Below are 57,671 nucleotides of genomic sequence, written 5' to 3' on the forward strand. Positions count from 1 at the left end.
AGGCAGCTTTTTGCGGCTCAGGATCAGCAGATCGATATCCGACAGCGGGTGCAGCTCGCCACGACCATAGCCGCCAACGGCCACCAGCGCGACGTCGGCCAACTGGCCAAAACCGTAATCAATCCACAAACGCTGCAGAAGCTGATCGATAAATTCCGTGCGCGCCTCAATCAGCGCTTCGGCGGAGATCCCGCTGTCAAAGGCCTCGCCCAGCCAGCGCTGGAAAGTGTCGATATGCGCTTTAATACCCGCGCACGTCAGCTCGGCCGTGGGCCAGACGCCGGGGTTATCCGGCTGACCAGGAAGGGTGGGGAGTGCCGTATTGGCATACTGTTCGGGTAAAAGGTTACTCATTGCGCGCCACCCATAAGAAAAAACGATAGCCATTAAAAAAGCCGGCATTTGCCGGCTTCTTATCATGCGTCTTGCGAGAGTATCGCCGGGATGGTGTCATCCTTGCGTAACGTCAGAATTTCGCAGCCGTTGTCTGTCACCACAATAGTATGCTCGTACTGGGCAGACAAGCTCCGGTCTTTGGTTTTAACCGTCCAGCCATCCTTCATGGTACGGATGCGGTAATCGCCGGAGTTGACCATCGGCTCGATGGTGAAGGTCATGCCCGCCTGCAGCACCACGCCGCCGTCATCAGCATCATAGTGCAGAACCTGCGGCTCTTCGTGGAAGACCCGGCCAATACCGTGACCGCAGTATTCGCGCACCACAGAGAAACCCTGGGCTTCAACGAATTTCTGAATCGCCGCACCGAGAGTACGCAGGCGAATGCCCGGCTTAACCATCTTCAGCGCCAGATAAAGGCTCTCCTGGGTCACCTTGCACAGGCGCTCACCCAGAATGGTTGGTTTGCCGACGATGAACATCTTAGAGGTGTCACCGTGGTAGTCATCTTTAATGACGGTCACGTCGATGTTAACGATGTCGCCATCTTTCAGCAGTTTTTCGTCATCCGGAATGCCGTGGCACACCACTTCATTAATAGAGATGCAGACGGATTTCGGGAAGCCGTGATAGCCGAGGCAGGCGGAGACCGCATGCTGCTCGTTCACGATATAGTCGTTACAGATGCGATCCAGTTCGCCTGTGCTAACGCCCGGCTTAACGAACGGCTCGATCATTTCCAGCACTTCAGCGGCCAGACGACCGGCGACGCGCATCTTTTCAATTTCTTCAGGTGTCTTAATAGAGATAGCCATGTAATCTGTCCATCGGTGTCGTTTTTTTCGACAATACTAGTCTAAGTGTTGTCAATGGTAACAGTCAGGCGCACATGCTGCCAAACTGAGATTCCTTTACCGCACACACCGCCAACAATTGTTGGTTTCGGGTAGCGATTTGTGATATAAAGCGCGCCGGACTTCCGATCCATTTCAGATACACAGGATGGACGGGAGCGACAAATCTCACTTTGTGTAACAACACACACGTATCGGCACATATTCCGGGGTGCCCTTTGGGGTCGGTAATATGGGATACGTGGAGGCATAACCCCAACTTTTAAATAGAGGTTTTAAAACATGGCAACTGTTTCCATGCGCGACATGCTCAAGGCTGGTGTTCACTTCGGTCACCAGACCCGTTACTGGAACCCGAAAATGAAGCCTTTCATCTTCGGCGCACGTAACAAAGTTCACATCATCAACCTTGAGAAAACTGTACCAATGTTCAACGAAGCCCTGGCTGAGCTGAACAAGATCTCTTCCCGTAAAGGTAAGATTCTGTTCGTTGGTACTAAGCGCGCTGCAAGCGAAGCTGTGAAAGAAGCTGCTAACAGCTGCGACCAGTTCTTCGTGAACCATCGCTGGCTGGGCGGTATGCTGACTAACTGGAAAACCGTTCGTCAGTCCATCAAGCGCCTGAAAGATCTGGAAACCCAGTCTCAGGACGGTACTTTCGAAAAGCTGACCAAAAAAGAAGCGCTGATGCGCACTCGTGAGCTGGACAAGCTGGAAAACAGCCTGGGCGGTATCAAAGACATGGGCGGCCTGCCGGACGCACTGTTCGTTATCGATGCTGACCACGAGCACATCGCAATCAAAGAAGCTAACAACCTGGGTATCCCAGTATTCGCAATCGTTGATACCAACTCCGATCCGGACGGTGTTGACTTCGTTATCCCGGGTAACGACGATGCAATCCGTGCTGTTAGCCTGTACCTGAGCGCTGTAGCTACTACCGTTCGTGAAGGCCGTTCCCAGGATCTGGCTTCTCAGGCGGAAGAAAGCTTCGTAGAAGCTGAATAATAAGGTTCTACCCCTTATTAGTACCGTGTATGAATAGGGGCCCATTACCGGCCCCTTTTTTCAATTTATACTGTTTGGCCGCAGGCCGGGCAGTTCACATCTCCCGAGGATTTTAGAATGGCTGAAATTACCGCATCCCTGGTAAAAGAGCTGCGTGAACGTACTAGCGCAGGCATGATGGAGTGTAAGAAAGCGCTGGTTGAAGCTAACGGCGACATCGAGCTGGCTATCGAAAACATGCGTAAATCCGGTGCGATCAAAGCAGCTAAGAAAGCAGGCAACGTTGCTGCTGACGGCGTGATCAAAACCAAAATCGAAGGCAACTTCGGCGTGATTCTGGAAGTTAACTGCCAGACTGACTTCGTTGCTAAAGATGGTGGTTTCCAGGCATTCGCTGACAAAGTACTGGACGCAGCTGTTGCAGGTAAAGTGACTGATGTTGAAGTCCTGAAAGCACAGTTCGAAGAAGAGCGCGTTGCGCTGGTAGCGAAAATCGGTGAGAACATCAACATCCGCCGTGTTGCTATCCTCGAAGGTGACGTTCTGAACAGCTACCAGCACGGTGCACGTATCGGTGTTCTGGTTGCGGCTAAAGGCGCTGACGAAGAGCTGGTTAAACAGCTGGCAATGCACGTTGCTGCAAGCAAGCCAGAATTCGTTAAGCCAGAAGACGTCTCTGCTGAAGTGGTAGAAAAAGAGTACCAGGTTCAGCTGGACATCGCCATGCAGTCTGGCAAGCCAAAAGAGATCGCAGAGAAAATGGTTGAAGGCCGCATGAAGAAATTCACCGGCGAAGTTTCTCTGACTGGTCAGCCATTCGTTATGGATCCAAGCAAATCTGTTGCGCAGCTGCTGAAAGAGCACAACGCTGACGTAACTGGCTTCATCCGCTTCGAAGTGGGCGAAGGCATCGAGAAAGTTGAGACTGACTTCGCAGCAGAAGTTGCTGCAATGTCCAAGCAGTCTTAATCAGCGAAAAGAAGCCGCCTGAGGGCGGCTTCTTTTTGTGTACGGCAGTGTAATTCAGCCAGACGCCTATAGAGTCTGTGTTGAGATGCGATATATCATGTCGCCAGAATTAACCTCATCTTAATCGTTGACAGTCCCAGGAAAGAAATATGGCTACCAATGCAAAACCTGTTTACAAACGTATTCTGCTTAAGCTGAGTGGCGAAGCGCTGCAGGGGTCGGAAGGCTTCGGTATTGACGCAAGCATCCTTGACCGCATGGCGCAGGAGATCAAAGAACTGGTTGAACTGGGCATCCAGGTTGGCGTAGTCATTGGCGGTGGTAACCTTTTCCGTGGTGCAGGGCTGGCAAAAGCTGGCATGAACCGCGTTGTGGGCGATCACATGGGTATGCTGGCAACGGTCATGAATGGCCTGGCAATGCGTGATGCCCTGCATCGTGCCTATGTGAATGCGCGCCTGATGTCCGCTATTCCTTTGAATGGCGTCTGTGATAACTACAGCTGGGCCGAAGCGATCAGCCTGCTGCGCAATAACCGCGTGGTGATCCTCTCCGCCGGTACGGGTAACCCGTTCTTTACGACCGATTCCGCAGCCTGCCTGCGCGGTATCGAAATCGAAGCCGATGTGGTGCTGAAAGCCACTAAAGTGGATGGCGTGTTTACGGCCGATCCGGCAAAAGATCCTGCGGCGACCATGTACGATCAGCTGACCTATAGCGAAGTACTGGATAAAGAGCTGAAAGTGATGGATCTTGCCGCCTTCACGCTGGCTCGCGACCACAAATTGCCGATTCGTGTCTTCAACATGAATAAGCCTGGCGCGCTGCGTCGCGTTGTAATGGGCGAAAAAGAAGGCACTTTGATCACGGAATAATTTCCGTCGACGATAAATACAGGTAAGATTCCGCTCTACTTTCTATGGGTTTCTTACCTGGACACGCCCCGGGCGTTGTCATGAATTAAACGGGACTATACTTAGCACATCATTAACGGTGGTGCTGGCGGATAGTCTGCCTGAGACAAGTTTTCAAGGATTCGTAACGTGATTAACGACATCAGAAAAGATGCTGAAGTACGCATGGATAAATGCGTCGAAGCGTTCAAAAACCAAATCAGCAAAATTCGTACAGGCCGTGCTTCCCCAAGCCTGCTGGACGGCATCGTGGTGGAATACTACGGCACGCCGACTCCACTGCGTCAGCTGGCTAACGTGACGGTCGAAGATACCCGTACGCTGAAAATCAACGTCTTTGACCGCTCTATGGGCCCGGCCGTTGAGAAAGCGATCATGGCCTCCGATCTGGGTCTGAACCCAAGCTCAGCCGGTACAGACATTCGCGTTCCACTGCCACCGCTGACCGAAGAGCGTCGTAAAGACCTGATCAAAGTGGTACGTGGCGAAGCCGAGCAGGGCCGTGTTTCCGTACGTAACGTTCGCCGTGACGCGAACGATAAAGTGAAGGCGCTGCTGAAAGAGAAAGAGATCAGCGAAGACGACGATCGCCGTTCCCAGGACGACGTTCAGAAACTGACCGACGCCGCTATCAAGAAAATTGACGCGGCGCTGGCAGAAAAAGAAGCAGAACTGATGCAGTTCTGATTTCTGTCGTAATCTGATAAAACGCCGTACAGAAGGCCTTTGGGCTTTGCTGGCGGCGTTTTGCTTTTCTTGTTCACTTTTCCGGGCATCTCATGAAGCAATTAACACTCCTTGGCTCGACCGGCTCAATTGGTTGCAGCACTCTCGATGTTGTTCGCCATAATCCAGACCACTACGCGGTGGCCGCCCTTGTCGCAGGCAAAAACGTTCATCGTATGGTGGAACAGTGTCTGGAGTTCACCCCGCGCTACGCGGTGATGGATGATGAAGCGAGCGCCCGGCAGGTTAAGGCGTTGCTGGCGGAGAAGGGCAGCCGTACCGAGGTGCTGAGCGGGCCAGAGGCCGCCTGTGAAATGGCCGCGCTGGACGACGTCGACCAGGTCATGGCCGCTATCGTCGGCGCGGCGGGGTTACTGCCTACGCTGGCCGCGATCGATGCCGGAAAATCCGTTTTGCTGGCCAATAAAGAGTCGTTGGTAACCTGTGGCCGCCTGTTTATGGACGCCGTGAAGCGCAATGGCGCGCGCCTTTTGCCGGTAGATAGCGAACATAACGCGATTTTTCAGAGTTTACCGCAACCCTTTCAGGAGAACCTGGGGTACGCTGATCTCGAGCAGAATGGCGTCTCTTCTATCCTGCTTACCGGGTCTGGTGGCCCGTTCCGTGACACGCCGCTGTCTGAACTGGTCTCAATGACTCCGGATCAGGCATGCCGTCATCCGAACTGGTCGATGGGGCGTAAAATCTCCGTTGATTCGGCCACCATGATGAATAAAGGTCTGGAATATATTGAAGCCCGCTGGTTATTTAACGCCTCGGCAGCGCAGATGGAAGTGTTGATTCATCCCCAGTCGGTGATCCACTCCATGGTGCGTTATCGTGATGGCAGCGTGATGGCGCAGTTAGGTGAACCTGATATGCGCACGCCTATCGCCCATACGATGGCCTGGCCAAACCGCGTAAGCTCAGGCGTTAAGCCACTCGATTTTTGCAAGCTGAGTGCGCTGACGTTTAGCGCGCCTGATTATCAGCGTTATCCATGTCTGAAGCTGGCAATGGAGGCCTTCGAGCAGGGGCAAGCGGCGACGACCGCACTTAACGCGGCGAACGAAATCGCTGTCGCCGCCTTCCTCGAAAAGCAGATCCGCTTTACGGATATCGCTGCGCTGAACCTGTCTGTGCTTGAGGCGATGGATCTACGCGAACCGCAAAGTGTGGATGACGTATTGACCGTCGACGCGAAAGCGAGGCTCACGGCGCAAAAAGCGGTGACGCACCTCGCAAGCTGGTGATAATCCACCCGCAGGTGGTCTTGCTATTTGTTAGCGTTGGGCTTCAGTGATATAGTCTGCGCCACCTGATTGCGGGTAGTTGACGTTCTGTGGTCAGGTAAGCCGTGGTATGACACGGCTTTTTTACGTAAAGGCTTCAGTATTCCTGAGTACCGTTAAATCCTTTCAGGGACCAAAAACGCGTTATGTTGTCTGCGAACCAACCAATAAGCGAAAACTTGCCGGCTCATGGCTGTCGTCATGTAGCAATCATCATGGATGGCAATGGCCGCTGGGCGAAAAGACAAGGGAAGATCCGAGCCTTTGGGCATAAAGCTGGGGCGAAATCTGTGCGCCGCGCGGTTTCTTTTGCCGCCAATAACGGCATTGACGCGTTAACGCTCTATGCTTTCAGCAGTGAAAACTGGAATCGACCTGCGCAGGAAGTTAGCGCGTTGATGGAATTGTTCGTGTGGGCGCTAGACAGCGAAGTAAAAAGCCTGCACCGCCACAACGTTCGCCTGCGTATTATCGGCGATACCAGTCGTTTTAACTCACGTCTGCAGGAACGCATTCGTAAAGCGGAGGCGTTGACCGGGCAAAATACCGGCTTAACGCTCAATATCGCTGCGAATTATGGCGGACGTTGGGATATTGTCCAGGGTGTGCGGCATTTGGCTGAACAGGTTCAGGAAGGGCTCTTAAGGCCGGACCAGATTGATGAAGAGGCGCTGAGCAAGCAAATCTGCATGAGTGAACTGACACCCGTGGATTTAGTAATTAGGACAGGGGGAGAACATCGCATCAGTAACTTTTTGCTGTGGCAAATTGCCTATGCCGAACTTTACTTTACAGATGTTCTTTGGCCCGATTTTGATGAACAAGACTTTGAAGGTGCGCTGCATGCCTTTGCCAATCGAGAGCGTCGTTTCGGTGGTACCGAGCCTGGTGGCGAAAACGCCTGATGGGGGTAGCTTTTGCTGAAGTATCGCCTGATTTCTGCGTTTGTTTTAATACCTGTTGTCATCGCGGCGCTGTTTTTACTGCCTCCGGTGGGATTTGCGATTGTCACACTGGTCGTTTGCATGCTGGCGGCGTGGGAATGGGGACAGCTTAGCGGCTTTACTTCGCGTTCCCAGCGGGTATGGCTGGCGGTGCTGTGCGGCCTGATGCTGGCGCTGATGCTCTTCATGCTGCCAGAGTACCATCACAATATCCATCAACCGATCATTGCAGGTTCGCTCTGGCTTTCGCTGGGATGGTGGCTGGCAGCGTTGCTGCTGGTGCTCTTCTATCCGGGCTCGGCCTCGCTGTGGCGTAACTCGAAAGTGCTGCGTCTCTGCTTTGGGCTATTTACCATCGTTCCTTTCTTCTGGGGAATGCTTGCCCTGCGCACCTGGCACTATGACGATAACCCATACAGCGGCGCGTTATGGCTGCTTTATGTCATGATTCTCGTCTGGGGGGCTGACTCTGGCGCCTATATGTTTGGTAAACTGTTTGGCAAACATAAGCTGGCCCCGAAAGTCTCTCCGGGTAAAACCTGGCAGGGCTTTATCGGTGGTCTGTTTACGGCGGCGATTATCTCCTGGGGTTACGGCATATGGGCCAACCTCGAGGTCGCACCGGTAACATTATTGGTCTGTTCAATTGTCGCAGCGCTGGCTTCCGTGCTGGGTGATTTGACCGAGAGTATGTTTAAGCGTGAAGCAGGGATCAAAGACAGTGGCAATCTCATTCCAGGGCACGGTGGTATCCTGGATCGCATAGACAGCCTGACGGCGGCAGTACCCGTGTTTGCCTGCCTGTTTTTGCTGGTGTTTGGGACGATTTAACGGAAGGTTTTATGCTTAGCATTCTCTGGAATCTGGCGGCATTCATTGTTGCACTGGGTGTACTTATCACGGTGCATGAATTTGGCCATTTCTGGGTTGCTCGGCGCTGTGGCGTGCGTGTTGAGCGCTTTTCCATTGGCTTTGGTAAAGCGCTCTGGCGTCGTACCGATCGCCACGGCACAGAATTTGTTATTGCCCTCATCCCCTTAGGCGGCTACGTCAAGATGCTGGATGAACGCGTAGAGTCGGTTGCCCCTGAAATGCGCCACTACGCGTTCAACAACAAAACTGTTGGTCAGCGCGCCGCTATCATTGCTGCCGGTCCGGTTGCAAATTTCATCTTTGCCGTCTTTGCTTACTGGCTGGTGTTTATTATCGGTGTCCCTGGCGTTCGTCCGGTTGTTGGTGAAATTACACCCAACTCCATCGCGGCAAGCGCGCAAATTAATCCGGGGATGGAACTTAAAGCAATTGATGGCATCGAAACCCCTGACTGGGATGCCGTTCGGTTACAACTGGTCGCCAAAATTGGCGATGAGAGAACCACCGTCAGCGTGTCATCTTTCGGTTCAGAGCAGCGTCAGAATAAAATTCTGGATTTGCGCCACTGGACCTTTGAGCCGGACAAAGAAGATCCTGTTGCGGCATTAGGTATCCGGCCGCGCAGCGCGCAGATTGAACCGGTACTGGCTGAAGTCCAGGCTGATTCAGCAGCGCGTAAAGCAGGTTTGCAAGCTGGCGACAGGATCGTTAAAGTCGATGGTCAGCCTTTAACGCAATGGATGACCTTTGTTACTCTGGTGCGTGATAATCCAGGAACGCCGCTGGCGCTGGAGATAGAAAGGCAGGGGAGTCCGCTCTCCTTAACGTTGATTCCGGATACCAAGCCGGGCGGCGGAAAGGCTGAAGGGTTCGCAGGCGTGGTGCCTAAAGTGATCCCGCTGCCTGATGAGTACAAGACAATACGCCAGTATGGGCCGTTCAGCGCCATCCTTGAAGCCACGGATAAAACATGGCAATTGATGAAGCTGACCGTGCAGATGCTGGGGAAATTGATTACCGGTGATGTAAAACTGAACAACCTCAGTGGGCCGATCTCGATCGCTCAGGGGGCTGGGATGTCAGCAGAGTTCGGGGTGATTTACTATCTGATGTTTCTTGCGCTCATTAGCGTGAACCTCGGGATAATCAACCTGTTCCCACTTCCCGTTTTAGACGGGGGCCATCTGCTGTTTTTAGCGATAGAGAAGCTAAAAGGCGGGCCGGTATCCGAGCGAGTTCAAGACTTTAGTTATCGCATTGGTTCGATTTTACTGGTGCTGTTAATGGGGCTTGCACTTTTCAATGATTTCTCTCGGTTGTAAGAGAGTGTTAGGAAGAACGCATAATAACGATGGCGATGAAAAAGTTGCTCATAGCGTCGCTGCTGTTTAGCAGCGCGACCGTATACGGTGCTGACGGGTTCGTAGTGAGAGATATTCATTTCGAAGGCCTTCAGCGAGTCGCCGTTGGTGCGGCCCTCCTCAGTATGCCAGTGCGCCCAGGCGACACGGTTAATGATGAAGACATTAGTAATACCATTCGCGCCCTGTTTGCCACTGGCAACTTTGAGGACGTTCGCGTTTTGCGCGATGGTGATACGCTACTGGTTCAGGTGAAAGAGCGCCCGACAATTGCGAGCATCACCTTCTCCGGCAACAAGTCGGTGAAAGACGATATGCTCAAGCAGAACCTTGAGGCCTCTGGCGTTCGCGTTGGCGAATCCCTGGATCGCACCACCCTCTCTGATATTGAGAAAGGGCTGGAAGATTTCTACTACAGCGTCGGTAAATACAGCGCCAGCGTGAAAGCGGTTGTCACGCCGCTGCCGCGTAACCGTGTCGATCTGAAACTGGTCTTCCAGGAAGGTGTTTCCGCGAAGATTCAGCAGATCAACATCGTTGGTAACCATGCATTCAGCACCGATGAACTGATCTCAACGTTCCAGCTGCGTGATGAAGTGCCGTGGTGGAACGTTGTTGGCGACCGTAAGTATCAGAAACAGAAACTGGCGGGCGATCTCGAAACCCTGCGCAGTTACTACCTGGATCGCGGTTACGCCCGTTTCAACATTGACTCGACCCAGGTCAGTCTGACTCCGGACAAGAAAGGCATCTACATTACCGTTAACATCACTGAAGGCGATAAGTATACGCTTTCGGGCGTTGAAGTAAGCGGTAACCTCGCGGGCCATTCTGCAGAGATTGAGAGCCTGACCAAACTGCAGCCGGGTGAACTCTATAGCGGTTCCAAAGTCACCAAAATGGAAGATGGCATTAAAAAGCTGCTCGGCCGTTATGGTTACGCTTACCCGCGCGTTCAGACCCAGCCTGAAATCAACGATGCGGATAAAACCGTTAAGCTGCACGTCAACGTCGATGCGGGTAACCGTTTCTACGTGCGTAAGATCCGCTTTGAGGGTAACGATACCTCCAAAGATTCTGTCCTGCGCCGCGAAATGCGCCAGATGGAAGGGGCGTGGCTGGGCAGCGACCTGGTTGATCAGGGTAAAGAGCGTTTGAACCGTCTGGGTTACTTCGAAACGGTGGATACCGACACCCAGCGTGTGCCAGGTAAACCGGATCAGGTTGATGTCGTTTACAAGGTTAAAGAGCGTAACACCGGTAGCTTTAACTTTGGTGTCGGTTACGGCACAGAAAGTGGCGTTAGCTTCCAGGTGGGTGTACAGCAGGATAACTGGTTAGGTACGGGCTACTCCGTGGGTATCAACGGTACCAAGAACGACTACCAGACTTACTCTGAGCTCTCCGTGACTAACCCTTACTTCACCGTGGATGGTGTGAGTCTGGGCGGCCGTATCTTCTATAACGACTTTAAAGCGGATGATGCGGACCTGTCTTCGTATACCAACAAAAGCTACGGCGTTGATGGTACGCTCGGTTTCCCGGTTAACGAATATAACACCCTGCGTGCGGGCTTAGGTTACGTCCATAACGACCTGTCGAACATGCAACCGCAGGTAGCAATGTGGCGTTATCTGGACTCTATCGGACAGTCTGCCAGCACCTCGAATGATGATAACGGTTTTGCCGCAGATGACTTCACCTTCAACTATGGCTGGACGTACAACCGCCTCGACCGTGGTTTCTTCCCGACCGAAGGTTCGCGCGTCAACCTGAACGGTAAAGTGACCATTCCGGGCTCGGATAACGAGTTCTACAAGGTTACGCTGGATACCGCCTCCTACTTCCCGATCGATGAAGACCATAAATGGGTGGTTCTGGGTCGTACACGCTGGGGCTACGGCGATGGTTTAGGTGGCAAAGAGCTGCCATTCTATGAAAACTTCTATGCGGGTGGCTCAAGTACCGTACGTGGCTTCCAGTCCAATAACATTGGTCCGAAAGCAGCCTACTACGGCGGTAACGACGAAGATAACTGCGATAAGTCTTCATCAAGCGAAGTATGTAGCTCCGACGATGCAGTAGGCGGTAACGCCATGGGTGTTGCCAGCCTGGAGTTTATTACCCCTACGCCGTTTATCAGCGATAAGTATGCCAACTCCGTTCGTACCTCCTTCTTCGTGGATGCGGGTACCGTATGGGATACTAACTGGGAAAATACCAGTGCGACCAGGGCTGCAGGTATTCCGGACTACAGCGATCCGAGCAATATTCGTATGTCTGCGGGTCTCGCACTACAATGGATGTCACCGCTGGGGCCGTTGGTCTTCTCTTACGCCCAGCCGTTTAAGAAATATGATGGAGACAAGGCGGAGCAGTTCCAGTTTAACATTGGTAAAACCTGGTAATTGTCCGTCGCAAAGGAATGCGTTGGCAGTGTAGCGCTGACAACTGGCGATCGCAGGATCGCCTTGCCACGCAAAGAACGGTACCTTCGGGTGCCAATGGGATGGTAAGGAGTTAATTGTGAAAAAGTGGTTATTAGCTGCAGGTCTCGGTTTAGCGATGGCAACTTCTGCTCAGGCAGCGGACAAAATTGCAATCGTCAATATGGGTAACTTGTTCCAGCAGGTTGCGCAGAAAACAGGTGTTTCTGCCAAGCTGGAGAGCGAGTTCAAAGGCCGTGCAAGCGAACTGCAGGGTATGGAAAACGATCTGCAATCCAAAATGCAGCGTCTGCAGCGCGATGGTTCTACCATGAAAGCGAGCGAACGTAGCAAACTGGAAAAAGACGTAATGGCTCAGCGTCAGACTTTCTCTCAGAAAGCGCAAGCTTTTGAGCAGGATCGTCAACGTCGTTCTAACGAGGAGCGCGGCAAGCTGGTTACCCGTATCCAGTCCGCTGTGAAAGCTGTAGCTGCCGATCAGAGCATCGATCTGGTTGTTGATGCCAACGCCGTTGCATTCAACAGCAGCGATGTTAAAGACATCACCGCTGATGTCCTGAAACAGGTTAAATAAGTAATGCCTTCAATTCGACTCGCTGATTTAGCTCAGCAGTTGGATGCAGAATTACACGGTGATGGCGATATCGTCATCACCGCTGTTGCGTCCATGCAATCTGCTAAAGCAGGCAATATCACCTTCATGGTAAGCCCTAAGTACCGTGAACATCTGGCGCTTTGCCAGGCGTCTGCTGTCGTCATGACGCAGGACGATTTGCCGTTTGCCGCAGGTGCTGCGCTGGTAGTGAAGAACCCCTACCTGACGTATGCCCGTATGGCACAAATTCTGGATACCACGCCGCAGCCGGCGCAAAACATCGCACCCAGTGCGGTGATTGACCCAACGGCGCAGCTGGGTAACAACGTATCAATTGGTGCAAATGCGGTTATCGAATCAGACGTCGTGCTGGGCGATAACGTGGTCATCGGTGCCGGTTGCTTCGTCGGTAAAAAAACAAAAATTGGTGCAGGCTCTCGCCTGTGGGCCAATGTCTCTGTTTATCATGAGATCAAAATTGGCGAAAACTGCCTGATCCAGTCCAGTACTGTTATCGGTTCGGATGGTTTCGGTTACGCCAACGATCGTGGTAACTGGGTTAAGATCCCGCAGCTTGGCCGGGTGATCATCGGCGATCGCGTCGAAATCGGTGCATGCACGACTATTGACCGTGGTGCGCTTGATGACACGATCATCGGTAATGGTGTTATCATCGATAACCAGTGCCAGATTGCACATAACGTTGTGATTGGCGACAATACTGCCGTTGCCGGTGGCGTTATTATGGCGGGCAGCCTGAAGATTGGCCGTTACTGTATGATTGGCGGCGCCAGCGTCATTAACGGGCATATGGAAATATGCGATAAGGTTACGGTTACCGGTATGGGCATGGTTATGCGTCCAATCACCGAACCGGGCGTCTACTCTTCAGGCATTCCGTTGCAGCCTAACAAAGTGTGGCGTAAGACTGCAGCCCTGGTGATGAATATTGATGATATGAGCAAGCGCCTCAAGGCCATTGAGCGCAAAATCGATCAACAAGACTAAGCGTTCACCCGTTTAACGCACACTTCCCGGCCTGTCGGCTTTCTTATAAACCGGCAGGCCGTGTTATTATTGCCATTCAGATATTTTGACAGGAAGAGTATTTTGACTACTGACACTCATACTCTGCATATTGAAGAGATTTTAGAACTTCTGCCGCACCGCTATCCGTTTTTGCTGGTAGACCGTGTGCTGGATTTTGAAGAAGGTCGTTTTCTGCGCGCAGTGAAAAATGTTTCTGTAAACGAGCCATTCTTCCAGGGGCATTTCCCTGGGAAGCCTATCTTCCCGGGCGTATTGATCCTGGAAGCGATGGCTCAGGCTACCGGTATTCTGGCGTTTAAAAGCGTTGGGAAGCTGGAGCCAGGTGAGCTCTATTACTTCGCAGGTATCGACGAAGCGCGCTTCAAGCGCCCGGTCGTGCCTGGTGATCAGATGATCATGGAAGTGACTTTTGAAAAAACGCGTCGCGGCCTGACTCGCTTCAAAGGCGTAGCTCTGGTTGACGGCAAGGTTGTTTGCGAAGCTACCATGATGTGTGCGCGTAGCCGGGAGGCCTGATACGTGATTGATAAAACCGCCTTTATTCATCCAACCGCCATTGTGGAAGAGGGTGCCGTTATCGGTGCTAACGTCCACATTGGTCCATTCTGTATTGTTGGACCCCATGTCGAAATTGGTGAGGGTACCGTACTGAAATCTCATGTCGTGGTGAATGGTCATACGACTATTGGCCGCGACAACGTGATCTATCAGTTCGCCTCCATCGGTGAAGTTAACCAGGATCTGAAATATGCTGGCGAACCAACCCGTGTGGAAATTGGCGATCGTAACCGCATTCGCGAAAGCGTCACCATTCATCGTGGCACAGTACAGGGCGGTGAGTTGACGAAGGTGGGCAGCGATAACCTGTTTATGGTCAACGCGCATATCGCGCATGACTGTACCGTGGGTGACCGCTGCATTCTCGCCAACAACGCAACGCTGGCGGGACACGTATCAGTTGATGATTATGCAATCATTGGCGGCATGACCGCTGTCCATCAGTTCTGCATCATTGGTGCGCATGTGATGGTTGGCGGCTGCTCCGGCGTGGCGCAGGACGTTCCGCCATATGTGATTGCACAGGGTAACCATGCGACGCCGTTTGGCGTCAACATCGAAGGCCTTAAGCGTCGCGGTTTTAGCCGTGAAGCGATTATGGCTATCCGCAACGCTTACAAGCAGTTGTACCGTAACGGTAAAACGCTGGAAGAGGCTAAGCCGGAAATTGCCGAACTGGCGAAGCAGCATCCTGAGGTGAACGCGTTTGTGGAGTTCTTCGCACGCTCAACCCGTGGTCTGATTCGTTAATGGTCGATAGTCGTCCGCTTACGATCGCCCTCGTCGCCGGAGAAACCTCCGGCGATATTCTTGGTGCTGGTCTGATTCGAGCGCTCAAAGCGCGCGTTCCCAACGCGCGCTTTGTCGGCGTTGCTGGCCCATTGATGCAGGCTGAAGGCTGCGAAGCCTGGTACGAAATGGAAGAGCTGGCGGTGATGGGCATCGTCGAGGTACTGGGTCGCCTGCGCCGGTTGCTGCACATCCGCGCCGATCTGACGCGTCGTTTTACCGAACTTAAGCCCGATGTGTTCGTGGGTATTGATGCGCCTGACTTCAACATTACCCTTGAAGGTAATCTGAAAAAACAGGGGATCAAAACCATCCATTATGTCAGTCCGTCCGTCTGGGCGTGGCGACAGAAACGCGTTTTCAAAATAGGCAGATCGACGAATCTGGTATTGGCCTTCCTGCCTTTCGAAAAAGCGTTTTACGATAAATTCAACGTGCCGTGCCGCTTTATCGGCCATACCATGGCCGACGCCATGCCGCTGGATCCCGATAAAAATGGTGCACGTGACCTGCTGGGTATTTCACATGATGCCCACTGCCTGGCGCTGTTGCCAGGGAGCCGCGGCGCAGAAGTCGAAATGCTCAGCGCTGATTTTCTGAAAACCGCGCAAATCCTGCGTCAGACTTACCCTGACCTGGAAGTGGTCGTGCCGCTGGTGAATGCCAAACGCCGGGAGCAGTTCGAGCGTATTAAAGCGGAAGTCGCCCCCGATCTGCATGTCCATCTGTTAGATGGCAAAGGGCGTGAGGCGATGGTGGCCAGCGATGCCGCGTTGCTGGCATCGGGTACCGCTGCGCTGGAGTGCATGCTGGCAAAATGCCCGATGGTCGTGGGTTATCGTATGAAGCCGTTTACCTTCTGGCTGGCAAAACGGCTGGTGAAGACGGATTACGTCTCCCTGCCGAACCTGCTTGCCCGACGTGAGCTGGTGAAAGAGTTGCTGCAGGATGAGTGCCAGCCGCAGGCATTAGCCGCTGCGTTGCTGCCGCTGCTGGCTAACGGCAAAACCAGCCATGAAATGCATGACACATTCCGGGAACTGCATCAGCAAATCCGCTGTAATGCCGACGAGCAGGCAGCTGACGCGGTGCTGGAGTTAGCGAAATGATGGAATTTGTTTACCCTCACGCCCATCTGGTGGCGGGAGTGGATGAAGTAGGGCGTGGGCCGCTGGTGGGCGCAGTGGTGACTGCCGCAGTGATCCTCGATCCTGCTCGTCCGATTATCGGTCTGAATGACTCGAAGAAATTATCCGAGAAGCGCCGCCTGGCCTTATACGATGAAATTAAAGAGAAAGCGCTGGCCTGGAGTGTCGGGCGGGCGGAACCGCATGAGATCGACGAACTGAATATTCTGCATGCCACCATGCTGGCGATGCAGCGTGCCGTCGCCGGGCTGAGCGTGGTGCCGGAGTATGTGCTGATCGACGGTAATCGTTGCCCGGCGCTGCCCATGCCGTCGCTGGCGGTGGTAAAGGGCGACAGCCGGGTGGCGGAAATTAGTGCCGCCTCGATCGTGGCTAAAGTCACGCGCGATGCTGAAATGGCCGCGCTGGATCTCACATTTCCCCAGTATGGTTTTGCCCAGCATAAGGGGTATCCTACCGCTTTCCATCTGGAAAGACTGGCTGAACACGGCGCAACTGAGCACCACCGCCGCAGTTTTGGACCGGTAAAACGCGCACTGGGACTGATGTCCTGAATCAAGACGCCAATAAGTAACGCGGAATCTGAAGATGGCTGAACCACGTTTCGTACACCTGCGGGTGCACAGCGACTATTCCATGATTGATGGGCTGGCGAAGACCGGGCCGCTGGTGAAAAAGGCGGCCTCGCTTGGCATGCCTGCGCTGGCGATCACCGACTTCACTAACCTGTGCGGTCTGGTGAAGTTCTACGGAACGGCGCACGGTGCCGGAATGAAGCCGGTAATTGGGGCTGATTTTCATGTACAGAGCGAGCTTCTCGCCGATGAAATGACGCAAATTACCGTCCTGGCGCTGAACAATACCGGCTATCAGAACCTGACGCTGCTCATCTCCCGTGCCTATCAGCGCGGCTACGGCCCGCAGGGCCCGTGGATCGATCGCGCGTGGCTGGCGGAGCTGAATGAGGGGCTGCTGCTCATCTCCGGCGGGCGCATGGGCGACGTAGGCCGATGCCTGCTGCGCGGCAACACTGCCCTGGTGGAGCAGTGCGTCGATTTTTATAAAGAGTATTTCCCGGATCGCTTCTACCTGGAGCTGATCCGTACCGGTCGCCCTGATGAAGAGAGCTATCTGCATGCCGCGGTGGCGCTGGCGGAAGAGCAGGGCCTGCCGGTAGTTGCCACCAACGATGTGCGCTTCATCAACGCCGACGATTTTGACGCCCATGAAATTCGCGTCGCTATCCACGATGGTTTTACCCTCGACGATCCGAAACGCCCCCGCAACTATTCGCCGCAGCAATATATGCGCAGCGAAGAGGAGATGTGCGAGCTGTTTTCCGATATCCCGGAAGCGCTGGAGAACAGCGTAGAGATCGCCAAGCGCTGTAACGTCACCGTCCGTCTGGGTGAATACTTCCTGCCGCAGTTCCCGACCGGCGACATGACCACCGAAGACTTCCTGGTCATGAAATCAAAAGAAGGTCTGGAAGAGCGCCTTGAGTTTCTGTTCCCGGATCCGGCCGTTCGCGCCGAGAAGCGCCCGGAGTATGACGAGCGTCTGGACGTTGAGCTCCAGGTTATTAACCAGATGGGGTTCCCCGGCTACTTCCTGATCGTTATGGAGTTTATCCAGTGGTCGAAAGACAACGGCGTACCGGTAGGGCCGGGCCGTGGTTCGGGTGCCGGATCGCTGGTGGCCTATGCGCTGAAAATTACCGATCTCGATCCGCTGGAATTTGACCTGCTGTTCGAACGCTTCCTCAACCCGGAACGTGTCTCCATGCCCGACTTCGACGTTGACTTCTGTATGGAGAAACGCGACCAGGTCATTGAACACGTGGCAGACATGTACGGTCGTGACGCGGTATCGCAGATCATTACCTTCGGTACCATGGCGGCAAAAGCAGTTATCCGCGACGTGGGCCGCGTACTGGGGCATCCGTACGGCTTTGTTGACCGCATCTCGAAGCTGGTGCCGCCTGACCCGGGCATGACCCTGGCGAAAGCGTTCGAAGCGGAGCCGCAGCTGCCGGAAATCTACGAGGCGGATGAAGAGGTCAAAGCGCTGATCGACATGGCGCGCAAGCTGGAAGGTGTCACCCGAAACGCCGGTAAACACGCCGGTGGGGTGGTCATTGCACCGACCAAAATTACCGACTTTGCGCCGCTCTACTGCGATGAATCGGGCCTGCATCCGGTCACCCAGTTTGACAAGAACGACGTGGAATACGCCGGGCTGGTGAAGTTTGACTTCCTCGGCTTGCGTACGCTCACCATCATCGACTGGGCGTTGAAGATGATCAACCCGCGCCGGGCCAAGCAGGGCCTGGAGCCGATTGATATCGCCGCGATCCCGCTCGATGACAAGAAAAGTTTCGACATGCTGCAACGCTCGGAGACCACGGCGGTCTTCCAGCTTGAATCCCGCGGCATGAAAGATTTGATCAAGCGTCTGCAGCCTGACTGCTTCGAAGATATGATCGCGCTGGTGGCGCTGTTCCGTCCGGGGCCGCTGCAGTCCGGGATGGTAGATAACTTTATCGACCGTAAGCATGGCCGCGAGGAACTCTCCTATCCGGATGTTCAGTGGCAGCATGAAAGCCTGAAGCCGGTGCTGGAGCCAACCTACGGCATCATCCTGTATCAGGAACAGGTCATGCAGATCGCCCAGGTGCTCTCCGGCTACACCCTCGGCGGCGCGGATATGCTGCGTCGAGCAATGGGTAAGAAAAAGCCGGAAGAGATGGCCAAGCAGCGCTCTATATTTGAAGATGGGGCGAAGAAAAACGGCATCGACGGCGAACTGGCGATGAAAATCTTCGATCTGGTGGAGAAATTTGCCGGATACGGATTTAACAAGTCACACTCCGCCGCCTACGCGCTGGTCTCCTATCAGACGCTGTGGCTGAAGGCGCACTACCCGGCCGAGTTTATGGCCGCGGTAATGACCGCCGATATGGACAACACCGAGAAGGTGGTCGGTCTGGTGGATGAGTGCTGGCGCATGGGGCTGAAAATCCTGCCGCCTGACATCAACTCCGGTCAGTACCACTTCCACGTCAATGACGACGGGGAGATTGTCTACGGCATCGGCGCGATTAAAGGGGTGGGTGAAGGGCCGATCGAAGCGATCATCGAAGCCCGTAACCAGGGCGGCTACTTCCGCGAGCTGTTTGACCTCTGTGCGCGTACCGATATTAAAAAGCTCAACCGCCGGGTGCTGGAAAAGCTGATTATGTCCGGGGCGTTCGATCGTCTCGGGCCGCATCGCGCGGCGCTGATGAACTCGCTGGGGGACGCCCTGAAGGCCGCCGACCAGCACTCAAAAGCCGAGGCCATTGGGCAGGCGGATATGTTCGGCGTGCTGGCAGAAGAGCCGGAGCAGATTGAACAATCCTATGCCAGCTGTCAGCCGTGGCCGGAACAGACCGTGCTGGATGGTGAGCGCGAGACGTTAGGCCTGTATCTGACCGGGCATCCGATCAATCAGTATATTAAAGAAATTGAGCGCTATGTCGGAGGCTACCGGCTGAAAGACATGCATCCGACAGAACGTGGTAAGATTACTACGGCTGCGGGGCTCGTCATTGCTGCGAGGGTTATGGTCACCAAACGCGGCAATCGTATCGGCATCTGTACGCTGGATGACCGTTCCGGGCGGCTGGAGGTGATGTTATTCACCGACGCGCTGGATAAATACCAGCAGCTGCTGGAAAAAGACCGCATACTTATCGTCAGCGGACAGGTCAGCTTTGATGACTTCAGCGGGGGACTTAAAATGACCGCCCGCGAAGTGATGGACATTGACGAAGCCCGGGAAAAATATGCTCGCGGGCTTGCTATCTCGCTGACGGACAGGCAAATTGATGACCAGCTTTTAAACCGACTCCGTCAGTCTCTGGAACCCCACCGCTCGGGGACCATTCCAGTACATCTCTACTATCAGAGGGCGGATGCGCGTGCACGGTTGCGCTTTGGTGCGTCGTGGCGTGTCTCTCCGAGCGATCGTTTACTGAACGATCTACGTGGCCTCATTGGTTCGGAGCAGGTGGAACTGGAGTTTGACTAATACAGGAATACTATGAGTCTGAATTTCCTTGATTTCGAACAGCCGATTGCAGAGCTGGAAGCGAAAATCGATTCTCTGACTGCCGTGGGCCGTCAGGATGAAAAACTGGATATTAACATCGACGAAGAAGTGCATCGTCTGCGTGAAAAAAGCGTAGAACTGACGCGTAAAATCTTTGCCGATCTCGGCGCATGGCAGGTTGCTCAACTGGCTCGCCATCCTCAGCGTCCGTACACCCTGGATTATGTCCGCCTGGCGTTTGATGAATTCGACGAACTGGCTGGTGACCGCGCATACGCTGACGATAAAGCTATCGTTGGTGGGATTGCGCGTCTCGACGGCCGTCCGGTGATGATTATTGGCCACCAGAAGGGGCGCGAAACCAAAGAAAAAATTCGCCGCAATTTCGGGATGCCAGCACCAGAAGGTTATCGTAAAGCCCTGCGTCTGATGGAGATGGCCGAGCGTTTTAACATGCCGATCATCACCTTCATCGACACCCCGGGAGCCTATCCTGGTGTCGGCGCGGAAGAGCGCGGTCAGTCTGAAGCGATTGCCCGTAACCTGCGTGAAATGTCACGTTTAAGCGTGCCGGTTATCTGCACCGTTATCGGTGAAGGTGGTTCCGGTGGCGCGCTGGCCATTGGTGTGGGCGATAAAGTGAATATGCTGCAGTACAGCACCTATTCCGTTATCTCCCCGGAAGGGTGTGCCTCCATTCTGTGGAAAAGCGCCGATAAAGCCCCGATGGCTGCGGAAGCGATGGGCATTATCGCTCCTCGCCTGAAAGAGCTGAAGCTGATCGATACCGTTATCCCGGAACCGCTGGGTGGCGCGCATCGTAAGCCAGAAGTGATGGCCGCCTCCCTGAAGGCGCAGCTGCTGGCTGATCTCGCAGACCTCGACGTGCTGAGCAAAGAAGATCTGCTGAACCGCCGTTACCAGCGTCTGATGAGCTACGGCTACGCATAAGCTACGCAATAATCTTAAAAGCCGCACCCTGTTGCGGCTTTTTTTATGTCCATGGTTTACCTCAACTATGCTTAGCTAATGTTTTTTAAGGAGGTAAACCGTGAACATCATTGCCATTATGGGGCCGCACGGCGTCTTTTATAAAGACGAACCCATCAAGGAGCTGGAGCAGGCGCTGGCATCGCGCGGGTTTCAACTAATCTGGCCGCAGAACAGCGCCGATCTACTGAAGTTTATTGAACATAACCCCCGTATCTGCGGCGTCATCTTCGACTGGGACGAGTACGATATGGAGTTGTGCGGCGACATCAACCAACTCAATGAATACCTGCCGCTCTACGCCTTTATCAATACCCACTCCACGATGGATATCAGCGCCCAGGATATGCGCATGGCGCTGTGGTTCTTCGAGTACTCGCTGGGGGTGGCCGAGGATATCGCTACCCGCATTCAGCAATATACCGGCGAGTACCTCGATACCATAACCCCGCCGTTTACCCGCGCCCTTTTCACCTACGTAAAAGAGGGGAAGTACACCTTCTGTACCCCCGGTCATATGGCGGGAACCGCGTATCAGAAAAGCCCGGTGGGCTGTCTGTTCTATGACTTCTTTGGCGGGAACACCCTGAAGGCGGATGTGTCGATCTCGGTGACGGAGCTGGGATCGCTGCTGGATCATACCGGCCCGCATCTCGAAGCTGAAGAGTATATCGCCCGTACATTTGGTGCCGAGCAGAGCTATATGGTGACCAACGGTACCTCGACGTCGAACAAGATCGTTGGCATGTACGCCGCGCCGGGCGGCAGCACTTTACTGATCGACCGCAACTGCCATAAATCTCTGGCGCACCTGCTGATGATGAGTGACGTAGTGCCGCTCTGGCTGTCGCCGACCCGCAACGCGCTGGGCATTCTGGGCGGGATCCCGCGCCGGGAATTTTCTCATGCGGCAATAGAGCGCAAAGTGGCAGCCGTGCCGGGCGCAAGCTGGCCGGTTCACGCGGTGATCACCAACTCCACCTACGACGGCCTGCTGTACAACACCAACTGGGTGAAACAGACCCTCGATGTGCCCTCCATCCATTTTGATTCTGCCTGGGTCCCCTATACCAATTTCCATCCCATCTATGCCGGAAAGAGCGGGATGAGCGGTGAACGCCTGCCGGGTAAAGTGTTCTTCGAAACCCAGTCCACGCACAAAATGCTGGCTGCGTTTTCTCAGGCTTCGCTGATTCACATTAAGGGCGAGTACGATGAAGATACCTTCAACGAAGCCTTTATGATGCACACCACCACCTCGCCCAGCTATCCGCTGGTGGCCTCCATTGAAACTGCGGCAGCGATGCTGCGTGGTAATCCCGGTAAGCGCCTGATCAACCGCTCCGTTGAGCGCGCCCTGCACTTCCGCAAAGAGGTTCAGCGCCTTAAAGATGAAGCCGACGGCTGGTTCTTCGATATCTGGCAGCCGGACGACATTGACGAAGCTGAATGCTGGCCGGTGGCGCCGGGCGAGAGCTGGCATGGTTTCCGCGATGCCGATGAGGATCATATGTTCCTCGATCCGGTCAAAGTCACCATTCTGACGCCAGGTATGGACGAGCAGGGAGTGATGAGTGAAGAGGGGATCCCGGCGGCGCTGGTAGCGAAATTCCTCGACGAGCGCGGCGTGGTGGTCGAAAAAACCGGGCCGTACAATCTGCTTTTCCTGTTCAGTATCGGTATCGACAAAACCCGGGCGATGGGTTTGCTGCGCGGATTGATGGAGTTTAAGCGCGCCTACGATCTGAATTTGCGGGTCAAGAACATGCTGCCGGATCTCTATGCCGAAGATCCCGACTTCTACCGCAACATGCGTATTCAGGATCTGGCTAAAGGCATTCACAAGCTCATTCGTCAGCACGACTTGCCGCGACTGATGCTGCAGGCGTTTGATGTCCTGCCAGAAATGAAGCTCACCCCGCATCACGCCTGGCAGCGTCAGGTGAAGGGGGAGGTAGAGACGGTCGATCTGGAGGATCTGGTTGGCCGGGTGTCGGCCAATATGATCCTCCCTTATCCTCCTGGTGTGCCGCTGCTTATGCCCGGTGAGATGATCACCGAGAAGAGCAGGGCGGTTCTCGATTTCCTGTTAATGCTCTGCTCGATTGGCCGCCACTATCCCGGCTTTGAAACCGACATCCACGGTGCCAAACGGGATGAAAACGGCATCTACCGGGTACGGGTCTTAAAAGCGTCATGACCCCTTGCACGGCAAGGGGGTTCGGATATAACGTTCAGGCACACCAATAAGGAGAGGCTATGCTGGGTTTAAAGCAGGTTCATCACATTGCAATCATTGCCACCGACTATGCCGCCAGTAAGGCGTTTTACTGCGATACGCTGGGATTTACCCTGCAAAGTGAGTTTTACCGCGAAGAGCGTGATTCTTGGAAAGGCGACCTGGCGCTGAATGGTCAGTATGTCATTGAGCTCTTTTCGTTCCCCTTCCCGCCGGCGCGTCCGTCCCGGCCCGAAGCCTGCGGTTTACGTCATCTGGCGTTCAGTGTGGATGACATTGACCAGGCGGTAGAGCATCTTGAATCCCACGGTGTTAAGTGCGAAGCCATCCGTATCGATCCCTTCACCGGAAAGCGCTTCACCTTTTTCAACGATCCTGATGGCCTGCCGCTGGAGCTCTACCAGCAGTAACGCTTGCCTCGCCAGGGAATGCCCGGTAACGTGCCGGGCACCTTTCTGGATAAATGACGACGATGACCACAGCCGACCTTCAGCAAGCTCTTCACCCGTACCGCCGACTGCTGGTGGGCTTTAGCGGTGGCCTGGATTCCACGGTATTGCTGCATCAGCTAATGCTGTGGCGGGAACAGGAGCCGGACCTTGAGCTGCGCGCTATCCATATTCACCATGGCCTGAGCCCCCACGCCGACAGCTGGGTCGCCCATTGCCAGCACCTGTGCCAGCAGTGGAATATCCCGCTGATCGTGGCGCGGGTAACGCTGGCGGAGGAGGGGCTGGGGCTGGAGGCGCAGGCGCGTAAAGCGCGTTATGCCGCCTTTCGTGAGGCCCTGTTGCCGGATGAAGCGCTGGTCACGGCGCAACATCTGGACGATCAGTGTGAAACTTTTCTGCTGGCGCTAAAGCGCGGCAGTGGCCCGGCGGGGCTGTCGGCCATGCCCGCGCGGGCGCGTTTTGCCGGTACCGAACAAATTCGTCCCCTCATTGGTGAAACGCGAGACTCGCTGCTGGCCTGGGCGCAGCGTTGGGATCTGCGCTGGATTGAGGATGAAAGCAACCAGGACGACAGCTATGACCGCAATTTTTTGCGTCTGCGCGTCCTGCCGCTGCTGGCAGAGCGTTGGCCGCATTTTGCTCAGGCCACCTCCCGCAGCGCCACGCTGTGCGCGGAGCAGGAGCACCTGCTGGATGAACTGCTGGCAGACGAGCTTTCAACATTAGTCTCCCCAGACGGGGCGCTGGCTATCGCGCCGCTGCAGGCGATGAGTGCGGTACGCCGGGCCGCGTTGCTGCGCCGATGGCTGGCGCTGCACGGGGCGTTAATGCCGTCACGCGACATGCTTAATCGCATCTGGGATGAGGTGGTGCTGGCCCGGGAAGACGCGGCACCGCGGCTGCGTTCCGGCGAAGGTGAAATTCGTCGCTTTCGCGGTCAGCTGTGGTGGGTGAAAGTCCACGCCTCGCTGGCCGATCGGGTTATCGACTGGCCGTTGCTGGAGCGGCCCCTCTCTCTGCCGGAAGGGCTGGGTACGCTTCATCTCAAGACGGGGGGCGCTCTTCGACTGCCGCGGGCAGATGAGCCCGTGACGGTGCGCTTTCGCGCCAGCGGTACGCTGCACATTGTCGGGCGAAACGGCGGACGCAAGATCAAAAAAATCTGGCAGGAACTTAACGTTGCCCCCTGGCATCGGGACAGCACGCCGCTTCTATTTTACGGAGAAACGTTGGTGGCAGCGGCGGGGGTGTTTATAACGCATGAAGGGGCGGCTGAAGCGGAGCGGGGCGTAGAGCTGGAGTGGAAAACGTAACGGGCAGCAGGCTGCCCGTTACACGGGATCAGGACTCGCTCACCACAACGGTGCCGATTTCGGGATGACTGAAGCTGGCTATTTTATCGAGACGCAGTTCGCGCGTTGCGCCGCCTTCTTCCACAACCAGATACTCCACGTTCTTACGGGAAACCAGATCGTTCGCCCTGGCCTTCAGCACTTCGCCATCTTTTAACGCCAGCGTAAGAAGCAGGTGATGCTGGCAGGCGAGTTCGAGATTGTCGTAATCATCGCAGTTAATAGGTTGATAGGTATCATTCATTGACATAATCGCTCACCAGTAAATTCGCAGCAGCATATGCTGCTTTTTCTCTGACCGATTCTGAAAGCGTGTCATCCGACGCCATTTCATTCAGAACTTTCAATACACAGCCCAACGCATCGGGGATATACCCCAGATCGCCGCTGGCAATCTCCGCATACCGTTTGCGAATTAGCTCACAATAATTATCCACATCCCCTCCTGCCAGCGCACTGACTTTACTGTGAGATACCATTAAGCCTACGAAGATAAACTCGGTTTAGCAAGGTGACTATACCATACTCATTTAAGCAATATCAGCAGGTTGATGTCGCAGACATTCTCAAGCCTGTAACAGCCTTTTGGCGGAGATTTCGCTACAATGCGCACCTGATTCGAAAGGAGTTCTCTCATGGCGCTTAAAGCGACAATTTACAAAGCCGCGGTCAATGTGGCGGATTTAGACCGCAATCAGTTTCTGGATGCGACCTTGACGCTGGCGCGTCATCCCTCCGAAACGCAAGAGCGCATGATGCTGCGCCTGCTGGCGTGGATTAAGTACGCCAATGAGCGCCTGCAATTTACCCGCGGGTTAAGCGCGGAAGACGAGCCGGAAGCCTGGCTGCTCAACGATCATCTGGGTATCGATCTCTGGATTGAGCTGGGCCTGCCGGATGAGCGTCGCATCAAGAAAGCCTGCACGCAATCTGCTGAAGTGGCGCTCTTTACCTACAACAGCCGCGCAGCGGAGATCTGGTGGCAGCAGAACAAGAATAAGTGCGCCCAGTTTGCCAACCTGTCTGTCTGGTATCTGGATGATGATCAACTGGCTAAGCTGAGCGCATTTGCCGGTCGAACCATGATTCTGCAGGCAACCATTCAGGATGGCGCCATCTGGCTGTCGGATGCTGAGAATAATCTGGAAATTCATCCGGAAGCCTGGCAGTCCCGTTCATGATCGTAGTCTCCCGAACCGTCGCCCTGCCCGATCATGAAGTGGAGATCACCGCGATCCGCGCCCAGGGAGCAGGGGGCCAGCATGTGAACAAAACCTCAACGGCTATTCATCTGCGCTTTGACATTCGGGCATCCAGCTTGCCAGAGTATTATAAAGAGCGCCTGCTCGCCGCCAGCCATCATCTGATCACCTCTGACGGCATCATTATTATCAAGGCGCAGGAGTACCGCAGCCAGGAGATGAACCGGGAAGCCGCGCTTGCCCGGCTGGTGGCGGTAATACAAGAGTTAACGGCAGTGCAAAAAAGCCGGCGGGCAACCCGCCCGACACGCGCATCGAAAGAGCGCCGTCTGGCTTCTAAATCACAAAAATCGACCGTCAAAGCACTGCGTGGCAAAGTTCGAGGCCCCCAGGATTAACGGGGAGCAGGCGGGTTGAGAAAAGGAATCTGATGTGAAAACAGCAATATTTTCAGTGGTGGCTGCAGGCGCGCTGGCCATCCTGATGGGATGTCATAACCGGGCAGAGGTGCAGGCGCTGGAGCCAGCCCATGAAGAGGCGCTAAAACCGATGCAGCAGAGCTGGCGGGGCGTTTTACCCTGCGCCGACTGCGAAGGTATCGAAACCTCACTGTTTCTGGAAAAAGATGGCACCTGGGTAATGAACCAACATTATCAGGGGACAAAGGCACCTTCCTCTTTCGCCAGCTACGGCAGTTGGGCGCGAACAGCGGATAAGCTGGTACTGACGGACACGCAGGGCGAAAAGCACTATTTCCGGGCGAAAGGCGAAGGGCTGGAGATGCTCGATCGGGAAGGAAATCCGATCGAGTCGCAGTTTAACTACACCCTGGCGCCCGTTAATGCTGCCCTGCCATCAACGCCAATGGCGATGCGCGGCATGTATTTCTATATGGCTGATGCGGCGAGCTTCACCGACTGTGCCACCGGCAAAAAGGTGAGCGTAGCGAATAACGCGCAGCTGGAGCGGGATTACGCGGCGGCGCGCGGAAATGATACTAAACCGGTGCTGCTCACCGTGAACGGGCATTTTACTCTTGAGGCCAACCCGGACAGTGGTCAAAGCGTTAAAACGCTGATAGTCGATAAAGATGCAGCCTTCCAGGCTGGCAAAGATTGTCAGTCTCGTTGAGAAGCTGGGCCGGAGGGGGTTGCCGGCCCAATTATCAGGGCCTGAGTCCTACAAAGCGACGCGTTTTGATGTAAATTCCGGGTTTGAGATGGCCAATGTACCGTAGCTCTGTTTCAGGTTTATAGGTGGAAATATCGCCTTCACGCATATGCATCAAATCGGCAGGGCTTATCCAGCCCGATTCTGCCATCGTCAGCGGGTGACCCGCCTTCAGGAAGGCATCGCTAACAAATTCCGAACAAAACCACGCCTTTTTTTCATCTTCGCTTGTTCTGCTTAATTGCGCAGTGGCAAAGCCGCTAACGCACTGCTGGCGAAAAGTTTCTGAGAAGGGATTCAGCGAACATAATTGTTTTGTCACCATGAAGGGAACAAACTCAATTATTCCCCGATAGTTATAGCGGCTATGTTGCGCCTGCTCAGCAAATACTCTGATGGTTGCCGCTTGCTCGGGTGTCAGGTTGGGCACCCTTAAAGCGAATAATTTGTCGCTGTGCTGCATGGCATCTTCCAGGCTTATAATTTGCACCCCGTTGCCTGTCGCTTCTGCCACATCATGATTGCCGAGATAAACTGCAACGTGACTGACGGACGAGGTACTGAGCAGGCGAATGCCAAGGGACGTAATCCCGATGCTGGATGAGAAGAGAAGATCGCCAGCTTTAAGCTCTTTTTCGGTGATTTCGAGCAGCTTTTTTTCTGAAAGAGAACTCTGGCGCTGCAGTTTGATTGCCCATTTTTTCGACTGAGCCTCTACCGCATTTGCTGCGCTTTCCTGTCTGCTTACATCAAGCGTACAGCCGGAAAATAAAAAGAGAGAGGGAACGAGCAGGCGATGCAACGCCCTGTGCATTTTCATATCTTTTACAATCCTTGTAAAAAAGAGGCCCTGAAAATCAGGGCCTCTTACGACATCAACCTTTGATGTTTTTGATTAAATACTCAAGCACGTCACCGGTTTTAATCATCTGCTTCTCACCGTTACGACGATACTTATACTCGATTTCGTCATTATCGAGGTTACGATCGCCGATCACGATGGTGTGCGGAATGCCGATCAGTTCCATATCCGCAAACATCACGCCTGGGCGCTCTTTACGATCGTCCATCAGCACTTCGATACCCTGCGCACGCAGCTCGCTGTAGAGTTTTTCCGCCAGCTCCTGCACACGGTAGGACTTATGCATGTTCATCGGCAGGATCGCCACCTGGAACGGAGCGATGTTGTCCGGCCAGACAATGCCACGCTCGTCGTAGTTCTGCTCGATAGCGGCAGCAACCACACGGGTTACACCAATACCGTAGCAGCCCATGGTCAGGACCTGGTTGCGGCCATCTTCACCCTGAACGGCGGCGTTCAGCGCGCGGGAGTATTTATCACCCAGCTGGAAGATATGACCGACTTCGATACCGCGTTTGATCATCAGGGTGCCGTTGCCGTCCGGGCTTGGATCGCCTGCCACCACGTTACGAATATCCGCCACTTCTGGCGTCGCGACGTCGCGATCCCAGTTAATGCCGAAATAGTGTTTGCCGTCGATGTTCGCGCCAGCGGAGAAGTCGCTCATCGCGGCGACCGTGCGGTCAACCACAACAGGAACAGGCATATTCACCGGACCCAGAGAACCAGGACCCGCGTTGACGACGGCGCGGATTTCCGCTTCCGTTGCGAAGGTTAACGGGCTTGCAACCTGTGGCAGCTTCTCGGCTTTCACTTCGTTCAACTCGTGATCGCCACGGACCAGCAGAGCAACCAGCGGGTAGGCGCTGCCTTCGGTGGATTTCACCAGCAGGGTTTTGACCGTTTTTTCGATCGGCAGATTGAACTGCTCAACCAGCTCGGCGATGGTTTTCGCGTTTGGTGTATCAACCAGCTTCATCTCTTCGGTTGCCGCAGCACGTGGCGCTTTTGGCGCCAGAGCTTCTGCAAACTCAATGTTCGCGGCGTAATCAGAGGAGTCAGAGAAGATCACATCGTCTTCACCGCTCTGTGCCAGTACCTGGAACTCATGGGATGCGCTACCGCCGATAGAACCGGTATCAGCCTGAACGGCGCGGAAATCCAGCCCCATGCGGGAGAAGATTTTGCTGTACGCTTCGTACATCTTGTCATAGGTCTCCTGCAGCGATTCCTGAGAAGTGTGGAAAGAGTAAGCATCTTTCATCAGGAATTCGCGAGAGCGCATGACGCCAAAACGTGGACGCACTTCATCACGGAATTTGGTCTGGATCTGGAAGAAGTTCAGCGGCAGCTGCTTGTATGAGCTCAGCTCGTTGCGGATCAGATCGGTAATGACCTCTTCATGCGTTGGGCCGAGAACGAATGGACGATCGCCACGATCGGCAATACGCAGCAGTTCCGGACCATACTGCTCCCAGCGACCACTCTCCTGCCACAGTTCAGAGGGCTGAACTACCGGCATTAACACCTCGATAGCACCGGCGTTATTCATCTCTTCACGCACGATGTTTTCGACTTTTTTCAGGACGCGCACGCCGGTCGGCAACCAGGTGTATAACCCGGAGGCCAGCTTGCGGATCATCCCGGCGCGCAGCATCAGCTGGTGGCTGATCACCTCGGCGTCGGCAGGTGTCTCCTTCAGAGTGGAGAGCAGATATTGGCTAGTACGCATGTTGTTACGGTTCCATTTCGAAGAGTGGAACAGGCTGACCGGCAGCCTGACACAAAAAAAGTGGTTTAGTTTACCAGTGTGGCAAAGATGCCAAAAGAGAAGAGGATAAAATTACTGCGGCTCGAGGGCAAACACTTCAAAGCCCGCCGCGGTAACGCGCCAGCGAACGTTAAAATCCAGCAACAGGACGGCGTAGGTTTTCCCTGCCTCTTCCTCTTTACGGTAGGCCGGACGGGGATCCTGGGCCAGCACGTCGATGATAAATTCCCGCAGTCGAGGATAGCGCTTCTCCAGCTGGATCAACTGGGGGGTGAGCGCATCGGTAAACCAGACCGGCGTATCTGCCTGGGGGGCCTGCTGGGCGTAGCTGGCACGCGCATCCGGCAAGGCTTCTGCAAAGGGCAGGTAAGGTTTGATATCCACTACGGGCGTACCGTCCACCAGATCCAGGCTGCCAAGCTCCAGAATCACCTGATCCTTCTGGCAGCGAATGCCTTTCAGTTCGATGAGCGACATACCGACAGGGTTTGGACGAAAGGTCGAGCGCGTGGCAAACACTCCCATTCGGGCGTTACCGCCGAGACGAGGTGGGCGCACGGTAGGGCGCCAGCCGCCAGCCATGGTCTGATGAAAGATAAACAGCACCCACAGGTGGCTGAACGCTTCCAGTCCGCGCACGGCATCGGCCTGATTATAGGGCGCGAGCAAGTGAAGTTCGCCGCTACAGCTTTTCACCAGACCAGGCTGGCGTGGCACGGCAAACTTCTCTTTATAGGGTGAGCGAATAACGCCTATCTGCTCGAACTGGAATGCACTCATTTCGCCGAGACGTTAAGGGCAGAACCTACGCAAACGGCCTGACGATAGCAGCCAGGTGTGCCGCTGGTAACTTCGCAGCTGTGCAGCAGAACCGCATTGGCCTTCATTTTAGAGGCATTGATCTGCATGCGTTTACGCGCAGTAGGGATATTTGGAGGAGAATCCTGGTTGGTGGCCTGGCAAGATTCGCCCGAGACTTCACCCAGATCGCGGAACGGTTTACCCACTAAATCTTCAGCCTTGGTATAGATTCTGACCGGCGCAGGACGTGGTGCTTTTGGCTTTTCAGGCTCCACTTTCGGCGGGGTTGCTGTGCTTTTAACAGGTTCAACAGGAGATCTGCTTAGCATAGAACAACCGCTCAGCATCAGTGCTAAAAGACAGATCGGTAAAGCACGCATATTGTTTCCTCAATGAATAATCAAATCGTCAGATATTGAATCAGTTGCCTGCATAAATGACAAGACGGGCTTACGCCCGTCCTGAATGATATTACACAAAGGTAAGATTACCAGCCTTTAACTGCACCACCGTTAAAGACTTTGTTTGCTTCCTGGTAAACTTCATCAGACTGGTAAGCCTGGACGAACTTCTTCACGTTTTCCGCATCTTTGTTATCTTCGCGGGTAACGATCAGGTTAACGTACGGAGAGTCTTTATCTTCCACGAAGATACCGTCTTTCGCTGGCGTCAGGTTAATCTGGCTGGCGTAAGTGGTGTTGATAACCGCCAGGGCGATCTGCGCATCATCCAGAGAACGTGGCAGCTGTGGCGCTTCCAGCTCAACAATTTTCAGGTTTTTTGGATTCTCGGTCACGTCCAGAACGGTCGGCAGCAGGCCAACACCATCTTTCAGTTTAATCAGACCCACTTTCTGCAGCAGCAGCAGGGAACGGCCAAGGTTGGTTGGATCGTTAGGTACTGCTACCTGAGAACCGTCCTGCAGTTCTTCTAATGATTTGATTTTTTTGGAGTAGCCCGCGATTGGGTAAACGAAAGTATTGCCCACCGCAACCAGCTTGTAGCCACGATCTTTGATCTGCTGATCCAGGTACGGTTTGTGCTGGAAGGCGTTAGCATCGATATCGCCTTTGCTCAGCGCTTCGTTAGGCAGTACATAATCGTTAAACGTCACCAGCTCCACGTCCAGGCCATACTTCTCTTTCGCCACTTTCGCTGCCGTCTCTGCAACCTGCTGCTCCGCACCGACGATAACACCCACTTTGATGTGGTTTGGATCTTTTTCGTCCTGGCCACAACCTACCAGTGCCAGAGAGCCGATCAGCGCGCCTACCGCAGCAAAGGTCTTAAATTTAAACGCCATGTTTTTATCCTTAACTCGTCGAGTTTGTGTTGTGTAACGTTATTTGTGCGTAACAGCCCGGACGATGCGATCGCCAGAGAATTGAATGAGATAAACCAGTACAACCAGCAGAACCAGCACGGTATTCATAACGGTAGCATTGTAGCCAATGTAACCATACTGATAGCCGATCTGTCCCAGACCGCCGGCGCCTACCGCACCACCCATCGCTGAGTAACCCACCAGAGTAATGAGCGTGATGGTGGCCGCGTTGACCAGACCTGGTAATGCTTCTGGCAGTAAGACCTTGCGAACGATCTGCATCGGCGTCGCACCCATGGCGCGGGACGCTTCAATCAGGCCCGATGGGATCTCTAACAGCGCGTTCTCAACCATACGGGCGATAAACGGTGCCGCGCCCACGGTCAGGGGGACGATGGCAGCCTGCAGGCCAATGGACGTGCCCACAATAACGCGAGTGAAGGGGATCATCCATACCAACAGAATGATGAAGGGAATGGAACGGAAGATGTTCACCAGCGCGGAGAGCGTGCGGTAAAGTTTTGCGTTCTCAATTATCTGGCCCGGACGGGTAACGTACAGCAGCACGCCCACCGGCAGACCAATGACAAAACCGAAGAAGCCCGATACGAAGGTCATCGCCAGCGTTTCCCATACGCCGCGTGCCAGCAACCACATCATTGCCTCAGACATAACCCAGTACCTCAACTTTTACATGATGCTCTTGCAGCCAGGCGATCGCCGCCTGCGTATCTTCTTGCGTACCGTGCATTTCAGTCAGCATGATGCCGAACTTCACGCCACCGGCGTAATCCATCTGCGCGCTAATAATGTTGTTGTTCACATTGAAGCGGCGGGCAGTTTCTGACAGCAGCGGGGCATCCACTGACTTGCCGGTAAACTCCATCCGCAGCATTGGAACGCTGTTTGCTTCTGGTTGTGCCTTTAAACGTGCCAGATAGTCTTCCGGAATATCCAGATGCAGCGTGGCCTGAATAAACTGCTGCGCCAGTGGGGTTTTCGGATGCGAGAACACTTCGCTGACGGTGTCTTGTTCAATCAGTTCACCCTGGCTTATCACCGCCACACAGTCGCAGATGCGCTTAACCACATCCATCTCGTGCGTAATAAGGAGGATGGTCAGCCCCAGGCGACGGTTAATGTCCTTTAAGAGCTCCAGAATCGAGCGGGTCGTTGCCGGATCCAGGGCGCTGGTGGCTTCGTCACAGAGCAATACTTTAGGATTACTGGCCAGCGCACGCGCAATCGCCACGCGCTGTTTTTGTCCGCCGGACAAGTTGGCCGGGAAGGTGTCGTGCTTCTCGCTCAGACCGACCAGATCCAGCAGTTCGGTGACGCGACGTTTGATTTCGTCTTTGGGCGTGTTATCCAGCTCCAGCGGCAGGGCAACGTTGCCAAACACGGTGCGCGAAGAGAGCAGGTTAAAGTGCTGGAAGATCATGCCAATCTGGCGGCGGGCTTTAGTCAGTTCTGCTTCTGAAAGCGTAGTCAGTTCCGTACCATCAACCTGAACGTGGCCTTCAGTCGGGCGTTCAAGCAGGTTAACGCAACGAATGAGCGTACTTTTACCTGCACCTGAGGCGCCAATGACGCCATAAATCTGTCCAGCCGGAACATGCAGGCTAACGTTGTTCAACGCCTGAATGGTACGGTTCCCTTGCTGGAACACTTTGGTGATATTCGAAAGTTTAATCATTAGATTATTTTTATCGTATGTAAGTTAGCCGTGGCATTTTCTGCTGCCTGATACGGGCGATGACCGTCAACAAAACGGATGTTAAGGCATCCAGACGTCTAAATCAATCCAACTCTGCGCGATGAGCACTTTCTTGCGCAGTGAAACATGAGATACTACGCAGACATCCCTATTCAGGAGCAAACCGGTGGCAAAATCAGTACCCGCAATTTTTCTCGATCGTGACGGCACAATTAATGTCGATCATGGTTATGTGCATGAGATAGACGAATTTGAATTCATCGATGGCGTTATTGAAGCCATGCGTGAATTAAAAGAGATGGGATTTGCGCTGGTGGTCGTCACCAACCAGTCAGGTATCGCGCGCGGTAAATTCACCGAAGCACAGTTTGAGACCTTAACGGAATGGATGGACTGGTCACTGGCGGATCGCGGCGTTGATCTGGACGGTATCTATTATTGTCCGCATCACCCACAGGGGACCGTAGACGAGTATCGCCAGACCTGTGATTGCCGAAAACCACACCCGGGTATGCTCACTTCCGCACAAGAGTTCCTTCATATAGATATGAGCGCTTCATATATGGTGGGCGATAAACTGGAAGATATGCAGGCAGCTGCCGCGGCAGGCGTGGGTCATAAAATTCTGGTGCGTACTGGCAAGCCTGTCACGCCTGAAGCGGAAAATGCAGCGGATTGCGTGATTAACAGCCTGGCAGTGCTGCCGGAAACCATCAAAAAGCAGCAAAAATAGGCGTTGTGGCGAAAAGGTGAGCGGTTGAAATAAAATTGTCTTTTTCCGCTTGTCAGCGCCGAAGAACTCCCTATAATGCGCCTCCATCGACACGGCAGATGTGAATCACTTCACACAAACAGCCGGGCCGGTTGAGGAGAAAAGCGAAAATAATCGCTTGACTCTGAAAGAGGAAAGCGTAATATACGCCACCTCGCAACGGTGAGCGAAAGCCGCGTTGCACTGCTCTTTAACAATTTATCAGACAATCTGTGTGGGCACTCAAAGTGACATGGATTCTTAACGTCCTCGGACGAAAAATGAATACCAAGTCTCTGAGTGAACACGTAATTCATTACGAAGTTTAATTCACGAGCATCAAACTTAAATTGAAGAGTTTGATCATGGCTCAGATTGAACGCTGGCGGCAGGCCTAACACATGCAAGTCGAACGGTAGCACAGAGAGCTTGCTCTCGGGTGACGAGTGGCGGACGGGTGAGTAATGTCTGGGAAACTGCCTGATGGAGGGGGATAACTACTGGAAACGGTAGCTAATACCGCATAATGTCGCAAGACCAAAGAGGGGGACCTTCGGGCCTCTTGCCATCGGATGTGCCCAGATGGGATTAGCTAGTAGGTGGGGTAATGGCTCACCTAGGCGACGATCCCTAGCTGGTCTGAGAGGATGACCAGCCACACTGGAACTGAGACACGGTCCAGACTCCTACGGGAGGCAGCAGTGGGGAATATTGCACAATGGGCGCAAGCCTGATGCAGCCATGCCGCGTGTATGAAGAAGGCCTTCGGGTTGTAAAGTACTTTCAGCGAGGAGGAAGGCATTGTGGTTAATAACCACAGTGATTGACGTTACTCGCAGAAGAAGCACCGGCTAACTCCGTGCCAGCAGCCGCGGTAATACGGAGGGTGCAAGCGTTAATCGGAATTACTGGGCGTAAAGCGCACGCAGGCGGTCTGTTAAGTCAGATGTGAAATCCCCGGGCTCAACCTGGGAACTGCATTTGAAACTGGCAGGCTTGAGTCTTGTAGAGGGGGGTAGAATTCCAGGTGTAGCGGTGAAATGCGTAGAGATCTGGAGGAATACCGGTGGCGAAGGCGGCCCCCTGGACAAAGACTGACGCTCAGGTGCGAAAGCGTGGGGAGCAAACAGGATTAGATACCCTGGTAGTCCACGCCGTAAACGATGTCGACTTGGAGGTTGTGCCCTTGAGGCGTGGCTTCCGGAGCTAACGCGTTAAGTCGACCGCCTGGGGAGTACGGCCGCAAGGTTAAAACTCAAATGAATTGACGGGGGCCCGCACAAGCGGTGGAGCATGTGGTTTAATTCGATGCAACGCGAAGAACCTTACCTACTCTTGACATCCAGAGAACTTGCCAGAGATGGCTTGGTGCCTTCGGGAACTCTGAGACAGGTGCTGCATGGCTGTCGTCAGCTCGTGTTGTGAAATGTTGGGTTAAGTCCCGCAACGAGCGCAACCCTTATCCTTTGTTGCCAGCGGTTAGGCCGGGAACTCAAAGGAGACTGCCAGTGATAAACTGGAGGAAGGTGGGGATGACGTCAAGTCATCATGGCCCTTACGAGTAGGGCTACACACGTGCTACAATGGCGCATACAAAGAGAAGCGACCTCGCGAGAGCAAGCGGACCTCATAAAGTGCGTCGTAGTCCGGATTGGAGTCTGCAACTCGACTCCATGAAGTCGGAATCGCTAGTAATCGTAGATCAGAATGCTACGGTGAATACGTTCCCGGGCCTTGTACACACCGCCCGTCACACCATGGGAGTGGGTTGCAAAAGAAGTAGGTAGCTTAACCTTCGGGAGGGCGCTTACCACTTTGTGATTCATGACTGGGGTGAAGTCGTAACAAGGTAACCGTAGGGGAACCTGCGGTTGGATCACCTCCTTACCTTAAAGAACCTGCCTTTGCAGTGCTCACACAGATTGTCTGATGAAAATTAGCAGTAAAAAATCTCTGCAGGCTTGTAGCTCAGGTGGTTAGAGCGCACCCCTGATAAGGGTGAGGTCGGTGGTTCAAGTCCACTCAGGCCTACCAAATTTGCAACGCAAATTGGAAGAGATTGACCACGATGGGGCTATAGCTCAGCTGGGAGAGCGCCTGCCTTGCACGCAGGAGGTCTGCGGTTCGATCCCGCATAGCTCCACCATCTTTACTGCGAAAACCTGAAAACTTCAGAGTGTACCTGCAAGGGTGCGCTGCGAAGTTTTGCTCTTTAAAAATCTGGATCAAGCTGAAAATTGAAACGACACACTGTGTCTGTTCTCCGTAATAAGAACAGATAAAGGTGTGTTCGAGTCTCTCAAATTTTCACAACACGAAGTGAAACAGCTTCGGGTTGTGAGGTTAAGCGACTAAGCGTACACGGTGGATGCCCTGGCAGTCAGAGGCGATGAAGGACGTGCTAATCTGCGAAAAGCGCCGGCGAGGTGATATGAACCCTTGACCCGGCGATGTCCGAATGGGGAAACCCAGTGCAATTCGTTGCACTATCGTTAGCTGAATACATAGGCTAACGAGGCGAACCGGGGGAACTGAAACATCTAAGTACCCCGAGGAAAAGAAATCAACCGAGATTCCCCCAGTAGCGGCGAGCGAACGGGGAGCAGCCCGGAGTCTGAATCAGCTTGTGTGTTAGTGGAAGCGTCTGGAAAGTCGCAGGGTACAGGGTGATACTCCCGTACACGAAAGCACACATGCTGTGAACTCGAAGAGTAGGGCGGGACACGTGGTATCCTGTCTGAATATGGGGGGACCATCCTCCAAGGCTAAATACTCCTGACTGACCGATAGTGAACCAGTACCGTGAGGGAAAGGCGAAAAGAACCCCGGCGAGGGGAGTGAAAAAGAACCTGAAACCGTGTACGTACAAGCAGTGGGAGCACCTTCGGGTGTGACTGCGTACCTTTTGTATAATGGGTCAGCGACTTATATTCTGTAGCAAGGTTAACCGTATAGGGGAGCCGAAGGGAAACCGAGTCTTAACTGGGCGTTAAGTTGCAGGGTATAGACCCGAAACCCGGTGATCTAGCCATGGGCAGGTTGAAGGTTGGGTAACACTAACTGGAGGACCGAACCGACTAATGTTGAAAAATTAGCGGATGACCTGTGGCTGGGGGTGAAAGGCCAATCAAACCGGGAGATAGCTGGTTCTCCCCGAAAGCTATTTAGGTAGCGCCTCGTGAACTCATCCTCGGGGGTAGAGCACTGTTTCGGCTAGGGGGCCATCCCGGCTTACCAACCCGATGCAAACTGCGAATACCGGGGAATGTTATCACGGGAGACACACGGCGGGTGCTAACGTCCGTCGTGAAGAGGGAAACAACCCAGACCGCCAGCTAAGGTCCCAAAGTCATGGTTAAGTGGGAAACGATGTGGGAAGGCACAGACAGCCAGGATGTTGGCTTAGAAGCAGCCATCATTTAAAGAAAGCGTAATAGCTCACTGGTCGAGTCGGCCTGCGCGGAAGATGTAACGGGGCTAAACCATGCACCGAAGCTGCGGCAGCGACACTATGTGTTGTTGGGTAGGGGAGCGTTCTGTAAGCCTGCGAAGGTGTGCTGTGAGGCATGCTGGAGGTATCAGAAGTGCGAATGCTGACATAAGTAACGATAAAGCGGGTGAAAAGCCCGCTCGCCGGAAGACCAAGGGTTCCTGTCCAACGTTAATCGGGGCAGGGTGAGTCGACCCCTAAGGCGAGGCCGAAAGGCGTAGTCGATGGGAAACAGGTTAATATTCCTGTACTCGGTGTTACTGCGAAGGGGGGACGGAGAAGGCTATGTTGGCCGGGCGACGGTTGTCCCGGTTTAAGCATGTAGGCGGAGGTTCCAGGTAAATCCGGTACCTTATTAACGCTGAGGTGTGATGACGAGGCACTACGGTGCTGAAGCAACAAATGCCCTGCTTCCAGGAAAAGCCTCTAAGCATCAGGTAACACCAAATCGTACCCCAAACCGACACAGGTGGTCAGGTAGAGAATACCAAGGCGCTTGAGAGAACTCGGGTGAAGGAACTAGGCAAAATGGTGCCGTAACTTCGGGAGAAGGCACGCTGATATGTAGGTGAAGCCCCTGCGGGTGGAGCTGAAATCAGTCGAAGATACCAGCTGGCTGCAACTGTTTATTAAAAACACAGCACTGTGCAAACACGAAAGTGGACGTATACGGTGTGACGCCTGCCCGGTGCCGGAAGGTTAATTGATGGGGTCAGCGGCAACGCGAAGCTCTTGATCGAAGCCCCGGTAAACGGCGGCCGTAACTATAACGGTCCTAAGGTAGCGAAATTCCTTGTCGGGTAAGTTCCGACCTGCACGAATGGCGTAATGATGGCCAGGCTGTCTCCACCCGAGACTCAGTGAAATTGAAATCGCTGTGAAGATGCAGTGTACCCGCGGCAAGACGGAAAGACCCCGTGAACCTTTACTATAGCTTGACACTGAACACTGGTCCTTGATGTGTAGGATAGGTGGGAGGCTTTGAAGCGTGGACGCCAGTCTGCGTGGAGCCGTCCTTGAAATACCACCCTTTAATGGCTGGTGTTCTAACGTAGACCCGTTACCCGGGTTGCGGACAGTGTCTGGTGGGTAGTTTGACTGGGGCGGTCTCCTCCTAAAGAGTAACGGAGGAGCACGAAGGTCAGCTAATCCTGGTCGGACATCAGGAGGTTAGTGCAATGGCATAAGCTGGCTTGACTGCGAGAGTGACGGCTCGAGCAGGTGCGAAAGCAGGTCATAGTGATCCGGTGGTTCTGAATGGAAGGGCCATCGCTCAACGGATAAAAGGTACTCCGGGGATAACAGGCTGATACCGCCCAAGAGTTCATATCGACGGCGGTGTTTGGCACCTCGATGTCGGCTCATCACATCCTGGGGCTGAAGTAGGTCCCAAGGGTATGGCTGTTCGCCATTTAAAGTGGTACGCGAGCTGGGTTTAGAACGTCGTGAGACAGTTCGGTCCCTATCTGCCGTGGGCGCTGGAGAATTGAGGGGGGCTGCTCCTAGTACGAGAGGACCGGAGTGGACGCATCACTGGTGTTCGGGTTGTCATGCCAATGGCACTGCCCGGTAGCTAAATGCGGAAGAGATAAGTGCTGAAAGCATCTAAGCACGAAACTTGCCCCGAGATGAGTTCTCCCTGAGCCTTTAAGGCTCCTGAAGGAACGTTGAAGACGACGACGTTGATAGGCCGGGTGTGTAAGCGCAGCGATGCGTTGAGCTAACCGGTACTAATGAACCGTGAGGCTTAACCTTACAACGCCGAAGCTGTTTCGGTGGGTTTGAGAAAATTTTCAGCATTGATTCAGAGTTAAGTACACAATAGTTTGCGCAGCAGCAAGGCGGCAAGCGAAGGAAAGAAAGGAGCATACTGAAGTATGTGACTGACTTTACGAGCGCAGCCAACGCGGCTGATGCGATAAAGTATTGCGTACAGAGCACCAAGAATTTGCCTGGCGGCTGTAGCGCGGTGGTCCCACCTGACCCCATGCCGAACTCAGAAGTGAAACGCCGTAGCGCCGATGGTAGTGTGGGGTCTCCCCATGCGAGAGTAGGGAACTGCCAGGCATCAAATTACGTAATAAACCAGAACCATATCTGGTAATTACAAAAAATACGGTGGAGCGGTAGTTCAGTCGGTTAGAATACCTGCCTGTCACGCAGGGGGTCGCGGGTTCGAGTCCCGTCCGTTCCGCCACTTATTAAGAAGCCCTGAGCTCACGCTCAGGGCTTTTTTCTTGCCTGCTGTTTGATTATTGCTGTAAACGCAAAAATCCTCTGCTTAATACGATCTTTTTTCACATATCCCCGCCAGAGATAATCCTCTTTATTAACAAACATGATGAAGAAAAGAGGAATTTCATGTCTATCCCTGCATTCGGTCTTGGCACTTTCCGCCTGAAAGACGACGTTGTTATCGCATCCGTTAAAACTGCCCTCGAACTGGGTTATCGCACGATTGATACCGCCCAAATCTACGACAACGAAGCCGCTGTGGGTCAGGCGATCGCAGAGAGCGGCGTACCGCGTAACGAACTTTTTATTACCACCAAGATCTGGATTGAGAACCTCAGCAAAGAGAAATTAATCCCAAGCCTGAAAGAGAGCCTGAAAAAGCTGCGCACCGATTATGTGGATCTGACCCTGATTCACTGGCCATCGCCGAACGATGCGGTGTCCGTTGAAGAATTCATGCAGGCTTTGCTGGAAGCTAAAACGCAGGGACTGACGCGCGAAATTGGTATCTCCAACTTCACTATCCCGTTGATGGAAAGGGCAGTTGCCGCAGTTGGCGCAGAAAATATCGCCACCAATCAGATCGAACTATCCCCTTATCTGCAAAACCGGCAGGTGGTGGAGTGGGCGAAGCAGCATGGCATCCATATCACTTCTTACATGACGCTGGCTTACGGTAAGGCTCTGAAAGACGAAACCATTCTGCGCATTGCTACCAGGCATAATGCCACCGCAGCACAGGTTATCCTGGCATGGGCGATGGGCGAAGGTTATGCAGTGATCCCGTCTTCAACCAAGCGTGAAAACCTGGCGAGCAATCTGCTGGCACAGGATCTGAAGCTGGATCTGGATGATAAAAAAGCGATCGCGGCGCTCGACTGCAACGATCGTCTGGTTAGCCCGGAAGGTCTGGCGCCGAAGTGGGACTAATCTAGCCCGCCCTCTGTACCCTGAACCCTCTCACAGCTCCTTCGGGAGCTGTTTTACATGCTCGCTCAGAAAATCAATAAAGGCCCGGATGCGGGTGCTTACCGCTCTGTCACTGTAATAAACCGCACTGAAGGGCATCTCTACCGGCAGGCGCTTGTCTGCCATCAGCTCGACTAACTCCCCCCGCGCAATCTCTTTATCAATCATATAATCCGACAGGCAGGCAATCCCATTTCCTTCAAGGCATAACTGTTTGAGCGTCTCGCCGCTGTTGGATGATAAACCGCAAACCACTTCATGCAGCTGGCCATCATGGCAGGCGAGAGGCCATGTATTAAGGGATACCGGCTCCGTAAAGCCCAGGCAGAGATGCTGCTTCAGTTCCTCTATCGTCTCAGGCTTGCCGAAGCGGGCAATATAGGCCGGGGAGGCGATGATTTTGCGATAACTGGTGAACAGAGGGCGTGCCCGCAGGCTGGAATCGGTCAGCGTCCCCGCGCGGATCGCCACATCCACCTTGCGCTCAATCAGGTTGATAAACGTTTCTGAAGAAACCAGAGAGAGCGTCATTTCCGGATAACGTTCGCGGAAAGGTTTAATTAAAGGCATCAGGAAATGCAGCACCACGGGCGTCGCCGCATCGATACGCAGAAGCCCGCGTGGCGTGCTGCGCGTCTCCATGATCTCTGTTTCTGCGGCGGCCATCTCCTGCAGAATAGACTGCACGCGGCGAAAATAGCGTTCGCCTTCTTCGGTCAGGCTCAGTTGCCGGGTCGTCCGGTTAAGCAGGCTGACGCCCAGCTTCATCTCCAGCTTTTTTACCGATCGGCTGACGGCTGAATTAGCCTGTCCCAGCTGTTCTGCGGCACGGCTAAAACTGCCGCTCTCAACGACTGCGACAAATATCGCCAGCTCGTCAGACGTTGCTTTCATTGTTGCTTTATCCGCAAAATTGTATTGATACTTTGAGCATTTTTGTTATTTAAACACTGGCGCATACTCCGTGTCATCTTTATCCTGATGAGACGGAGTTATTTATGCCTCTGGCGCTACTTGCCCTGACGATCAGTGCCTTTGCAATCGGCACGACTGAATTTGTTATTGTAGGTCTGGTTCCTACCATTGCTGACCAACTTGCCATCTCGCTGCCTTCGGCGGGTTTACTGGTCTCTATCTATGCCCTCGGTGTGGCTATCGGCGCACCGGTACTGACCGCACTCACAGGCCGTCTGCCGCGTAAACAGCTGCTGATGGCGTTGATGGTGCTGTTTACCGCAGGCAACATCCTTGCCTGGCAGGCACCTGATTATACAACCCTGGTCATTGCCCGCCTCCTGACGGGGCTGGCTCATGGTGTCTTCTTCTCCATCGGCTCGACAATTGCGACGAGCCTGGTGCCGAAAGAGAAAGCGGCCTCTGCTATTGCCATTATGTTTGGCGGTTTAACCGTAGCCCTGGTGACAGGTGTACCGCTGGGCACCTTTATTGGGCAACATTTTGGCTGGCGTGAAACCTTCCCCGCGGTCTCTCTGCTGGGCGTGATTGCGCTGATTAGCAGTCTGGTGCTGATCCCGTCCACTATTCCGGGACGCGCGGCAGCGACGCTGCGCGATCAGCTGAAAGGGCTGACTCATCCTCGTCTGCTGATGATCTATGCCATTACGGCGCTGGGCTATGGCGGTGTGTTTACCGCATTTACCTTCCTGGCGCCAATGATGCAGGATCTGGCAGGGTTCTCACCGAGCGCAGTAAGCTGGATCCTGCTGGGCTATGGCGTTTCGGTGGCGATCGGCAATATCTGGGGCGGAAAGCTGGCCGATAAGCATGGCGCAGTCCCGGCGCTGAAAATTATCTTTGCTGCCCTGGTAGTGCTTTTACTGGTCTTCCAGTTCACCGCTTCCATACAGTATGCCGCGCTGGGTACGGTACTGGTAATGGGGATCTTCGCCTTCGGTAACGTACCGGGTTTACAGGTCTATGTCGTGCAGAAAGCCGAACACTATACACCCAACGCCGTGGATGTTGCTTCCGGTCTTAATATCGCCGCGTTTAATGTCGGTATCGCCCTGGGTTCCATTATTGGTGGGCAGACGGTCGAGCATTTTGGTCTGTCGCAAACGCCGTGGATTGGGGCGGTCATTGTTCTCGTGGCGTTTCTGTTGATTGGCCTGAGTGGTCGTCTGGATAAGCCCGCGCGCGTTACTCTCGGATAACTTTATGTAAGTACTTACCGACAAAACAGCTCAGCGGAATCTGAGTAACTCAGTAGTTTCTTAGTAATAGCGTTGAAAGTGTGAGCTGAAAACCCTATAACATTAGAACCCGCTCCTGTTTCTGGACGGGTTCAAGTTGATAGGGGTCGTTTCACACCGTGCGAAAAAATACCTATGCCATGCGTTATGTTGCCGGACAGCCAGCGGAGCGAATTTTACCTCCGGGGTCGTTTGCGAGCATTGGCCAGGCATTGCCTGCGGGTGCGCCTTTAAGCAGCGACGAAAAAATTCGGGTGCTGGTATGGAATATCTTTAAACAGCAACGCGCCGAATGGTTATCCGTCCTGCAGAATTTTGGTAAAGATGCTCATCTGGTGCTGCTGCAGGAGGCGCAAACCACACCTGAACTGGTCAGGTTTGCGACCACTAACTATCTCGCTGCTGACCAGGTGCCGGCATTTGTCTTACCCCAGCATCCGTCAGGGGTGATGACGCTCTCTGCCGCTCATCCCGTCTATTGCTGCCCACTGCGCGAGCGCGAACCGCTTCTGCGCCTGGCGAAATCCGCCCTGGTCACCGTGTATCCGCTGCCGGATACCCGGCTGCTGATGGTGGTCAATATCCACGCGGTTAACTTCAGCCTTGGCGTGGATGTCTACAGCAAGCAGCTGCTGCCTATCGGCGATCAGATTGCCCATCACAGCGGCCCGGTGGTTATGGCTGGCGATTTCAATGCCTGGAGCCGTCCGCGAATGAATGCGCTTTATCGCTTTGCGCGTGAGATGTCGCTGCGCGAAGTACGTTTTACCGATGACCAGCGGCGCAAGGCCTTTGGTCGTCCGCTCGATTTTGTCTTCTATCGTGGTCTGAACGTGAGTGAAGCCTCTGTGCTGGTCACTCGCGCATCCGATCACAATCCGCTACTCGTTGAATTCAGTCCCGGCAAACCTGAGAGATAGAGGTGCGTCAGGTCTGCCGTGGGGCAGGCCTGTACGGGTGCTGCCCTTTATTTTTCATCAACCGAAGGACAGCAAAATGACAACACAGTCCCATCATGACAACGTAGAAAAACAGTTTGGCTCTCAGGCTAAGGCCTACCTCACCAGCGCGGTTCACGCATCCGGGCGCGATTTGCAGCGTCTGGCTGAACGTCTGGCTGATTTTCCGAAAGCCAGCATCCTTGATTTAGGCTGCGGGGCAGGTCATGCCAGCTTTGTGGCAGCGCAGCAGGTGGCTCAGGTGACGGCATATGACTTATCCAGCCAGATGCTGGAGGTGGTTGCCGCCGCAGCCAGCGAGAAGGGGCTGAATAATATTGCCACCCGTCAGGGCTATGCAGAATCATTACCCTTTGATGATGAAATGTTTGATATTGTGATCAGCCGCTACTCGGCGCACCACTGGCATGACGTCGGCCAGGCGTTGCGCGAAGTTAAGCGGGTGCTGAAGCCGGGTGGGCTGGTTATCATCATGGATATCATGTCGCCGGGTCATCCGGTACGTGATATCTGGTTACAGACGGTGGAAGCGTTGCGGGATACCTCGCATGTCCGGAACTACTCCAGCGGCGAGTGGTTGTCCATGTTCACCGATGCCGGGCTGATTGCACAATCGCTGCAGACTGACAGATTAAGGCTGGAGTTTTCTTCGTGGATTGCGCGTATGCGCACACCAGAGATGTTGAGCCAGGCGATCCGGCTGTATCAGGATAGTGCCTCGGCCGAGGTCAAAGCCTACTTTGAGCTGCAGGAAGAGGGCTCCTTTACCAGCGATACCCTCCTGGCTGAAGCCCAAAAGGCGGGATAAACAAAAAAGGCACCGAGGGGAATCGGTGCCTTTTTACATCAGGTCTCTGAAATCAGGAATCCGGTGTGGCGTTGTTTTTTACAAACAACGTTATCCGGTCGCCAGGCTGCAGATTATCCGTATCGCTGTTCCAGCGCATCACATCTTTGATGTTTACGCCGTGACGCTTGGCAATACTGGAAAGCGAATCGCCTTTTTGTACGCGATAGGTAATGCTATCGCTATTATTGGCGAGACGCTGCGCGCTGTTACCCGCGCCAATCGTCAGGTTCTGACCCACTTTCAGGGTAGAGCCACGCAGCTTGTTCCACTGCTGCAGATCTTTCGTGCTCACGCCAAGACGTGAAGCAATGCCTGAAAGCGTATCGCCTGTACGTACCCGATAGCTACGGCTATTTAACGGTGTGTTATCCGCAATCAGCGTAGACTGAACCGCTGCAATCTCACCCGACGCTAACGATACCCGTAACTGTTCAGCGTGTTTCTGCGGCACCAGAACGTATTTTGGTCCGCTGGTACCTAACGTAGAGCCCTTCACACCTGCGTTGAAGGCTTTCAGTTTGGTCACCGAGATACCTGCCATATCCGCAACCTGTTTCAGTTCAACAGGGTTGTTGATACGCACTTTCGCCAGCGCACGACTTTCGTCGGAGGTTGGCAGCTGCACGCCGTACTGTTTGCTGTTTTTGAAGATTTCACTCAAAGCCAGCATTTTAGGTACGTATAATTTGGTTTCCCGTGGCAGTGGAAGCGACCAAAAGTCGGTAGGTTTACCCCGTGCTTTATTCGCTTTCATTGCCTTCAGTACACGACCCTCACCGCTGTTGTACGCAGCGACAGTCAGCAGCCAGTCACCGTCGAACATCTTGTTCAGACGTTGCATCATATCGAGAGCGGCAGTCGTCGAGGCGACCACATCACGACGCGCATCGTAGTTGCGGGTCTGTTTTAAACCATAATTGCGCCCTGTGCTCGGTATGATCTGCCAAAGACCTGCGGCCTTGGCGCCAGACGTTGCGTGTGGGTCAAAAGCGCTCTCCACTATGGGTAGTAGTACCAGTTCCATGGGCATGTTACGTTTCTTAACTTGCCCTGCTATCCAGTACATATACGGCTCTGCCCGTAAAGTTACATCGTGGAGATAGCTCTTATTGCTTAAATACTTCTGTTTCTGTTCGCGAATCCGGCTGTTTTCCGGAATTCCCATCTTTAGCTCGTCACCAATAGAGACCCACAAGTCTTGATCCTGTGCGAAGGACGTCCCATCGTCTGCCCATCGCGATTGACTTGTGAACTTCCCTGCTTCCCCTTGACCAGCTGCAGAAAGGCTCTGTGCGTGCTGTTGTACGTTGCCAGTGTTCTGTGACGACTGGCAACCCACAAGCAGGACAGAGGCGAGTAATATCGCTTTTGCCTTCATGTGTGTGTCAATAGTTGCTTAAAAGACGAGCGATGATAACGACGAATAGTTAAAAAGGCAACATGCAATTGTCAGAAGTCATCTTTCTTTGCCCTTAACCACGCGAAACAATCCTCAGGTTGTAACATATTTGTTTCTTCTTTAATTTTATTAACTAAATCAATGTCATTTGTTCTAAGAAATAAATTAATTTTACGTTCATTTTTCAGAATTACGGGCAGTGTTTTTTGGTTTTTTGCACGTAACTCATTCACTTTGCGGTAATAATCCTGAATCGCACTATCCTCAGGCAGAACGTGCATCGCAAACTTCATATTCGCTAAAGTGTATTCATGTGCGCAACAAATAAGGGTATCGTCGGGGAGAGCGTTAATTTTCTGGAAGGACTGGTACATCTGGGCTGGAGTGCCTTCGAAGAGTCGTCCGCAGCCACCAGAGAACATTGTGTCCCCACAGAAAAGATAAGGGAAGCTAAAGTACGAAATATGTCCAGAAGTGTGACCCGGTGTGGCAATTACAGAAAATTCCAACGTAAGAATGAGGATCTTTTCTCCCTCTTTTACTACGCGCGTAGCCCCCTTATCTTGTGTCTCAGCAGGACCGTATACCACAAGATGCGGAAATTTTGCGCAGAGTGCCGCCACGCCGCCCACATGGTCATGGTGATGATGCGTGAGCAGAATGGCTTCCGGCTGCCACTGGTTTTGCTCGATGGCGTTTAACACCGGCTCCGCCTCGCCAGGATCGACAATCACGCAACGACCCTCATCATTGCTTAAAACCCAGATGTAATTGTCCTGAAAAGCAGAAATACTGTTAAGATTCATACATTACCTCTCATAGCGTGGCGGGTGTTTTGATGAAACCGGCAAGGATACCTCAGATTGTTACCGCACCGAAACACTGGGCGGAGTTGCCCTGGGGTGAATACTATCGTGAAGCGCTCGAGTTACAGCTTAAGCCCTGGTTTGCGAAAATGTATGGTTTTCACCTGCTTAAGATTGGCAATCTGAGCGCGGAAATCAACTCTGAAAGCTGCGCCATCTCGCATCAGGTCAATGTTTCGCTGGGCGGGGAACCCGTTCAGGTGAAGGCCAATCCGCTGCAGCTCCCTTTTGCCGAGAAGTCCGTTGATGCGTGCCTGTTGGCACATTTGCTGCCCTGGTGCGATGACCCGCACCGTCTGCTGCGGGAAGCCGATCGGGTTTTGATTGATGATGGCTGGCTGGTGATTAGCGGCTTTAACCCGATGAGTCTGATGGGGCTGAGAAAGCTGGTGCCGGTGCTGCGTCGCACGCCACCCTATAACAGCCGCATGTTCACGCTGATGCGCCAGCTGGACTGGCTCTCGCTGCTCAATTTTGAGGTGATGCACCAGAGCGGTTTTCAGGTGATACCCTGGACGCGGCAGGGCGGGAAGTTACTCAGCACCCATTTTCCGGCGCTGGGCTGTATGCAGCTGATTGTGGCGCGCAAGAGAACCATCCCCCTGACGCTCAATCCCATGAAACCAGGCAAAGCCAAGACCCAATTGCGCCCCGCTGTAGGTGCCACGCGGCAGTACCGAAAGCCCTGATCAGGCTTCCGGTTTATACCCCACATCGTCATGCTGCGGATTGAGCGCAGCAGCGCGCGCCAGTTCGTCGCAGCGTTCGTTTTCGGGATGTCCGGCGTGGCCTTTCACCCATTCCCACTGGATTTTATGCTGGCTGAGCGCCGCATCCAGGCGTTGCCAGAGATCGACATTCTTCACCGGTTTTTTGTCCGCGGTTTTCCAGCCGCGTTTTTTCCAGTTGTGGATCCACTGGGTGATCCCCTGGCGTACATACTGGCTGTCGGTACTTAGCACAATATCGCAATGCTCTTTCAGTGCCTCAAGAGCCACAATCGCGGCCATCAACTCCATGCGGTTGTTGGTGGTCAGGCGAAAGCCTTCATTGAAAGTTTTTTCGTGCTGTCGATACCGCAAAATGGCGCCGTAACCCCCTGGGCCCGGATTGCCGAGGCACGAGCCATCGGTGTAAATCTCTACCTGTTTACGCATCCTGGCAGACATCCTGTAATAAAAACGGTAAGTCTGACATAAATGGTCTTCCTCGGCACGGCAAAATAAAGTCCGCGTGAATTAGCCTTTGAACGCCAGGTCAGGTTGATTACAATGTCATCGTTAATAAGAACAGGCTGACAGAATGAGTATTGCAGACACACACAACGCCGACAGGATCATCGTTCTCGATACCGAAACGACGGGTATGAACCAGATCGGTGCTCACTATGAAGGGCATAAGATCATCGAGATCGGTGCGGTAGAGGTGGTTAACCGCCGTCTTACCGGCAATAACTTTCACGTTTACCTGAAGCCAGACCGGCTGGTGGACCCGGAAGCCTTTGGCGTTCACGGTATTGCAGATGAGTTTCTGCTCGATAAACCTACCTTTGCCGACGTTGCCGATGAATTCATCGACTACATTAAAGGCGCCGAGCTTGTCATTCATAACGCCTCGTTCGATATCGGCTTTATGGATTACGAATTCAGCAAGCTCAACCGCGGCCTGCCGAAAACAGACGCCTTCTGCAAGGTCACTGATAGCCTGGCGATGGCAAGGAAGATGTTCCCCGGCAAGCGGAACAGCCTTGACGCGTTGTGCTCGCGCTATGAGATAGATAACAGCAAACGAACGCTACACGGGGCACTGCTCGATGCCCAGATCCTGGCGGATGTTTATCTGATCATGACGGGCGGCCAGACCGCCCTGGCGTTTAATGCCGATAACGAGGCGCAGCAAGTGTCCGGCGAGAGTGAAATCCAGCGCATTATTCGTAAGTCCAGCGCGCTGCGCGTTATACTTGCGAGTGATGAAGAGTTAATGGCGCATGAATCCCGTCTGGATCTGGTGCAGAAGAAGGGCGGAAGCTGCCTCTGGCGAGGCTAAAAGCCGCTGAAATGCTGGTAAAATAACCGTTTGGATCGTTTTTGCAGCAAACGATTCAAAAGCAGAGAAAAAGCATTGACGGGATCGAGGGTAAACCGTAATATCTGCCTCGTTCCCAAGGGAACACAGCGGAGCGGTAGTTCAGTCGGTTAGAATACCTGCCTGTCACGCAGGGGGTCGCGGGTTCGAGTCCCGTCCGTTCCGCCACATTCAGGCCCATGTTGGCAATAACATGGGCCTTTTTTCGATCTCTGTTTTTGTGCAACTTTCCCCAGCAACATCTTCCGTCTGGCTTATGCCGTTGAGCCTGAAAATGCCCAGGTTCCGTTATCCTCATTCAGCGTATTCGCAACGATAGACTCCTCCTTATCTTTTTCCGGCCTGCATAAATAATAAATTCAACAACGCTCCAGTCGCCCAACCGGTTAACGGGAAAAAAGAAGAGGTTAAAAATGGTCTGCGTTCTTCTATTAAGGGGCAGGGCAATATCCTATTTTGCGGAGAAGAATTTCATTGTTAAACCCGGCGCAGGATTAAAGCAGGGCAGGGCGAATGATTTCTGGACGCATGGCTTCAAAGGACGCCAGGTTATTACGTTTTAGAGGACAAGGATATGCAAACTTCTTCCGTTATTCCCACACGTTACGATCGCTTTTCTCGCCTTTTACACTGGGTGGTTGCAGCCGTCATTATCTACGCCATGTGCATGGGCTACATTCTTCACGCGCTGGAAGGGACCCGTTGGTTTACCTTTTTTTCTGTGTTGAATATGTCGCTTGGCACCATTGCAACGCCAATCATGCTGGTGCGTTTTGTCTGGCGCTTCTTTCGTCCTTCAGTGCCTTATCCGGCAACGGTGGCGGGGCGGAAAAAGCAGATGGTGGTTTTTATCCATGAGCTGTTTTATCTGACCATTATGTTGGTGCTGGCCAGCGGCTTCCTGATGCTGCACAAAGATTACAGCCTGTTTGGGCTGCTGCCGATTACTCATCCGATTAACACGATTGAAGTTAATGAATTCTTCTTTAAATTGCATCGCGTTAGCTGCATTTTACTGGGCCTGATTCTGCTTGGGCATGTCGCGGAGGTAATCAAATATACCTTCAAGGGACAGCGCGAAATCCTGCAACGCATGCTGTAAGAAAAAGACTGACGCCTTTCATTAGATGAAGTAACAAACAGCAGAGCCGCACCGCTCCTGTCCCTTTATGCCGATGAGGTGAGGGGACAGGGACAGTGCGGCTTTACCCTTCAGTCAATACTAAACGGATCCGCATCCTGCCAGGCAGGAAACTTCTCCCGGTACTCCCTCAGCGCGGTCAGCGACAGCTCGGCATCAATCCGGGTTGCATGATGCGGCTCAGCGGTGGCAATAATCTCACCCTGCGGGTTGATCACCCGGCTGTCGCCCCGGTAGTGATGCCCGTTGCCGTCAGTACCGACCCGGTTGCAGCCAGCGATATAGGCCTGGTTCTCAATCGCACGTGCCGTCAGCAGCGCCTGCCAGTGGAGAGAGCGGGGCGCCGGCCAATTGGCCACGTAGATCGCCAGGTCGTAATCATCGCGGTTACGGGACCACACCGGGAAACGCAGGTCGTAACAGACCAACGGCAGAATGCGCCAGCCGCGCCACTCAAAGACAACCCGCTCGTTACCCGCTTCATAGTGCTGGTGCTCGTCCGCCATGCGGAACAGATGGCGCTTATCGTAGAAGTGCACCTTGCCCTCGGGCTCCACCAGCAGAAAACGGTTCACCGGTCCGCGTTCGGTCTGCAACGCTGCGCTGCCAGCGATTAACGCCTGGGTTTGTTGCGCTCTGGCCTGCATCCAGGCAACCAGCTCGTCCTGCGGCAGGGACTGCTTAGCCGCCTCCATGGCGAAGCCAGTGGTGAACATCTCGGGCAGGATAATAATATCCCGTCCGGCGATCCCTTCCAGCTGACGATCAAAATGGCGCAGGTTGGCCGGACCATCCATCCACACCAGCGGTTGTTGCAAAAGCGTAATCTTCAGACCAGGCACAGTTAAGACTCCTCGAATAACCCCATTTTGACACTGTAGCACGACAAACAGAGAAACGGGTGGCAATAAAAAACCCCGCACGAGGCGGGGTTTTGGCGGGCTGAAATGGCTTACGCAGCTTCAGGTTTACGCACGATCTCTTTCAGCTTTACCGGCTGTGTCGCCAGCTCTTCAGCGTCAAAATCATCAACGTTAATACTGCGCAGACGGCTCTCTTCGGCTTTAATCAGCAGGTCCGCTTCATCTTTGGTGATGATGCCGCCCGCCAGCGCCTCTTTAGCCAGCTCGTTCAGGCGGGTGAAGGGCAGGTTTTTACCCAGTTGCTTGCAGATCTTCTGGTGAATCGGGTCGGCCGCCATCACATCCAGCAGCGCCTCTTCCAGCAGACCGACCGGGTTATGCTCGCTTGGGGTCAGATACTGACCGCGGCCAATACGGGAGCGGGTTGCGCTCGGTACCTGCAGGATCTTCGCCACTTTATGATCCAGCTTATCGGACGGGGCCAGATAGTGACGACCGGTCGGGAAGATCACCACGCGCAGGGCGCCTGCCACAAAGCGGTTCGGGAAGTTGGCCAGCAGATCGTCGATGGCTTGTTCCGCCTGATACAGCGTATCCTGCACGCCCCAGTGGACCAGCGGCAGGTCCGCTTCATGACGGCCTTCATCGTCATAGCGTTTCAGTACCGCCGAGGCGAGGAAGATCTGGCTCAGCACATCACCCAGTCGGGCGGAGATGCGTTCCCGGCGTTTCAGGCTACCGCCCAGCACCGCCATTGACACGTCAGAGAGCAGCGCAAGGTTGGCACTCAGACGGTTCAGGTGCTGGTAGTAACGACGGGTCGCGTCGCCGGTTGGCGTGGCGCTGGTCAGGCCGCGGGTCAGGCCCAGCCACAGGCTGCGCATTTTATTGCTACCGACATGGCCGATGTGTTTAAACAGCAGTTTATCGAAGGCATCCACGTCGTTGTTCTGCGCGGCGGCCATCTCTTCCAGCACGTATGGATGGCAGCGGATTGCCCCCTGACCGAAGATCATCATGCTGCGGGTCAGAATATTCGCCCCTTCAACGGTGATGGCAATCGGTGCGCCCTGATAGCCACGTGCCAGGAAGTTACCTTCACCCAGCATAATGCCTTTACCGCCGGCAATATCCATCGCATCAATGATCGACTGCTGGGCACGGTGGGTACAGTGGTACTTCACGATGGCGGACAGCACGGCCGGTTTTTCACCCAGCATGATGCCATAGGTAATTAAGGAAGCGGCGGCATCCATCACATAGGCGTTACCTGCGATACGGGCCAGCGGCTCCTCAATCCCTTCCATCTTACCGATAGAGATTTTGAACTGACGGCGGATGTGGGCGTAAGCGCCAATCCCCATTGCCACCGATTTCAGACCGCCGGTTGAGTTCGACGGCAGGGTAATACCACGGCCAACAGACAGACACTCAACCAGCATACGCCAGCCCTGACCGGCCATTTTCGGGCCGCCGATGATGTAATCGATCGGCACAAAGATATCCTGACCGCGGGTCGGACCGTTCTGGAACGGTACGTTCAGCGGGAAGTGGCGACGACCAATCTCCACGCCAGGTGTGGTGGTCGGGATCAGCGCGCAGGTGATACCCAGATCCTCTTCGCCGCCTAACAGCTTGTCCGGGTCGGAGAGTTTAAAGGCCAGACCGAGCACGGTGGCGATAGGTGCCAGCGTAATGTAGCGTTTGTTCCAGGTCAGACGCATACCCAGAACTTGCTCACCCTGCCAATCGCCCATGCAGACCACACCCGTATCGGGGATAGCGCCCGCATCGGAACCCGCTTCCGGGCTGGTGAGTGCGAAGCAAGGGATTTCCAGACCACGGGCCAGGCGCGGCAGGTAGTGATTTTTTTGCTCTTCAGTACCGTAATGTTGCAGCAGTTCGCCTGGGCCTAATGAGTTAGGTACACCGACGGTGATCGCCAGGATCCCGGAGACGCCGGACAGTTTTTGCAGCACCCGAGCCTGGGCATACGCAGAGAACTCCAGCCCGCCGTACTCTTTCTTGATGATCATCGCGAAGAAGCGATGCTCTTTTAAAAATGCCCACAGCTCCGGCGGCAGATCGGCCATCTCATGGGTGATCTGGAAGTCGTTCGCCATCCGGCAGGCTTCTTCAACCGGACCGTCAATAAACGCCTGCTCTTCAGCAGTCAGGCGCGGCTGCGGATAGTTATGCAGCTTTTTCCAGTCAGGGTTGCCCTGGAACAGCTCGCCTTCCCACCAGGTGGTGCCCGCGTCGATCGCCTCTTTTTCGGTACGCGACATCGGCGGCATCACCTTACGGAAACCACGGAAGACCGGGGCAGAAATCAGGGATTTACGCATCGAGCGCACGTTGAACGGCACCAGGATAATTGCCAGCGGAACCAGCACCCAGATGTTCCAGATGCCGGTCACGCCAAGGGCAGCGGTCCAGGCCAGTAAGATAAGACTGCTCAGCATTAAGCTGACCCGGTGATAGAACAACACCCCGAGCAGAACAACGGTTAACAGAATACTTAAAATCATCATAAAGAATTGCTCCCTGTCTTGTAGGAGGTCTGACCACTTGTGATGATATGGTTGTAGTGGATGTTATTTCTTTTAGCAATGCATTCACAAAATAATTACAACCTGGTTCACATTGTTCAGGTTTTACCCGGCACAAAAACGCAAAACGCCCGACGATTCCCATGGCTTTAGCTTCTCGCTTTTACCGCTATCCGGTAAACTTGCTCTGTTATTTCATCAATACTGAAGGATTATCCTCATGTACCAGGATCTTATTCGTAACGAACTGAACGAAGCGGCGGAAACGCTGGCCAACTTTCTGAAAGATGAAGCCAATATCCACGCTATTCAGCGCGCGGCGGTCCTGCTGGCCGACAGCTTTAAAGCGGGCGGTAAAGTGCTCTCCTGCGGCAATGGTGGTTCACATTGTGATGCCATGCACTTTGCCGAAGAGCTGACGGGGCGTTATCGTGAAAACCGTCCGGGCTACCCGGCGATCGCGATCTCTGACGTCAGCCACATCTCCTGCGTGAGCAACGACTTTGGTTACGATTATGTCTTCTCCCGCTATGTTGAAGCGGTAGGGCGTGAAGGGGATGTCCTGCTGGGGATCTCCACCTCCGGCAACTCCGGCAACGTCATCAAAGCCATTGAAGCGGCTCGTGAGAAGGGGATGAAAGTTATCACCCTCACCGGCAAAGATGGCGGCAAAATGGCAGGCACCGCAGATATCGAAATTCGTGTGCCTCACTTCGGTTACGCTGACCGTATTCAGGAAATTCATATCAAAGTGATCCACATCCTGATCCAGCTGATTGAAAAAGAGATGGTTAAGTAAGACTTCGCTGGGGGGTGAGCGCCCCCCGCTGTTGTGGAGGTGAGATATGTGCGAACTGCTCGGGATGAGCGCCAATGTGCCAACCGATATCTGCTTTAGTTTCACCGGACTGGTGCAGCGCGGTGGAGGAACCGGGCCGCATAAAGACGGCTGGGGTATCACCTTCTACGAAGGAAAAGGCTGTCGCACGTTCAAGGACCCACAACCCAGCTTCAACTCCCCCATTGCCAAACTGGTGCAGGACTATCCGATTAAATCCTGCTCGGTGGTGGCGCATATTCGCCAGGCCAACCGCGGTGAAGTGGCGCTGGAAAATACCCATCCGTTTACCCGTGAGCTGTGGGGCCGTAACTGGACCTACGCGCATAACGGGCAACTTACGGGCTATAAGTCGCTGGAGACCGGTAATTTTCGCCCGGTTGGTGAAACCGACAGCGAAAAGGCTTTTTGCTGGCTGCTGCATAAGCTGACCGAGCGCTATCCGCGCACGCCGGGCAACATGACCGCGGTCTTTAAATACGTGGCCTCGCTGGCGACGGAGCTGCGGGAGAAAGGGGTCTTTAATATGCTGCTGTCGGACGGGCGGTATGTGATGGCGTTCTGCTCGACGAACCTGTTCTGGATCACCCGGCGGGCGCCGTTCGGCGTGGCAAAACTGCTGGATCAGGATGTGGAAATCGATTTTCAGACCGAAACCACACCCAACGATGTGGTCACGGTCATCGCCACTCAGCCGCTGACGGGCAATGAAGCCTGGCAAAGAATCATGCCAGGCGAGTGGATCTTATTTTGTCTGGGGGAGCGCGTAGTTTGACGCCAGCTGTGGCTGGACGACTTCGTGGCTCAGCGGCTTGCTGACCACATAACGTCCATCCACCACCGAAACGGTCGGCGGCTTGTGCGTCTGCTGGAAGTAGTCATAACCCGGCTTCAGCTGTTTCCAGAAATCGGCGTAGTATGAGCTCTTGTGACGCTGCATATTGGCATCGGTCATGCGGAACGGATAGATGCTGACCTGCACCGCAGACTGGCCAAAGACCAACGCGCCAGTTACAAACTGGAAGATCTCATCAATACCGCTGTCGGTCATGGCGTAGCAACCCACTGACACACAGGCACCATGAATCATCAGATATTTACCGTCATAGCCGTGCGCACGGTCAAAGGCATTGGGGAAACCAATGTTGATCGCTTTATAGAAGCGACTGTCAGGTTTTAGCTGGTTACGCTGAACGCTGTAGAACCCCTCCGGGCTTTTGAAATCGCCCTGACGCTGTTTCGGGCCAAGGCCACCGGAGTAGTTGCAGATTTTATAGCTGTCGAGCAGCTGATACGTCTCACCCATCTTCACGAACAGGTCTAACGTGCGCTCTTCCTTATAGATCTGGATATAGACCGGAGAGCCCATCAACTGCTGTTTGTATTCTTTGCTAATCGGCGTTGTTGAGCTGTTGCTGCTGAGCAGCCCGGCAAACGAAACGCACGGAATAAGAAGCATCGCAATGAACAATGCGATTTTACGCATACTACATGTTCCTTGATAAAACCTAACCAACTTGCCAGGACGGCAAAAGAGACCCGAAATCAGATTAATCTGCATTAGGAGCGCTCACATTAGCACCACTGCATTTTTTCGCAAGCGTCAGCGCGTCGGTTTACAAAATAGTTCTCCTTATAACCTGGATTGGCCGTGCTGGCATTGAGAACTTTGCGTAATCGGTCGCATTTTAGCACCCGCCGCTGCGTTATCGCTGCCGCCTGATTGGCAGAAATGGTACACTCCCCGCGTCTTACGACCGAAGGTGAAGAAAGGATGCTTTTCTCAGGGTCAGCCACGATCCTGCATGTAACATGAGTGAGCGTTCACCGCCTTTCTTCTCCTGTGAAACGACTTCTGACTCGTCCGGCTATCTGGCCGGAACGATTTTTCATGGATAACAACTAACACTATGATTAGAATCAGAAAAGGACTTGATTTGCCGATTTCTGGCATTCCCGATCAGCAGATTTCGCCCTGTCCGATGCCTCGCCATGTTGCGCTTCTGGGGGACGATTACGTGGGCATGCGCCCCACGATGCTGGTACAGGAAGGCGACAGCGTCATCAAGGGGCAGCCGCTATTCGAGGATAAAAAAAATCCTGGGGTCTTCTTTACCGCACCCGCCAGCGGGACGGTAGTCGCCATCAATCGTGGCGAACGCCGGGTACTACAGTCGGTGGTGATCCGCATCGAAGGTGAGGGTGAGCGCGAGTTTACCCGTCACGATGCGACGGCGCTCGCCACCCTTACCCGTGAGGCTGTGCAATCCCAACTGCTGGAGTCGGGACTGTGGACGGCATTTCGTACCCGCCCCTTCAGCAAAACCCCGGTGCCCGGCACCGTCCCGGCAGCCATTTTTGTCACCGCCATGGACACCAACCCGCTCTGCGCCGACCCGCAGCCGCTCATTCTGGCGCAGCGTCAGGCATTTGATGCCGGGCTAACCCTGCTCACGCGTCTGACGGAGGGCAAAGTGCATGTCTGCCAGGCAAGCGGCGGCAAACTGGGCGGACACCCGCAGGGGCAAGTCACCTTTAATACCTTCGCCGGGCCGCATCCGGCA

The 57,671-nt window shown here is 54.0% G+C and carries 51 protein-coding genes, 4 tRNA genes, 3 rRNA genes and 1 pseudogene (2 of these 59 cut by a window edge); 41 read left to right on the forward strand and 18 right to left on the reverse strand.

Annotated features, from left to right (window positions below):
• Both glnD and map read right to left on the reverse strand, forming a co-directional pair.
• Positions 1-354: the 5' portion of a bifunctional uridylyltransferase/uridylyl-removing protein GlnD gene (gene glnD, locus C2U54_RS09075; protein WP_103181030.1), read on the reverse strand. 2,322 nt of this gene lie to the left of the window's left edge; the window shows 354 of its 2,676 coding nt (coding positions 1-354); its start codon is at positions 352-354; its stop codon lies off the left edge, out of view.
• Positions 355-416: 62 nt separating this feature from the next.
• A complete protein-coding gene (map, locus tag C2U54_RS09080; RefSeq protein WP_103178331.1) occupies positions 417-1,211 on the reverse strand; it encodes a type I methionyl aminopeptidase in 795 nt (264 codons plus the stop codon).
• A gap of 321 nt (positions 1,212-1,532) precedes the next feature.
• On the opposite strand from map, the gene rpsB reads away from it, so the two are divergent.
• The 20 genes from rpsB to tilS all read left to right on the forward strand — a co-directional run bounded on the left by rpsB (position 1,533) and on the right by tilS (position 25,010).
• The gene (rpsB, locus tag C2U54_RS09085; protein ID WP_103178332.1) at positions 1,533-2,258 is read left to right on the forward strand and encodes a 30S ribosomal protein S2; all 726 of its coding nucleotides are present in this window, start codon (positions 1,533-1,535) and stop codon (positions 2,256-2,258) included.
• A 117-nt stretch (positions 2,259-2,375) separates the two neighbouring features.
• Complete coding sequence (gene tsf, locus C2U54_RS09090) at positions 2,376-3,227, forward strand: translation elongation factor Ts (RefSeq protein ID WP_103178333.1); 852 nt, start codon at positions 2,376-2,378, stop codon at positions 3,225-3,227.
• Between the two features lie 149 nt (positions 3,228-3,376).
• A complete protein-coding gene (gene pyrH, locus C2U54_RS09095; RefSeq protein ID WP_032616613.1) occupies positions 3,377-4,102 on the forward strand; it encodes a UMP kinase in 726 nt (241 codons plus the stop codon).
• A 168-nt stretch (positions 4,103-4,270) separates the two neighbouring features.
• On the forward strand, positions 4,271-4,828 hold the full coding sequence (gene frr, locus C2U54_RS09100; protein WP_103178334.1) for a ribosome recycling factor: 558 nt from the start codon (positions 4,271-4,273) through the stop codon (positions 4,826-4,828).
• Positions 4,829-4,920: 92 nt separating this feature from the next.
• Positions 4,921-6,120, forward strand: a complete 1,200-nt coding sequence (gene ispC, locus C2U54_RS09105) for a 1-deoxy-D-xylulose-5-phosphate reductoisomerase (RefSeq protein ID WP_103178335.1) — start codon at positions 4,921-4,923, stop codon at positions 6,118-6,120.
• A gap of 185 nt (positions 6,121-6,305) precedes the next feature.
• Positions 6,306-7,064: a (2E,6E)-farnesyl-diphosphate-specific ditrans,polycis-undecaprenyl-diphosphate synthase gene (gene ispU, locus C2U54_RS09110; protein ID WP_103178336.1), complete on the forward strand. Its 759-nt coding sequence runs from the start codon at positions 6,306-6,308 to the stop codon at positions 7,062-7,064.
• 12 nt (positions 7,065-7,076) lie between these two features.
• Positions 7,077-7,934: a phosphatidate cytidylyltransferase gene (cdsA, locus tag C2U54_RS09115; RefSeq protein WP_103178337.1), complete on the forward strand. Its 858-nt coding sequence runs from the start codon at positions 7,077-7,079 to the stop codon at positions 7,932-7,934.
• Positions 7,935-7,945: 11 nt separating this feature from the next.
• Complete coding sequence (gene rseP, locus C2U54_RS09120) at positions 7,946-9,298, forward strand: sigma E protease regulator RseP (RefSeq protein ID WP_103178338.1); 1,353 nt, start codon at positions 7,946-7,948, stop codon at positions 9,296-9,298.
• Between the two features lie 29 nt (positions 9,299-9,327).
• Positions 9,328-11,745, forward strand: coding sequence for an outer membrane protein assembly factor BamA (gene bamA / locus C2U54_RS09125; protein ID WP_103178339.1), 2,418 nt, complete (start codon positions 9,328-9,330; stop codon positions 11,743-11,745).
• Between the two features lie 118 nt (positions 11,746-11,863).
• A complete protein-coding gene (gene skp / locus C2U54_RS09130; RefSeq protein ID WP_103178340.1) occupies positions 11,864-12,358 on the forward strand; it encodes a molecular chaperone Skp in 495 nt (164 codons plus the stop codon).
• A 3-nt stretch (positions 12,359-12,361) separates the two neighbouring features.
• Positions 12,362-13,387 carry a UDP-3-O-(3-hydroxymyristoyl)glucosamine N-acyltransferase gene (gene lpxD / locus C2U54_RS09135; protein ID WP_103178341.1) on the forward strand — a complete coding sequence of 342 codons (1,026 nt, stop codon included), beginning with the start codon at positions 12,362-12,364 and terminating at the stop codon, positions 13,385-13,387.
• Between the two features lie 102 nt (positions 13,388-13,489).
• Positions 13,490-13,945, forward strand: a complete 456-nt coding sequence (gene fabZ / locus C2U54_RS09140; RefSeq protein WP_007373234.1) for a 3-hydroxyacyl-ACP dehydratase FabZ — start codon at positions 13,490-13,492, stop codon at positions 13,943-13,945.
• Between the two features lie 3 nt (positions 13,946-13,948).
• Positions 13,949-14,737, forward strand: coding sequence for an acyl-ACP--UDP-N-acetylglucosamine O-acyltransferase (lpxA, locus tag C2U54_RS09145; RefSeq protein ID WP_103178342.1), 789 nt, complete (start codon positions 13,949-13,951; stop codon positions 14,735-14,737).
• On the forward strand, positions 14,737-15,885 hold the full coding sequence (gene lpxB / locus C2U54_RS09150) for a lipid-A-disaccharide synthase (protein WP_103178343.1): 1,149 nt from the start codon (positions 14,737-14,739) through the stop codon (positions 15,883-15,885). The genes lpxA and lpxB overlap by 1 nt, the downstream gene beginning before the upstream one ends.
• Entirely contained in the window at positions 15,882-16,478 is a 597-nt protein-coding gene (gene rnhB / locus C2U54_RS09155; protein WP_103178344.1) for a ribonuclease HII, read from the forward strand. The genes lpxB and rnhB overlap by 4 nt, the downstream gene beginning before the upstream one ends.
• Before the next feature lie 34 nt (positions 16,479-16,512).
• On the forward strand, positions 16,513-19,995 hold the full coding sequence (gene dnaE, locus C2U54_RS09160) for a DNA polymerase III subunit alpha (protein WP_103178345.1): 3,483 nt from the start codon (positions 16,513-16,515) through the stop codon (positions 19,993-19,995).
• A 12-nt stretch (positions 19,996-20,007) separates the two neighbouring features.
• Positions 20,008-20,967 (forward strand): acetyl-CoA carboxylase carboxyl transferase subunit alpha, encoded by a 960-nt coding sequence (gene accA, locus C2U54_RS09165; RefSeq protein WP_103178346.1) that lies wholly within the window; start codon positions 20,008-20,010, stop codon positions 20,965-20,967.
• A 100-nt stretch (positions 20,968-21,067) separates the two neighbouring features.
• Positions 21,068-23,206, forward strand: a complete 2,139-nt coding sequence (locus C2U54_RS09170) for a lysine decarboxylase LdcC (RefSeq protein ID WP_103178347.1) — start codon at positions 21,068-21,070, stop codon at positions 23,204-23,206.
• 59 nt (positions 23,207-23,265) lie between these two features.
• Positions 23,266-23,655: a VOC family protein gene (locus C2U54_RS09175; RefSeq protein WP_103178348.1), complete on the forward strand. Its 390-nt coding sequence runs from the start codon at positions 23,266-23,268 to the stop codon at positions 23,653-23,655.
• A 62-nt stretch (positions 23,656-23,717) separates the two neighbouring features.
• Entirely contained in the window at positions 23,718-25,010 is a 1,293-nt protein-coding gene (tilS, locus tag C2U54_RS09180) for a tRNA lysidine(34) synthetase TilS (RefSeq protein ID WP_103178349.1), read from the forward strand.
• A 28-nt stretch (positions 25,011-25,038) separates the two neighbouring features.
• On the opposite strand, the gene rof is transcribed toward tilS, so the two are convergent.
• On the reverse strand, positions 25,039-25,299 hold the full coding sequence (gene rof, locus C2U54_RS09185) for a Rho-binding antiterminator (protein WP_103178350.1): 261 nt from the start codon (positions 25,297-25,299) through the stop codon (positions 25,039-25,041).
• The gene (locus tag C2U54_RS09190; protein ID WP_103178351.1) at positions 25,286-25,486 is read right to left on the reverse strand and encodes a YaeP family protein; all 201 of its coding nucleotides are present in this window, start codon (positions 25,484-25,486) and stop codon (positions 25,286-25,288) included. Before C2U54_RS09190 ends, rof begins: the two co-directional genes overlap by 14 nt.
• A 198-nt stretch (positions 25,487-25,684) precedes the next feature.
• Here C2U54_RS09190 and C2U54_RS09195 point away from each other — a divergent pair, with 198 nt between their 5' ends.
• The 3 genes from C2U54_RS09195 to nlpE are packed head-to-tail and all read left to right on the forward strand — an operon-like array spanning position 25,685 to position 27,382.
• Positions 25,685-26,230, forward strand: a complete 546-nt coding sequence (locus C2U54_RS09195; RefSeq protein ID WP_103178352.1) for a YaeQ family protein — start codon at positions 25,685-25,687, stop codon at positions 26,228-26,230.
• The gene (gene arfB / locus C2U54_RS09200; RefSeq protein WP_103178353.1) at positions 26,227-26,649 is read left to right on the forward strand and encodes an alternative ribosome rescue aminoacyl-tRNA hydrolase ArfB; all 423 of its coding nucleotides are present in this window, start codon (positions 26,227-26,229) and stop codon (positions 26,647-26,649) included. The genes C2U54_RS09195 and arfB overlap by 4 nt, the downstream gene beginning before the upstream one ends.
• Before the next feature lie 34 nt (positions 26,650-26,683).
• Positions 26,684-27,382, forward strand: coding sequence for an envelope stress response activation lipoprotein NlpE (gene nlpE, locus C2U54_RS09205; protein WP_103178354.1), 699 nt, complete (start codon positions 26,684-26,686; stop codon positions 27,380-27,382).
• A gap of 34 nt (positions 27,383-27,416) precedes the next feature.
• On the opposite strand, the gene C2U54_RS09210 is transcribed toward nlpE, so the two are convergent.
• The 7 genes from C2U54_RS09210 to metN form a co-directional block, all read right to left on the reverse strand.
• Entirely contained in the window at positions 27,417-28,241 is an 825-nt protein-coding gene (locus tag C2U54_RS09210) for a YaeF family permuted papain-like enzyme (RefSeq protein WP_103178355.1), read from the reverse strand.
• 55 nt (positions 28,242-28,296) lie between these two features.
• The gene (gene proS / locus C2U54_RS09215; RefSeq protein WP_103178356.1) at positions 28,297-30,015 is read right to left on the reverse strand and encodes a proline--tRNA ligase; all 1,719 of its coding nucleotides are present in this window, start codon (positions 30,013-30,015) and stop codon (positions 28,297-28,299) included.
• A 111-nt stretch (positions 30,016-30,126) separates the two neighbouring features.
• Complete coding sequence (tsaA, locus tag C2U54_RS09220; RefSeq protein ID WP_103178357.1) at positions 30,127-30,834, reverse strand: tRNA (N6-threonylcarbamoyladenosine(37)-N6)-methyltransferase TrmO; 708 nt, start codon at positions 30,832-30,834, stop codon at positions 30,127-30,129.
• Positions 30,831-31,235: an Rcs stress response system protein RcsF gene (gene rcsF, locus C2U54_RS09225; protein WP_103178358.1), complete on the reverse strand. Its 405-nt coding sequence runs from the start codon at positions 31,233-31,235 to the stop codon at positions 30,831-30,833. Before rcsF ends, tsaA begins: the two co-directional genes overlap by 4 nt.
• Before the next feature lie 107 nt (positions 31,236-31,342).
• Complete coding sequence (gene metQ, locus C2U54_RS09230; protein ID WP_039030286.1) at positions 31,343-32,158, reverse strand: methionine ABC transporter substrate-binding lipoprotein MetQ; 816 nt, start codon at positions 32,156-32,158, stop codon at positions 31,343-31,345.
• Positions 32,159-32,197: 39 nt separating this feature from the next.
• Positions 32,198-32,851: a methionine ABC transporter permease MetI gene (locus C2U54_RS09235; protein ID WP_039030285.1), complete on the reverse strand. Its 654-nt coding sequence runs from the start codon at positions 32,849-32,851 to the stop codon at positions 32,198-32,200.
• Positions 32,844-33,875 carry a methionine ABC transporter ATP-binding protein MetN gene (metN, locus tag C2U54_RS09240; RefSeq protein WP_103178359.1) on the reverse strand — a complete coding sequence of 344 codons (1,032 nt, stop codon included), beginning with the start codon at positions 33,873-33,875 and terminating at the stop codon, positions 32,844-32,846. The genes C2U54_RS09235 and metN overlap by 8 nt, the downstream gene beginning before the upstream one ends.
• Positions 33,876-34,062: 187 nt before the next feature.
• Here metN and gmhB point away from each other — a divergent pair, with 187 nt between their 5' ends.
• The 8 genes from gmhB to dkgB all read left to right on the forward strand — a co-directional run bounded on the left by gmhB (position 34,063) and on the right by dkgB (position 41,302).
• Positions 34,063-34,629, forward strand: a complete 567-nt coding sequence (gene gmhB, locus C2U54_RS09245; RefSeq protein ID WP_103178360.1) for a D-glycero-beta-D-manno-heptose 1,7-bisphosphate 7-phosphatase — start codon at positions 34,063-34,065, stop codon at positions 34,627-34,629.
• Between the two features lie 365 nt (positions 34,630-34,994).
• Positions 34,995-36,534: ribosomal RNA gene (locus tag C2U54_RS09250) — 16S ribosomal RNA — on the forward strand.
• A gap of 70 nt (positions 36,535-36,604) precedes the next feature.
• Positions 36,605-36,681, forward strand: a tRNA-Ile gene (locus C2U54_RS09255).
• Between the two features lie 36 nt (positions 36,682-36,717).
• Positions 36,718-36,793 (forward strand) — tRNA-Ala (locus tag C2U54_RS09260).
• Positions 36,794-36,988: 195 nt separating this feature from the next.
• A 23S ribosomal RNA gene (locus C2U54_RS09265) occupies positions 36,989-39,892 on the forward strand.
• 196 nt (positions 39,893-40,088) lie between these two features.
• Positions 40,089-40,204 (forward strand): 5S ribosomal RNA (gene rrf / locus C2U54_RS09270).
• Together the 16S, 23S and 5S rRNA genes with 3 tRNA genes alongside form the textbook arrangement of a ribosomal RNA operon.
• A 53-nt stretch (positions 40,205-40,257) precedes the next feature.
• Positions 40,258-40,334 (forward strand) — tRNA-Asp (locus C2U54_RS09275).
• A 164-nt stretch (positions 40,335-40,498) separates the two neighbouring features.
• Complete coding sequence (gene dkgB, locus C2U54_RS09280; protein ID WP_103178361.1) at positions 40,499-41,302, forward strand: 2,5-didehydrogluconate reductase DkgB; 804 nt, start codon at positions 40,499-40,501, stop codon at positions 41,300-41,302.
• 1 nt (position 41,303) lies between these two features.
• On the opposite strand, the pseudogene yafC reads toward dkgB, so the two are convergent.
• Positions 41,304-42,235 (reverse strand): annotated as a pseudogene (gene yafC / locus C2U54_RS09285) (DNA-binding transcriptional regulator YafC).
• Positions 42,236-42,339: 104 nt separating this feature from the next.
• Between yafC and C2U54_RS09290 the strand changes: the two are divergent.
• From C2U54_RS09290 to C2U54_RS09300, 3 genes are all read left to right on the forward strand, one after another.
• Positions 42,340-43,515 carry an MFS transporter gene (locus C2U54_RS09290; RefSeq protein ID WP_103178363.1) on the forward strand — a complete coding sequence of 392 codons (1,176 nt, stop codon included), beginning with the start codon at positions 42,340-42,342 and terminating at the stop codon, positions 43,513-43,515.
• Positions 43,516-43,673: 158 nt separating this feature from the next.
• Positions 43,674-44,474, forward strand: a complete 801-nt coding sequence (locus C2U54_RS09295) for an endonuclease/exonuclease/phosphatase family protein (RefSeq protein WP_039032074.1) — start codon at positions 43,674-43,676, stop codon at positions 44,472-44,474.
• 76 nt (positions 44,475-44,550) lie between these two features.
• On the forward strand, positions 44,551-45,321 hold the full coding sequence (locus C2U54_RS09300; RefSeq protein WP_103178364.1) for a class I SAM-dependent methyltransferase: 771 nt from the start codon (positions 44,551-44,553) through the stop codon (positions 45,319-45,321).
• 52 nt (positions 45,322-45,373) lie between these two features.
• Here the strand turns inward: C2U54_RS09300 and mltD are convergent, their stop codons facing one another.
• Together mltD and gloB are read right to left on the reverse strand one after the other, a co-directional pair.
• Positions 45,374-46,741, reverse strand: coding sequence for a murein transglycosylase D (gene mltD / locus C2U54_RS09305; protein WP_103178365.1), 1,368 nt, complete (start codon positions 46,739-46,741; stop codon positions 45,374-45,376).
• A gap of 71 nt (positions 46,742-46,812) precedes the next feature.
• Entirely contained in the window at positions 46,813-47,568 is a 756-nt protein-coding gene (gloB, locus tag C2U54_RS09310; protein WP_103178366.1) for a hydroxyacylglutathione hydrolase, read from the reverse strand.
• A 32-nt stretch (positions 47,569-47,600) separates the two neighbouring features.
• Here gloB and C2U54_RS09315 point away from each other — a divergent pair, with 32 nt between their 5' ends.
• A complete protein-coding gene (locus C2U54_RS09315; protein ID WP_103178367.1) occupies positions 47,601-48,317 on the forward strand; it encodes a class I SAM-dependent methyltransferase in 717 nt (238 codons plus the stop codon).
• Here C2U54_RS09315 and rnhA read toward each other — a convergent pair whose 3' ends face one another.
• Positions 48,318-48,785, reverse strand: coding sequence for a ribonuclease HI (gene rnhA / locus C2U54_RS09320; protein ID WP_103178368.1), 468 nt, complete (start codon positions 48,783-48,785; stop codon positions 48,318-48,320).
• Positions 48,786-48,930: 145 nt separating this feature from the next.
• On the opposite strand from rnhA, the gene dnaQ reads away from it, so the two are divergent.
• The 3 genes from dnaQ (at position 48,931) to C2U54_RS09335 (ending at position 50,815) form a co-directional block, all read left to right on the forward strand.
• A complete protein-coding gene (gene dnaQ / locus C2U54_RS09325) occupies positions 48,931-49,674 on the forward strand; it encodes a DNA polymerase III subunit epsilon (RefSeq protein ID WP_103178369.1) in 744 nt (247 codons plus the stop codon).
• Positions 49,675-49,804: 130 nt separating this feature from the next.
• Positions 49,805-49,881: transfer RNA gene (locus C2U54_RS09330), tRNA-Asp, on the forward strand.
• Positions 49,882-50,287: 406 nt separating this feature from the next.
• A complete protein-coding gene (locus C2U54_RS09335; RefSeq protein ID WP_103178370.1) occupies positions 50,288-50,815 on the forward strand; it encodes a cytochrome b in 528 nt (175 codons plus the stop codon).
• A 110-nt stretch (positions 50,816-50,925) separates the two neighbouring features.
• Here the strand turns inward: C2U54_RS09335 and C2U54_RS09340 are convergent, their stop codons facing one another.
• Complete coding sequence (locus C2U54_RS09340) at positions 50,926-51,696, reverse strand: amidohydrolase (RefSeq protein ID WP_103178371.1); 771 nt, start codon at positions 51,694-51,696, stop codon at positions 50,926-50,928.
• 110 nt (positions 51,697-51,806) lie between these two features.
• A complete protein-coding gene (gene fadE, locus C2U54_RS09345; protein WP_103178372.1) occupies positions 51,807-54,251 on the reverse strand; it encodes an acyl-CoA dehydrogenase FadE in 2,445 nt (814 codons plus the stop codon).
• A 238-nt stretch (positions 54,252-54,489) separates the two neighbouring features.
• Between fadE and lpcA the strand changes: the two genes are divergently transcribed.
• The gene (gene lpcA, locus C2U54_RS09350; protein WP_103178373.1) at positions 54,490-55,068 is read left to right on the forward strand and encodes a D-sedoheptulose 7-phosphate isomerase; all 579 of its coding nucleotides are present in this window, start codon (positions 54,490-54,492) and stop codon (positions 55,066-55,068) included.
• A gap of 46 nt (positions 55,069-55,114) precedes the next feature.
• Positions 55,115-55,882 carry a class II glutamine amidotransferase gene (locus tag C2U54_RS09355; protein ID WP_103178374.1) on the forward strand — a complete coding sequence of 256 codons (768 nt, stop codon included), beginning with the start codon at positions 55,115-55,117 and terminating at the stop codon, positions 55,880-55,882.
• Here C2U54_RS09355 and dpaA read toward each other — a convergent pair.
• On the reverse strand, positions 55,853-56,593 hold the full coding sequence (gene dpaA, locus C2U54_RS09360; RefSeq protein ID WP_103178375.1) for a peptidoglycan meso-diaminopimelic acid protein amidase: 741 nt from the start codon (positions 56,591-56,593) through the stop codon (positions 55,853-55,855). The genes C2U54_RS09355 and dpaA overlap by 30 nt on opposite strands.
• Before the next feature lie 424 nt (positions 56,594-57,017).
• Between dpaA and C2U54_RS09365 the strand changes: the two genes are divergently transcribed.
• Positions 57,018-57,671, forward strand: the beginning of a protein-coding gene (locus C2U54_RS09365) for a Na(+)-translocating NADH-quinone reductase subunit A (protein WP_103178376.1). Its footprint extends 690 nt past the window's final position; the window shows 654 of its 1,344 coding nt (coding positions 1-654); its start codon is at positions 57,018-57,020; the stop codon falls past the right edge of the window.

The sequence above is a fragment of the Leclercia sp. LSNIH1 genome, assembly GCF_002902985.1.
GTDB lineage: Bacteria > Pseudomonadota > Gammaproteobacteria > Enterobacterales > Enterobacteriaceae > Enterobacter.

What these genes read in the sequence shown, in the direction of transcription:
- pyrH (WP_032616613.1), top strand. Translation starts at nt 3,377, where the DNA reads ATGGCTACCAATGCAAAACCTGTTTACAAACGTATTCTGCTTAAGCTG.
- C2U54_RS09235 (WP_039030285.1), bottom strand. Translation starts at nt 32,851, where the DNA reads ATGTCTGAGGCAATGATGTGGTTGCTGGCACGCGGCGTATGGGAAACG.
- arfB (WP_103178353.1), top strand. Translation starts at nt 26,227, where the DNA reads ATGATCGTAGTCTCCCGAACCGTCGCCCTGCCCGATCATGAAGTGGAG.
- rnhB (WP_103178344.1), top strand. Translation starts at nt 15,882, where the DNA reads ATGATGGAATTTGTTTACCCTCACGCCCATCTGGTGGCGGGAGTGGAT.
- bamA (WP_103178339.1), top strand. Translation starts at nt 9,328, where the DNA reads ATGGCGATGAAAAAGTTGCTCATAGCGTCGCTGCTGTTTAGCAGCGCG.
- lpcA (WP_103178373.1), top strand. Translation starts at nt 54,490, where the DNA reads ATGTACCAGGATCTTATTCGTAACGAACTGAACGAAGCGGCGGAAACG.
- mltD (WP_103178365.1), bottom strand. Translation starts at nt 46,741, where the DNA reads ATGAAGGCAAAAGCGATATTACTCGCCTCTGTCCTGCTTGTGGGTTGC.
- fadE (WP_103178372.1), bottom strand. Translation starts at nt 54,251, where the DNA reads ATGATGATTTTAAGTATTCTGTTAACCGTTGTTCTGCTCGGGGTGTTG.
- C2U54_RS09175 (WP_103178348.1), top strand. Translation starts at nt 23,266, where the DNA reads ATGCTGGGTTTAAAGCAGGTTCATCACATTGCAATCATTGCCACCGAC.
- metN (WP_103178359.1), bottom strand. Translation starts at nt 33,875, where the DNA reads ATGATTAAACTTTCGAATATCACCAAAGTGTTCCAGCAAGGGAACCGT.
- map (WP_103178331.1), bottom strand. Translation starts at nt 1,211, where the DNA reads ATGGCTATCTCTATTAAGACACCTGAAGAAATTGAAAAGATGCGCGTC.
- C2U54_RS09300 (WP_103178364.1), top strand. Translation starts at nt 44,551, where the DNA reads ATGACAACACAGTCCCATCATGACAACGTAGAAAAACAGTTTGGCTCT.
- tsf (WP_103178333.1), top strand. Translation starts at nt 2,376, where the DNA reads ATGGCTGAAATTACCGCATCCCTGGTAAAAGAGCTGCGTGAACGTACT.
- proS (WP_103178356.1), bottom strand. Translation starts at nt 30,015, where the DNA reads ATGCGTACTAGCCAATATCTGCTCTCCACTCTGAAGGAGACACCTGCC.
- lpxB (WP_103178343.1), top strand. Translation starts at nt 14,737, where the DNA reads ATGGTCGATAGTCGTCCGCTTACGATCGCCCTCGTCGCCGGAGAAACC.
- dkgB (WP_103178361.1), top strand. Translation starts at nt 40,499, where the DNA reads ATGTCTATCCCTGCATTCGGTCTTGGCACTTTCCGCCTGAAAGACGAC.
- accA (WP_103178346.1), top strand. Translation starts at nt 20,008, where the DNA reads ATGAGTCTGAATTTCCTTGATTTCGAACAGCCGATTGCAGAGCTGGAA.
- dpaA (WP_103178375.1), bottom strand. Translation starts at nt 56,593, where the DNA reads ATGCGTAAAATCGCATTGTTCATTGCGATGCTTCTTATTCCGTGCGTT.
- C2U54_RS09355 (WP_103178374.1), top strand. Translation starts at nt 55,115, where the DNA reads ATGTGCGAACTGCTCGGGATGAGCGCCAATGTGCCAACCGATATCTGC.
- dnaE (WP_103178345.1), top strand. Translation starts at nt 16,513, where the DNA reads ATGGCTGAACCACGTTTCGTACACCTGCGGGTGCACAGCGACTATTCC.
- rnhA (WP_103178368.1), bottom strand. Translation starts at nt 48,785, where the DNA reads ATGCGTAAACAGGTAGAGATTTACACCGATGGCTCGTGCCTCGGCAAT.
- rof (WP_103178350.1), bottom strand. Translation starts at nt 25,299, where the DNA reads ATGTCAATGAATGATACCTATCAACCTATTAACTGCGATGATTACGAC.
- lpxD (WP_103178341.1), top strand. Translation starts at nt 12,362, where the DNA reads ATGCCTTCAATTCGACTCGCTGATTTAGCTCAGCAGTTGGATGCAGAA.
- dnaQ (WP_103178369.1), top strand. Translation starts at nt 48,931, where the DNA reads ATGAGTATTGCAGACACACACAACGCCGACAGGATCATCGTTCTCGAT.
- C2U54_RS09315 (WP_103178367.1), top strand. Translation starts at nt 47,601, where the DNA reads ATGAAACCGGCAAGGATACCTCAGATTGTTACCGCACCGAAACACTGG.
- tsaA (WP_103178357.1), bottom strand. Translation starts at nt 30,834, where the DNA reads ATGAGTGCATTCCAGTTCGAGCAGATAGGCGTTATTCGCTCACCCTAT.
- rpsB (WP_103178332.1), top strand. Translation starts at nt 1,533, where the DNA reads ATGGCAACTGTTTCCATGCGCGACATGCTCAAGGCTGGTGTTCACTTC.
- rseP (WP_103178338.1), top strand. Translation starts at nt 7,946, where the DNA reads ATGCTTAGCATTCTCTGGAATCTGGCGGCATTCATTGTTGCACTGGGT.
- metQ (WP_039030286.1), bottom strand. Translation starts at nt 32,158, where the DNA reads ATGGCGTTTAAATTTAAGACCTTTGCTGCGGTAGGCGCGCTGATCGGC.
- C2U54_RS09210 (WP_103178355.1), bottom strand. Translation starts at nt 28,241, where the DNA reads ATGAAAATGCACAGGGCGTTGCATCGCCTGCTCGTTCCCTCTCTCTTT.
- gloB (WP_103178366.1), bottom strand. Translation starts at nt 47,568, where the DNA reads ATGAATCTTAACAGTATTTCTGCTTTTCAGGACAATTACATCTGGGTT.
- ispU (WP_103178336.1), top strand. Translation starts at nt 6,306, where the DNA reads ATGTTGTCTGCGAACCAACCAATAAGCGAAAACTTGCCGGCTCATGGC.
- C2U54_RS09195 (WP_103178352.1), top strand. Translation starts at nt 25,685, where the DNA reads ATGGCGCTTAAAGCGACAATTTACAAAGCCGCGGTCAATGTGGCGGAT.
- C2U54_RS09290 (WP_103178363.1), top strand. Translation starts at nt 42,340, where the DNA reads ATGCCTCTGGCGCTACTTGCCCTGACGATCAGTGCCTTTGCAATCGGC.
- ispC (WP_103178335.1), top strand. Translation starts at nt 4,921, where the DNA reads ATGAAGCAATTAACACTCCTTGGCTCGACCGGCTCAATTGGTTGCAGC.
- rcsF (WP_103178358.1), bottom strand. Translation starts at nt 31,235, where the DNA reads ATGCGTGCTTTACCGATCTGTCTTTTAGCACTGATGCTGAGCGGTTGT.
- tilS (WP_103178349.1), top strand. Translation starts at nt 23,718, where the DNA reads ATGACCACAGCCGACCTTCAGCAAGCTCTTCACCCGTACCGCCGACTG.
- C2U54_RS09335 (WP_103178370.1), top strand. Translation starts at nt 50,288, where the DNA reads ATGCAAACTTCTTCCGTTATTCCCACACGTTACGATCGCTTTTCTCGC.